Source organism: Streptomyces sp. NPDC058308, from assembly GCF_042880275.1.
In the GTDB taxonomy this organism is placed as follows: domain Bacteria; phylum Actinomycetota; class Actinomycetes; order Streptomycetales; family Streptomycetaceae; genus Streptomyces.
Genome location: NZ_JBHVZA010000001.1, coordinates 229,952 through 285,282, shown reverse-complemented (window position 1 = coordinate 285,282; position 55,331 = coordinate 229,952). Strand labels below are relative to the sequence as shown.

General features: G+C 71.5%; 50 protein-coding genes and 2 pseudogenes (2 of these 52 running past the window's edge). 23 read left to right on the top strand and 29 right to left on the bottom strand.

The window, feature by feature from the left end; all coding sequences use genetic code 11:
* From ACFVYL_RS00990 to ACFVYL_RS00980, 3 genes are all read left to right on the top strand, one after another.
* Window positions 1-360 carry the 3' portion of a TetR/AcrR family transcriptional regulator gene (locus tag ACFVYL_RS00990; protein WP_389712153.1) on the top strand. 291 nt of this gene lie to the left of the window's left edge, so only the last 360 of its 651 coding nucleotides appear in the window; its start codon lies off the left edge, out of view; its stop codon occupies window positions 358-360.
* A 46-nt stretch (window positions 361-406) separates the two neighbouring features.
* Complete coding sequence (locus tag ACFVYL_RS00985) at window positions 407-1,564, top strand: acetyl-CoA C-acetyltransferase (RefSeq protein WP_389712152.1); 1,158 nt, start codon at window positions 407-409, stop codon at window positions 1,562-1,564.
* Window positions 1,565-1,781: 217 nt separating this feature from the next.
* Entirely contained in the window at window positions 1,782-4,430 is a 2,649-nt protein-coding gene (locus tag ACFVYL_RS00980; RefSeq protein WP_389712151.1) for an ATP-binding protein, read from the top strand.
* 94 nt (window positions 4,431-4,524) lie between these two features.
* Here ACFVYL_RS00980 and ACFVYL_RS00975 read toward each other — a convergent pair whose 3' ends face one another.
* The 4 genes from ACFVYL_RS00975 to ACFVYL_RS00960 form a co-directional block, all read right to left on the bottom strand.
* The gene (locus ACFVYL_RS00975; protein WP_389712437.1) at window positions 4,525-5,571 is read right to left on the bottom strand and encodes an NAD(P)H-dependent flavin oxidoreductase; all 1,047 of its coding nucleotides are present in this window, start codon (window positions 5,569-5,571) and stop codon (window positions 4,525-4,527) included.
* Window positions 5,572-5,609: 38 nt separating this feature from the next.
* Entirely contained in the window at window positions 5,610-6,398 is a 789-nt protein-coding gene (locus tag ACFVYL_RS00970; protein WP_389712150.1) for a CoA-transferase subunit beta, read from the bottom strand.
* Complete coding sequence (locus ACFVYL_RS00965; protein WP_389712436.1) at window positions 6,395-7,243, bottom strand: CoA transferase subunit A; 849 nt, start codon at window positions 7,241-7,243, stop codon at window positions 6,395-6,397. Before ACFVYL_RS00965 ends, ACFVYL_RS00970 begins: the two co-directional genes overlap by 4 nt.
* Before the next feature lie 80 nt (window positions 7,244-7,323).
* Window positions 7,324-8,097 carry an enoyl-CoA hydratase family protein gene (locus tag ACFVYL_RS00960; protein ID WP_389712149.1) on the bottom strand — a complete coding sequence of 258 codons (774 nt, stop codon included), beginning with the start codon at window positions 8,095-8,097 and terminating at the stop codon, window positions 7,324-7,326.
* A gap of 68 nt (window positions 8,098-8,165) precedes the next feature.
* Between ACFVYL_RS00960 and ACFVYL_RS00955 the strand changes: the two genes are divergently transcribed.
* The 4 genes from ACFVYL_RS00955 (at window position 8,166) to ACFVYL_RS00940 (ending at window position 11,119) form a co-directional block, all read left to right on the top strand.
* The gene (locus ACFVYL_RS00955; protein ID WP_389712148.1) at window positions 8,166-8,930 is read left to right on the top strand and encodes an SDR family oxidoreductase; all 765 of its coding nucleotides are present in this window, start codon (window positions 8,166-8,168) and stop codon (window positions 8,928-8,930) included.
* A gap of 21 nt (window positions 8,931-8,951) precedes the next feature.
* Window positions 8,952-9,878 carry an SDR family oxidoreductase gene (locus ACFVYL_RS00950; RefSeq protein ID WP_389712147.1) on the top strand — a complete coding sequence of 309 codons (927 nt, stop codon included), beginning with the start codon at window positions 8,952-8,954 and terminating at the stop codon, window positions 9,876-9,878.
* 78 nt (window positions 9,879-9,956) lie between these two features.
* A complete protein-coding gene (locus ACFVYL_RS00945; protein WP_389712146.1) occupies window positions 9,957-10,751 on the top strand; it encodes a type 1 glutamine amidotransferase in 795 nt (264 codons plus the stop codon).
* Window positions 10,748-11,119, top strand: coding sequence for a hypothetical protein (locus ACFVYL_RS00940; protein ID WP_389712145.1), 372 nt, complete (start codon window positions 10,748-10,750; stop codon window positions 11,117-11,119). The genes ACFVYL_RS00945 and ACFVYL_RS00940 overlap by 4 nt, the downstream gene beginning before the upstream one ends.
* Window positions 11,120-11,231: 112 nt before the next feature.
* On the opposite strand, the gene pcaD is transcribed toward ACFVYL_RS00940, so the two are convergent.
* From pcaD to ACFVYL_RS00910, 6 genes are all read right to left on the bottom strand, one after another.
* Entirely contained in the window at window positions 11,232-12,365 is a 1,134-nt protein-coding gene (pcaD, locus tag ACFVYL_RS00935) for a 3-oxoadipate enol-lactonase (protein WP_389712144.1), read from the bottom strand.
* The gene (gene pcaB, locus ACFVYL_RS00930; RefSeq protein WP_389712143.1) at window positions 12,362-13,684 is read right to left on the bottom strand and encodes a 3-carboxy-cis,cis-muconate cycloisomerase; all 1,323 of its coding nucleotides are present in this window, start codon (window positions 13,682-13,684) and stop codon (window positions 12,362-12,364) included. Before pcaB ends, pcaD begins: the two co-directional genes overlap by 4 nt.
* Window positions 13,681-14,295 (bottom strand): protocatechuate 3,4-dioxygenase subunit alpha, encoded by a 615-nt coding sequence (gene pcaG, locus ACFVYL_RS00925; RefSeq protein ID WP_389712142.1) that lies wholly within the window; start codon window positions 14,293-14,295, stop codon window positions 13,681-13,683. The genes pcaB and pcaG overlap by 4 nt, the downstream gene beginning before the upstream one ends.
* On the bottom strand, window positions 14,292-15,068 hold the full coding sequence (gene pcaH / locus ACFVYL_RS00920) for a protocatechuate 3,4-dioxygenase subunit beta (RefSeq protein ID WP_389712141.1): 777 nt from the start codon (window positions 15,066-15,068) through the stop codon (window positions 14,292-14,294). Before pcaH ends, pcaG begins: the two co-directional genes overlap by 4 nt.
* 124 nt (window positions 15,069-15,192) lie before the next feature.
* Window positions 15,193-15,840, bottom strand: coding sequence for a CoA transferase subunit B (locus ACFVYL_RS00915; RefSeq protein WP_389712140.1), 648 nt, complete (start codon window positions 15,838-15,840; stop codon window positions 15,193-15,195).
* Window positions 15,840-16,622 (bottom strand): CoA transferase subunit A, encoded by a 783-nt coding sequence (locus ACFVYL_RS00910; RefSeq protein ID WP_389712139.1) that lies wholly within the window; start codon window positions 16,620-16,622, stop codon window positions 15,840-15,842. Before ACFVYL_RS00910 ends, ACFVYL_RS00915 begins: the two co-directional genes overlap by 1 nt.
* A 169-nt stretch (window positions 16,623-16,791) precedes the next feature.
* Between ACFVYL_RS00910 and ACFVYL_RS00905 the strand changes: the two genes are divergently transcribed.
* A complete protein-coding gene (locus tag ACFVYL_RS00905; RefSeq protein ID WP_389712138.1) occupies window positions 16,792-17,259 on the top strand; it encodes a MarR family winged helix-turn-helix transcriptional regulator in 468 nt (155 codons plus the stop codon).
* Between the two features lie 6 nt (window positions 17,260-17,265).
* Here the strand turns inward: ACFVYL_RS00905 and ACFVYL_RS00900 are convergent, their stop codons facing one another.
* The 4 genes from ACFVYL_RS00900 to ACFVYL_RS00885 all read right to left on the bottom strand — a co-directional run bounded on the left by ACFVYL_RS00900 (window position 17,266) and on the right by ACFVYL_RS00885 (window position 21,652).
* Window positions 17,266-18,213, bottom strand: coding sequence for a DUF3048 domain-containing protein (locus tag ACFVYL_RS00900; protein ID WP_389712137.1), 948 nt, complete (start codon window positions 18,211-18,213; stop codon window positions 17,266-17,268).
* Window positions 18,214-18,251: 38 nt separating this feature from the next.
* Entirely contained in the window at window positions 18,252-20,036 is a 1,785-nt protein-coding gene (locus ACFVYL_RS00895; protein ID WP_389712136.1) for an FAD-dependent oxidoreductase, read from the bottom strand.
* Window positions 20,037-20,181: 145 nt separating this feature from the next.
* The gene (locus ACFVYL_RS00890) at window positions 20,182-21,252 is read right to left on the bottom strand and encodes an ATP-dependent DNA ligase (protein ID WP_389712135.1); all 1,071 of its coding nucleotides are present in this window, start codon (window positions 21,250-21,252) and stop codon (window positions 20,182-20,184) included.
* 37 nt (window positions 21,253-21,289) lie between these two features.
* Window positions 21,290-21,652 (bottom strand): winged helix-turn-helix transcriptional regulator, encoded by a 363-nt coding sequence (locus ACFVYL_RS00885; RefSeq protein ID WP_389712134.1) that lies wholly within the window; start codon window positions 21,650-21,652, stop codon window positions 21,290-21,292.
* 91 nt (window positions 21,653-21,743) lie between these two features.
* Between ACFVYL_RS00885 and ACFVYL_RS00880 the strand changes: the two genes are divergently transcribed.
* Complete coding sequence (locus ACFVYL_RS00880) at window positions 21,744-22,583, top strand: SDR family oxidoreductase (RefSeq protein ID WP_389712133.1); 840 nt, start codon at window positions 21,744-21,746, stop codon at window positions 22,581-22,583.
* A gap of 129 nt (window positions 22,584-22,712) precedes the next feature.
* The gene (gene ligD / locus ACFVYL_RS00875) at window positions 22,713-23,744 is read left to right on the top strand and encodes a non-homologous end-joining DNA ligase (protein ID WP_389712132.1); all 1,032 of its coding nucleotides are present in this window, start codon (window positions 22,713-22,715) and stop codon (window positions 23,742-23,744) included.
* Between the two features lie 130 nt (window positions 23,745-23,874).
* On the opposite strand, the gene ACFVYL_RS00870 is transcribed toward ligD, so the two are convergent.
* Complete coding sequence (locus tag ACFVYL_RS00870; RefSeq protein WP_389712435.1) at window positions 23,875-26,052, bottom strand: OmpL47-type beta-barrel domain-containing protein; 2,178 nt, start codon at window positions 26,050-26,052, stop codon at window positions 23,875-23,877.
* 59 nt (window positions 26,053-26,111) lie between these two features.
* A complete protein-coding gene (locus tag ACFVYL_RS00865) occupies window positions 26,112-28,637 on the bottom strand; it encodes a ThuA domain-containing protein (RefSeq protein ID WP_389712131.1) in 2,526 nt (841 codons plus the stop codon).
* A 214-nt stretch (window positions 28,638-28,851) separates the two neighbouring features.
* Between ACFVYL_RS00865 and ACFVYL_RS00860 the strand changes: the two genes are divergently transcribed.
* On the top strand, window positions 28,852-29,910 hold the full coding sequence (locus tag ACFVYL_RS00860) for a multicopper oxidase domain-containing protein (protein WP_389712434.1): 1,059 nt from the start codon (window positions 28,852-28,854) through the stop codon (window positions 29,908-29,910).
* 66 nt (window positions 29,911-29,976) lie between these two features.
* On the opposite strand, the gene ACFVYL_RS00855 is transcribed toward ACFVYL_RS00860, so the two are convergent.
* Entirely contained in the window at window positions 29,977-31,563 is a 1,587-nt protein-coding gene (locus ACFVYL_RS00855; protein ID WP_389712130.1) for an IS1182 family transposase, read from the bottom strand.
* A 123-nt stretch (window positions 31,564-31,686) separates the two neighbouring features.
* Here ACFVYL_RS00855 and ACFVYL_RS00850 point away from each other — a divergent pair.
* Window positions 31,687-32,568, top strand: a pseudogene (locus ACFVYL_RS00850) (IS5 family transposase).
* 35 nt (window positions 32,569-32,603) lie between these two features.
* Here ACFVYL_RS00850 and ACFVYL_RS00845 read toward each other — a convergent pair.
* Window positions 32,604-33,122: a hypothetical protein gene (locus ACFVYL_RS00845; RefSeq protein WP_389712129.1), complete on the bottom strand. Its 519-nt coding sequence runs from the start codon at window positions 33,120-33,122 to the stop codon at window positions 32,604-32,606.
* Window positions 33,100-33,627 (bottom strand): hypothetical protein, encoded by a 528-nt coding sequence (locus ACFVYL_RS00840; RefSeq protein ID WP_389712128.1) that lies wholly within the window; start codon window positions 33,625-33,627, stop codon window positions 33,100-33,102. Before ACFVYL_RS00840 ends, ACFVYL_RS00845 begins: the two co-directional genes overlap by 23 nt.
* A 136-nt stretch (window positions 33,628-33,763) precedes the next feature.
* On the opposite strand from ACFVYL_RS00840, the gene ACFVYL_RS00835 reads away from it, so the two are divergent.
* The gene (locus ACFVYL_RS00835; protein WP_389712127.1) at window positions 33,764-34,795 is read left to right on the top strand and encodes a LacI family DNA-binding transcriptional regulator; all 1,032 of its coding nucleotides are present in this window, start codon (window positions 33,764-33,766) and stop codon (window positions 34,793-34,795) included.
* Between the two features lie 66 nt (window positions 34,796-34,861).
* Here the strand turns inward: ACFVYL_RS00835 and ACFVYL_RS00830 are convergent, their stop codons facing one another.
* Complete coding sequence (locus ACFVYL_RS00830) at window positions 34,862-36,100, bottom strand: glycoside hydrolase family 64 protein (protein WP_389712126.1); 1,239 nt, start codon at window positions 36,098-36,100, stop codon at window positions 34,862-34,864.
* A gap of 250 nt (window positions 36,101-36,350) precedes the next feature.
* Here ACFVYL_RS00830 and ACFVYL_RS00825 point away from each other — a divergent pair, with 250 nt between their 5' ends.
* Window positions 36,351-37,154, top strand: coding sequence for a VOC family protein (locus tag ACFVYL_RS00825; protein ID WP_389712125.1), 804 nt, complete (start codon window positions 36,351-36,353; stop codon window positions 37,152-37,154).
* Between the two features lie 216 nt (window positions 37,155-37,370).
* Entirely contained in the window at window positions 37,371-37,619 is a 249-nt protein-coding gene (locus tag ACFVYL_RS00820; RefSeq protein WP_389712124.1) for a WhiB family transcriptional regulator, read from the top strand.
* A gap of 131 nt (window positions 37,620-37,750) precedes the next feature.
* Here the strand turns inward: ACFVYL_RS00820 and ACFVYL_RS00815 are convergent, their stop codons facing one another.
* The 5 genes and pseudogenes from ACFVYL_RS00815 to ACFVYL_RS00795 form a co-directional block, all read right to left on the bottom strand.
* Entirely contained in the window at window positions 37,751-40,222 is a 2,472-nt protein-coding gene (locus tag ACFVYL_RS00815; protein WP_389712123.1) for a hypothetical protein, read from the bottom strand.
* Between the two features lie 168 nt (window positions 40,223-40,390).
* Complete coding sequence (locus tag ACFVYL_RS00810) at window positions 40,391-41,362, bottom strand: acyl-ACP desaturase (protein ID WP_389712122.1); 972 nt, start codon at window positions 41,360-41,362, stop codon at window positions 40,391-40,393.
* 159 nt (window positions 41,363-41,521) lie between these two features.
* Window positions 41,522-42,298 (bottom strand): dimethylargininase, encoded by a 777-nt coding sequence (gene ddaH, locus ACFVYL_RS00805; protein ID WP_389712121.1) that lies wholly within the window; start codon window positions 42,296-42,298, stop codon window positions 41,522-41,524.
* Window positions 42,299-42,359: 61 nt separating this feature from the next.
* Window positions 42,360-44,663: pseudogene (locus ACFVYL_RS00800) on the bottom strand (ATP-binding cassette domain-containing protein).
* 10 nt (window positions 44,664-44,673) lie between these two features.
* Window positions 44,674-46,317 (bottom strand): ABC-F family ATP-binding cassette domain-containing protein, encoded by a 1,644-nt coding sequence (locus tag ACFVYL_RS00795; protein WP_389712120.1) that lies wholly within the window; start codon window positions 46,315-46,317, stop codon window positions 44,674-44,676.
* Between the two features lie 303 nt (window positions 46,318-46,620).
* On the opposite strand from ACFVYL_RS00795, the gene ACFVYL_RS00790 reads away from it, so the two are divergent.
* Complete coding sequence (locus ACFVYL_RS00790; RefSeq protein ID WP_389712119.1) at window positions 46,621-47,307, top strand: GPP34 family phosphoprotein; 687 nt, start codon at window positions 46,621-46,623, stop codon at window positions 47,305-47,307.
* A 54-nt stretch (window positions 47,308-47,361) separates the two neighbouring features.
* Here ACFVYL_RS00790 and ACFVYL_RS00785 read toward each other — a convergent pair whose 3' ends face one another.
* Window positions 47,362-47,778 (bottom strand): SsgA family sporulation/cell division regulator, encoded by a 417-nt coding sequence (locus ACFVYL_RS00785; RefSeq protein WP_389712118.1) that lies wholly within the window; start codon window positions 47,776-47,778, stop codon window positions 47,362-47,364.
* 222 nt (window positions 47,779-48,000) lie between these two features.
* Between ACFVYL_RS00785 and ACFVYL_RS00780 the strand changes: the two genes are divergently transcribed.
* Entirely contained in the window at window positions 48,001-49,101 is a 1,101-nt protein-coding gene (locus tag ACFVYL_RS00780) for a WD40/YVTN/BNR-like repeat-containing protein (protein WP_389712117.1), read from the top strand.
* Between the two features lie 39 nt (window positions 49,102-49,140).
* Here the strand turns inward: ACFVYL_RS00780 and ACFVYL_RS00775 are convergent, their stop codons facing one another.
* Both ACFVYL_RS00775 and ACFVYL_RS00770 read right to left on the bottom strand, forming a co-directional pair.
* Window positions 49,141-49,440: a YciI family protein gene (locus ACFVYL_RS00775; RefSeq protein ID WP_389712116.1), complete on the bottom strand. Its 300-nt coding sequence runs from the start codon at window positions 49,438-49,440 to the stop codon at window positions 49,141-49,143.
* 50 nt (window positions 49,441-49,490) lie between these two features.
* The gene (locus ACFVYL_RS00770) at window positions 49,491-49,904 is read right to left on the bottom strand and encodes an ATP-binding protein (RefSeq protein ID WP_389712115.1); all 414 of its coding nucleotides are present in this window, start codon (window positions 49,902-49,904) and stop codon (window positions 49,491-49,493) included.
* 270 nt (window positions 49,905-50,174) lie between these two features.
* Between ACFVYL_RS00770 and ACFVYL_RS00765 the strand changes: the two genes are divergently transcribed.
* From ACFVYL_RS00765 to ACFVYL_RS00740, 6 genes are all read left to right on the top strand, one after another.
* Complete coding sequence (locus ACFVYL_RS00765; RefSeq protein WP_389712114.1) at window positions 50,175-50,675, top strand: MarR family winged helix-turn-helix transcriptional regulator; 501 nt, start codon at window positions 50,175-50,177, stop codon at window positions 50,673-50,675.
* A gap of 519 nt (window positions 50,676-51,194) precedes the next feature.
* Entirely contained in the window at window positions 51,195-52,076 is an 882-nt protein-coding gene (locus ACFVYL_RS00760; protein ID WP_389712113.1) for an STAS domain-containing protein, read from the top strand.
* Window positions 52,073-52,480 (top strand): STAS domain-containing protein, encoded by a 408-nt coding sequence (locus ACFVYL_RS00755; protein WP_389712112.1) that lies wholly within the window; start codon window positions 52,073-52,075, stop codon window positions 52,478-52,480. The genes ACFVYL_RS00760 and ACFVYL_RS00755 overlap by 4 nt, the downstream gene beginning before the upstream one ends.
* 118 nt (window positions 52,481-52,598) lie before the next feature.
* The gene (locus tag ACFVYL_RS00750) at window positions 52,599-52,982 is read left to right on the top strand and encodes an anti-sigma regulatory factor (protein ID WP_389712433.1); all 384 of its coding nucleotides are present in this window, start codon (window positions 52,599-52,601) and stop codon (window positions 52,980-52,982) included.
* Window positions 52,979-53,983, top strand: coding sequence for a SpoIIE family protein phosphatase (locus ACFVYL_RS00745; protein WP_389712111.1), 1,005 nt, complete (start codon window positions 52,979-52,981; stop codon window positions 53,981-53,983). Before ACFVYL_RS00750 ends, ACFVYL_RS00745 begins: the two co-directional genes overlap by 4 nt.
* Window positions 53,980-55,272, top strand: a complete 1,293-nt coding sequence (locus tag ACFVYL_RS00740; protein ID WP_389712110.1) for a PP2C family protein-serine/threonine phosphatase — start codon at window positions 53,980-53,982, stop codon at window positions 55,270-55,272. The genes ACFVYL_RS00745 and ACFVYL_RS00740 overlap by 4 nt, the downstream gene beginning before the upstream one ends.
* Here ACFVYL_RS00740 and ACFVYL_RS00735 read toward each other — a convergent pair.
* Window positions 55,244-55,331 carry the 3' portion of a flotillin family protein gene (locus tag ACFVYL_RS00735; protein WP_389712109.1) on the bottom strand. It continues 1,346 nt past the right edge of the window, so only the last 88 of its 1,434 coding nucleotides appear in the window; its start codon lies off the right edge, out of view — the gene reads right to left on this strand; its stop codon occupies window positions 55,244-55,246. The two genes, ACFVYL_RS00740 and ACFVYL_RS00735, sit on opposite strands and share 29 nt — an antisense overlap.

Here is a 55,331-nt window from a genome sequence, read left to right as displayed (position 1 = left end):
CTCGACCCCCGTGGAACGCTCGAAGCACTCGTCACCGAGTCCTTCCGGGAGATCGACCGGCACCGCGCCGCCGTCGCGATCTACCAGAAGGAGTCCAAGCACCTGGTCGCACAGCAGCGCTTCCAGTACCTCTCGGACTCGCAGCAGCGCTTCGAGAAGGCCTGGCTGACCACGCTGGAACGAGGCGTCGCGGAAGGCGTCTTCCGCGCCGACCTGGACATCCGGCTCGCCTACCGCTTCGTGCGCGACACCGTCTGGGTCGCCGCGTCCTGGTACCGCCCCGGCGGCGGCCACAGCCCCGAGGAGATCGCCCGTCAGTACCTGTCGATGGTCCTGGACGGCATCTCTGTACGCACGTGAGCGGCGCGTCGTCGGACGGCGCCGCACGACCGAGGAGTACGCAGTCATGGCCGAGGCCTACATCGTCGAAGCGGTCCGCACCCCCGTCGGCAGGCGCAAGGGCGGGCTGAGCCAGGTCCACCCCGCCGACCTGGGCGCACACGTCCTGAGCGCACTCGTCGAGCGCACCGGCGTCGACCCCGCCGCCGTCGAGGACGTCGTCTTCGGCTGCCTGGACACGGTGGGACCGCAGGCCGGCGACATCGCCCGCACCAGCTGGCTGGCGGCCGGGCTGCCCGAAGAGGTGCCCGGCGTGACCATCGACCGGCAGTGCGGTTCGTCGCAGCAGGCCGTGCACTTCGCGGCGCAGGGCGTGCTGTCCGGCACCCAGGACCTCGTCGTCGCGGGCGGCACGCAGAACATGTCGATGATCCCCATCGCCTTCGCCTCCCGGCAGGCCGCCGAGCCCCTCGGCCTCACCCAGGGCCCCTACGCGGGCAGCGAAGGCTGGCGCGCGCGGTACGGCGCACAGCCCGTGAACCAGTTCCACGGCGCCCAGTTGATCGCCGAGAAGTGGGGGATATCCCGGCGCGACATGGAGGAGTTCGCGCTCCGCTCGCACCGACGGGCGGTCCGCGCCATCGACGAGGGCCGCTTCGACCGCGAACTCGTCGGCCACGGAGACGTCACCACCGACGAGGGCCCGCGGCGCGACACGACCCTGGAGAAGATGGCCGGCCTCAAGCCCGTCCTCGACGACGGCACGATCACCGCCGCCTGCTCCTCCCAGGTCTCCGACGGCGCGGCGGCACTGCTCATCGCGAGCGAACGGGCCGTACGGAACCACGGGTTGACGCCCCGCGCCCGCGTCCACCACCTCTCGGTGCGCGGCGAGGACCCCATCCGGATGCTCTCCGCGCCGATCCCCGCCACCGCGTACGCGCTGAAGAAGACCGGCATGGGCATCGGCGACATCGACCTCGTCGAGATCAACGAAGCATTCGCTCCGGTCGTCCTCGCCTGGCTGAAGGAGACCGGCGCCGACCCGGCGAAGGTCAACGTCAACGGCGGTGCGATCGCGCTCGGCCACCCCCTCGGCGCCACCGGCGTCAGGCTGATGACCACCCTCCTGCACGAACTGGAGCGCACCGGCGGCAGGTTCGGGCTCCAGACGATGTGCGAAGGCGGCGGTCAGGCCAACGTGACGATCATCGAACGCCTCTGAGGGCTTGTGTCCTGTCCTCGGCCACCTCGGCCACCTCGGCCACCTCGGCCACCCGGCCGCGCCTCCGGCCGGCGCACGGCCGCACATCGGCCGTCCGCGAAACGGACTGATCCTCACCCCTTGTGGGAGTACCTGCGCCGACCGCGCTCCATCGCGGCTCCGACCCGGCTAGTCTCGACTTCTGTACGTCGATTGAGCGACCCCGGGAGGTAGCGCGATGACGCAGGGACGGCCCGGTGGAGCCGCCTGGGCCCCGCTGTACGAGCGCCATGCCGAACTCGCCGCGGCCACCCAGGCCGTGGAGAAGCTCTGCGCCGACGCGACGGCCTCGGGCGGTCTCATCGCCTTCAGCGGCGAAGCGGGCATCGGCAAGACCGCGCTCCTGGCCGAGGTCCGCCGCCTCGCGGAGGGCCGCGCCACGGTCTGGACCGCACGCGGCGGGGAAGCGGTCACCTCCGTCCCCTTCAACGTCGTGCGCCAGCTCCTGCAGCCCGCCCTCGTCCATCTCGCCCCCGACCAGGCCCGCGAGTACTTCGGCGACTGCTACGACATCGCGGGCCCCGCCCTCGGCATAGCCGAGCCCGGCGGCCGCAGGCCGGACCCGCAAGGTGTCTGCGACGGCCTGGTCGAGGCGGTCTCCCGGCTCGCCCGGCTGCACTGGCCGCTCGTCCTCCTCATCGACGACGCGCACTGGGCCGACCAGGAAACGCTGCACTGGCTCGCCACGTTCGCCCAGCGCCTCGAGGAACTCCCCGTACTCGTCGTGATCGCCCGCAGGCCCGGCGAGGCGGTGGGCGAGAGCGCACGCCATCTGGCGACCGTCGCCGCCCAGGCGAGTTCGTTCACCACTCTGCGCGCCCTCACACCGGACGCCGCCGCGGGCCTGACCCGCGCCACGCTCGGTGAGCACGCCGACGCCCCGTTCTGCCGCGAGGTCTGGGCGGTCACCGGCGGCAACCCGTACGAATCCGTCGAGCTCCTCGCCAAGGTGCAGGACAGCGACCTCGAACCGGTGGAGAGCTCCGCCGACGAACTGCGCGCCCTCAACCGCACGGCCCGTGGCCGCGGCCTCGTCGCCCGCCTCGAAGGACTCGGCACCGACGCCACCCGCTTCGCCTGGGCCGCCGCCATCCTCGGCAGCTCCATCTCCGCGGAGCTCGCCGCCTCGCTCGCGGGCATGACCCCCGACGCCGCCGAACGGTGCGCGGAGCGGCTCTGCGCGGCGCGCATCCTGGTCAACGGCGACGAGGGCCTGGAGTTCGTCCATCCGCTGATCGCCACCACGGTCTACCGCTCCATCCCGGCCGCCACCCGCACCGCGATGCACGGCCAGGCGGCCTCCGTCGTCACCCACTCGGGCCACGGCGCCGCGGCCGCCTCCCGGCATCTCCTGGAAGTCCACCCGGACGACGACGCCGAACTCGTCGAGCAGCTGCGCCAGGCCGCAGCCGAACACCTCGCCGTCGGCGCGCCCGACGCCGCCCGCCGGTGCCTGGAACGCGCCCTGCGCGAGCCGCCGCTGCCCGAGATCCACGCCCGCGTGCGCTACGAACTGGGCTGCGCCACGCTCCTCACCTCACCCGTCACCACCATCGGCCACCTGCGCGAGGCGCTCTCCACACCCGGCCTCGACCAGGATCTGCGCGTCGACGCCGTCTGCCGCCTCTCCCAGGCCCTCGTCCACAACGACCAACTGGAAGAAGGCCTGCGGGCCATCGCCGAGGAGGCCGCGCGCCTCGAACCTGGCCCCGCGCGACTGCGCTTGCAAGCCGTGCACTACATGTGGGAAGGCATCCACGCGGGCGAGGAGGACTCGCCGGGCCGCTCGCGGCGCCTCGCCCAGCTCGCAGGGCCCCTCACCGGCCGCGACAACGCCGAGCGCGCCCTGCTGATCCTGCGCGCCTTCGACGCCATGACCCGCGGCGAGAGCGCGGAACTGGTCGTCGAGCTCTGCGACCGCGCCCTCGTCAACGGTCGCCTCGCACCCGGACTCGGCTGGACCGACACGGAATGGAGCTTCGAGCTCCGCCTGATGCTCGGCGGTTCGTACGCCTTCTCGGACCGGCTCGACCGCGCGGAGAGCCTGTTCACCGAGGCCGTGCGGGCCTACGAGACCGCGGGCTGGAGTGGCGGGCATCTCGCCCTCTCGCACGCCTTCCTCGGCTATGTGTACCGAAGGCGCGGCCGGCTGACGGACGCCGAGCGGTCGCTGCGCGAGAGCCTGCGCCTGGCCGACCGCGTCGGCGAGGGCCTGCCGATGCACTGGGAGGCGGCCAGCATGCTCATCGACACCCTCCTGGCCCGCGGCCACGTCGAGGAGGCCGGCACCGTCGCCGAGCGGTACGGCTTCGCGCCGCCCTCCGCCTCCACGATCTACGTACCCGACGCGCCGTCCGTACGCGGCCGCCTCCTGCTCGCCCTCGGACGCACGAAGGACGGGCTCAACGAACTGGAGGCCACGGCAAAGGCGTTGACCGCGCGCGGCCAGTACAACACCGTCCTCGCCCCGTGGGCGTACGACCTCGCCCGCGCCCTGGCCCACGAGGACCCGAAGCGGGCGGCGCACCTGGTCGCGGACGCCCGTATGCAGGCCGAGCGGTTCGGCACGGACACCGCCATCGGCGAGGCCCTGCGGTGCGCGGCGGCGCTGGAGACCGGGCCGCGCTCCATCGCGCTGTACCGCCAGGCCGCCACCTATCTGGAAGCGTCCCCCTGCGCGTACGAACACGCGGTCGCCCGCGTCGAGTACGGCATCGCCGCGGACTCGGCGACCGAGCTGGAGCGCGGGCTGACCCTGGCGCGGACCTGCGGCGCGGACGGTCTCGCCGACCGGGCGCTGGACCACCTGCCACTGGTGCGCCGCTGACGCCTCGGGCCTGCGCGGGAGGCTCGTGGGGCAGTGCCGTGCGTCGGGGCGCAGGCGGGGGTTCAAAGACAGGCTCTGAGCAGGACTCGTGAGGTCAGACGGACTTCAGGCGTGCCATAGCCGCGCCCGCCTCGGTCATCATCCGCTCCACCAGCTCCGCGCACGACGGCAGGTCCTCGATCAGACCGGCGATCTGCCCCGATGCCATCACCCCCAGCTCCGGGCGGCCGTCCACCATCGCCGACTTGAGCATCATCGGCGTGTTCGCCGCGAGCAGGACCTGGCTCCAGGTCAGGTCCTTGCCGTGCCGCATCGCGAGCCCGTCGCGGGCCATCCGGCGCCACCCCATGCCGGACATCCTCCGGAACGCCGCCGCGTGCCGCACCGCGCGCGCCAGCGACGCGATCCGGCCCGCTCTCTCCAGATCCGCCACCAGTTCGCTCCGCAGCATCCGGTGCGGGAGGCCGTCCACGCGCGTGGTGACCGTGACGTCCTTGACGGAGGCGGCCAGATAGCGGGCCTTGACCGCGTCCGGCACCGTCGAGTCCGAGGTGAGCAGGAAGCGGGTGCCCATGGCCACGCCCGCCGCCCCGTAGGCGAGAGCGGCGACCAGACCGCGGCCGTCGTAGAAGCCGCCCGCCGCGACCACCGGTATGTCCACCGCGTCGACGACCTGCGGGAGCAGCACGGTCGTGGCGACGTCACCGGTGTGGCCGCCGCCCTCGCCGCCCTGCACGATCACCGCGTCCGCGCCCCACGCGGCGACCTTCTCGGCGTGCCGTCGCGCACCGATCGAGGGGATGACCACCACGCCCGCGTCCTTGAGCTCGGCGATCAGTTCCTTGGACGGCGCCAGCGCGAAGGAGGCGACCCGGACGCCCTCCTCGACGATGACCCGGACCCGCTCCCGCGCGTCGCCCGCGTCCGCCCGCAGATTGACCCCGAAGGGCGCGGCGGTGCGGGACTTGACCTCGCGGACGGCCGCGCGCAGCTGGCCGACCGTCATCGTGGCGGAGGCCAGAATGCCGAGCGCCCCGGCATCGGCGGTCGCGGTGACCAGGCGGGGCCCTGCCACCCAGCCCATGCCGGTCTGCACGATCGGGTGCCGGACGCCGACCAGCCGGGTCAGCGGCGTCTTCAGAGCGAGGGCGCCGGGCGGCGTGGCGGGCGGCTCCGGCGTCATGTGCGCACCTCGCGGTCGCGCAGGCCGCGCGGGTCCACCACGTCGCGGATCAGCCGCAGCTCCTCGGCGGTCGGCTCACGGGTGTGGGGGACGTCGTCCGGCACGGCCAGGGCGAACGCGGTGGCCTCGCGCACCTGGTCGAGGGTGACGCCCGGGTGCAGGGAGACCAGGCGCATGGCGTGGTCGGGCGCCCCGAAGTCGAAGACGCCGAGGTCGGAGACGACCCGGCGCAGATCGTGGAAGCGGGTCGCGGAGGGGCCGGCCGCGGCCGCGCTGTCGTACCCGACCCCGCTGATCATGTCGACCTTCTCGACGAAGACCCGCGTCGAATGCCTCGGAATCCAGTAACTCACCGGATTGTTGAGCGTGTTGACCGGAGCCCCGCGCACCCCGAGGAGCTGCCGCTCGGGGCGCGCCCAGTCGCCGATGCACGAGATGTTCTGGTTGCCGAAGCGGTCGATCTGGCTCGCGCCCATCATCACGTGCCGCCGGCCGCCCATGACCATCGTCAGGTGCCTGCGGTACGGCAGCCACCCTTCCGTAACCGCCGAAACGGAGCCGATCGCCGGGATGTCGCCGATGAGCAGGGCTTCGCCGTCCGTGAGCAGCAGGTCGGGGGAGAAGGTCAGCTTGGCGAGGCGGGCCGCGACCGACGGGATGGTGCCCATGGGGGAGGCGAGTATCTCGCCGTCGCCCCGCCAGGCCTCCGCGCAGGCGATCACGCAGTACTCGGCGCGGGTGGCGGCCGCTGTCGTCGTGGCCGTGGCGGGGTCGGTGCGCGTCATCGCTGCTCCTTGTGCCAGGCCTGGACGGCCAGTTGGTAGTCGTGCTCGGTGCCCGAGAGGAAGCGGCGGCGGAAGGCGGCCCAGGTCTCCGGGTCGGCCGCCGCGGTGGCGTACTCCTTCTGGAAGGGCTCGTCGCGGCCGTAGTCGGGCACGCAGGACGTGAAGTGCGCCCCCTTGGGCGTCTCGGTCACGCCCGTCACCGAGTGCCGGGAGACCAGCATCGTCTGGGGCGCGGCGTGCGCCGTGAGCTCGCCGGGGTCGACGATGCGCTCGCACGAGACGTACGCGGTGTCGGCGGCCTCGCAGAACAGGTCGTCGAAGTAGGGGTCGGGGCCCAGGTACTGACCGTTGCCGAAGGGGTCGGCGCGGTTCATGTGCACCAGGGCCGCGTCCATCCGCAGGGCGGGCACGGCTACGAGCTCCTCCCCGTCCCCGTAGGGCGAAGTGACCGTCCGCAGCCGCGGGTTGACCCGCAGGACGTCGGAGCCGAGTCCCGCGCGGATCGGCAGGAACGGCAGCCGCTGGGCGCCGGCGGTGAGGCCCTGCATGAACATCGCCTCGTCCAGCTCGACGAGTTCGAAGGCGGCGCGCTCGCGTGCCGCCCGGAAGTGCGGCTCAAGGGGGATCGAATCGAGGGTCGTGAAGGCGGTGACCAGCTTGCGGATCCGGCCGGCCGCGGCGAGCAGGCCGATGTCCGGGCCGCCGTACGAGACGACCGTCAGGTCCGTGACGTCGGAGCGCAGCAGCGCGCGCACCAGCGCCATCGGTTTGCGGCGCGAGCCCCAGCCGCCGATGCCGAGCGTCATTCCGCTCGACAGGCGCCCCACGATCTCGTCCGGCGACATCCTCTTGCCGGTTCTGCCGCCGTTCCCGCTGCTGTTCCCGCCGCCGTTTCCGCTGCTGTTCCTGCTGTCGGTCCTGCCGCTCATGAAGTGCCCTCCCCTTGTGCCCCGGCGTCCGCCTGCGTCCCGAAGCCGTCCCGGATGCGGTCGGCCAGGCCGCTGAGGTTCGCCTCGAAGGTGAAGCCCTGTTCGAAGCGGTAGCTGCGGTGCACGTCGACGGGGTCGATTCCGTTGATCGCGGCCTTCGCGAGCCGCAGCAGTGTGCCGTCCTTGCGGGCGATCTCCCGCGCGAGGTCCAGGGCAGCGTCGGCCAGTTCCTCGCGCGGGACGACGCGCCACACGGAGCCGTGCGCGTGCAGCTCGGCGGCGGTGGCGGTGCGCGAGGTGTAGTACAGGGCGCGCATCAGGTGCTGGGGCACGAGGCGGGCCAGGTGGGTGGCCGCGCCGAGCGCGCCCCGGTCCAGCTCGGGCAGGCCGAAGGTGGCGTCCTCGCTCGCCACGATCGCGTCCGCGTTCCCGACCAGGCCGATCCCGCCGCCCAGGCAGAAACCGTGGACGGCCGCCACGACGGGGACCTCGCACTCGTACACCGCCGAAAAGGCTTCGTAGCACCCGCGGTTGGCGCCTATCAGTGCGGTGTGGCCGGTGTCGCGCTGCATCTCCTTGATGTCCACGCCCGCGTTGAACCCGCGGCCTTCCGCGGTCAGGACGACGCAGCGGGTCCCGGGGTCGCGCCCGGCCGCGCGCACCGCGTCCGCCAGGGCGTACCAGCCCTGTACGGGAAGGGCGTTGACGGGCGGGTAGTCGACGGTGACGACGGCCACGCCCTTGTCCGGGGCGGAGGTGGAGACAGACATCAGAGGATCCGCTACCTTTCGACCACACGCTTTCAACCAAACATTTGTTAGTTGGAAAGGTAGCAGCGATGACTGACACACGACAGGTGGTCGTCGTGACCGGCGGCACCCGCGGCGTCGGCGCCGGGATCGCCCGGAGCTTCCTCGCCGCGGGGGCGCGGGTCGTCGTCTGCGCCCGCAGGCCGCCGGACCGGCCCGTCGAAGCGGCGGGCGGCCTCGCCGAGTTCAGGCCCCTCGACCTGCGCGACGCGGCGGCGGCCCACGCCTTCTTCGCCGAGGTGGCCGCGGATTACGGCGCGGTGGACGCCCTCGTGAACAACGCGGGGGGCACGCCGTTCGGACTGCTCGCCGAAACCGGCCCGGCCCGCCAGGCGAAGATCGTCGAACTCAACCTCCTCGCGCCGCTGTACGCCTCGCTCGCCGCCCGGGAGGTGATGTGCGCCCAGGGGACCGGCGGCAGCATCACGATGATCGGCAGCATCAGCGGGACCCGGCCCTCGCCCGGCAGCGCCGCGTACGGCGCCGCGAAGGCGGGCCTGGAGAGCCTCGCGGGAACCATGGCCGTCGAATGGGCCCCGGCCGTGCGCGTCAACACGGTCGTCCTCGGCCTCGCCCGCACCGAGAGCGCCGCTCTCCACTACGGCGACGATGAGGGCATCGCCCGGGTCGCCCGCACCGTCCCCCTTGGCCGGCTCGCCGACCCCTCCGACGTCGGCGACGCCTGCGTGTTCCTGGCCTCCGACCGCGCCCGGTACATCAGCGGGGCCGCCCTCCGGCTGCACGGCGGCGGTGAGCGCCCCGCGTTCCTGGCCGCCGCGTCCGTCAACCACTGAACCCACCCGAGGAGTTCCGCCATGACGTCAGCTGCCAAGTCCGGGCTCTGCGAGGGCCGCGTCGTGATCGTCACCGGGGCGGGCCGCGGCCTCGGCCGGGCGCACGCCCGCGCGTACGCCGCCGAAGGCGCCCGGGTCGTCGTCAACGACCTCGGGGTGGGCCCCGACGGCTCGGGGGAGTCCGGCGGGCCCGCCCACGAGGTCGTGGAGGAGATCCGCGCGACGGGCGGCGAAGCCGTCGCCCACGGCGGCGACATCGCCACGTCCGAGGGCGCCGCCTCGTTGGTGCGGACCGCGCTCGACACGTACGGCCGCCTCGACATCCTCGTCAACAACGCGGGCTTCCTGCGCGACCGGATGCTCGTCAACCTCGACGAGGACGACTGGGACGCCGTGCTGCGCGTCCACCTCAAGGGACACTTCCTTCCCCTGAAGCACGCGGGCGCACACTGGCGCGCCGAGGCCAAGGCCGGCCGCGCGCCGCACGCGTGCGTGGTCAACACCAGCTCAGGAGCGGGCCTGGCGGGCAGTGTCGGGCAGGGCAACTACAGCGCGGCCAAGGCCGGGATCCTCGGCCTGACCCTGGTCGCCGCGGCCGAACTGGGCGCCTACGGAGTGCGGGTGAACGCCATCGCCCCCGCCGCCCGTACCCGCATGACCGAGCAGACCTTCGCCGGCACGATGGCCGCCCCCGACGACGGCGGCTTCGACGCGATGGCTCCGGAGAACGTGTCCCCGCTCGTGGTCTGGCTGGGTTCCACCGCCTCCGCCGGAGTCACGGGCCGGGTCTTCGAGACCGAGGCGGGCCGCATCACGGTCATGGAGGGCTGGCGCCCCGGACCGACCGCCGACAAGGGTGCCCGCCGGACTCCGGCGGAGGCGGGGGCCACGGCACGTGAACTGCTCGCGCAGGCCGGGGTGCCGCAGCCGGTATACGGGGCGCGGTGAGGGTGAGGGCTCGCCGCAGGGAGCCGCTGACCTGCCACGTTAGAGTGAAGGCCCCCGTTCCCGCCAAGGAGACCCTCCATGCCCGCGCGCACCGTCCTGATCCTCCAGCACGTCGAGGTGGAGAAGCCCGGCCTGATTCTGGATGCGTTGGACGGGAGTGGGCTGCGCGTCGACGTGCGGAATCTGCTCGACGTGCCGGGGGTCTCGGCGAGTGACCTGCCGTCCGTTTCCGAGCTGGCGGGGCTCGTCGTGATGGGTGGGCCGATGAACGCCGATGACCTGGCGGGGCACCCGGCGTTGAAGCTGGAGCGGGATCTGCTGGCCGATGCGGTGCGTGCCGGGGTTCCGACGTTGGGCGTGTGCCTGGGGGCCCAACTGCTCGCCCGTGCCCAGGGGTTGTCCGTGCGGACCGGTGCCGAGCTCGGCCGGGGCAGCGAGATCGGCTGGGCCCCGCTGCACGGCGTGGACCGGGACGACCCCGTCGTCGGTCCGCTGGCCGACGCCCCTGCCGTACTCCACTGGCACGGAGACCGCATCGTGCCCGCCGACGGGACCCGCGTGCTCGCCCGCACCGGCACGACCGAGTGCCAGGCGTTCCGCGCCGGACCCGCGGCCTGGGGGCTGCAGTTCCACCTGGAGGTCACGCCGGGGCTCCTGGACGACTGGCTCGACGAGACGTCCTTCGCCACCGAGGCGGCTCAGGCGCTCGGCCCCGACGCGACGGACCGGCTGCGGGCCGACGCCCGTGCCGTCGCCCCGACGCTGCGGCCCCTGGCGGAACGGAGCCTGGCCCATCTGCGGTCACTCTTCGAGGCGCGCGCCGGGGCGCAGGCTGGGGTTCAAAGGCAGGCTCGGGAGATGGGGAGCGTATGACTCTGAAGGCAGGCCAGCGGGTGGTGCTGGCAGCGGACACCCGGCTGACCGATTCGGCCGAGGTGTCGGGGGTCGTCGTCGGGTTCCTGTCCCTGGCGGCGGGCACCGGCGGGACCGTCGAGCAGGTGGTCGGCCACGAGGACGAGAGCGACGACGTGCGCGAGTACGAGCGGCTCAAGTCGCTGCTCGACGCCTTCGGGTGCGAGATGCCCACGGAGAGCAGGAGGCAGCTCGAAGAGAAGGTCGGCTCTCTGGAACCCGCGTGGACCGCCTTCCAGGAACGGGGGCCTCGCGTGAGCGTGCGGGTCCGTTTCGACAACGGGTTCATCCTCGACGGGGCCCACGAGGACCTCTTCGTCCCTGCCTGAGGGCCTGCCTGAGGGCGCGTCCCGGGTCAGACCCGTGGCTGCCCGGGTCAGACCCGTGGCCGGTGGCGGTGCTTGCGTCAGCGGGCCCACAACCCGGTCGGGGTGCGCGGCTCTAGGAGCCCTCCTCCGCCAGCACGCGCTGGGCCACCGCGAACGCCGCGTTGGCCGCGGGGACGCCGCAGTAGACCGCCGTCTGCAGCAGGACCGCGCCGATCTCCTCGGGCGTCAGCCCGATCCCGCGGGCGGCGCGGACGTGCAGGGCCAGCTCGTCGAGGTGCCCGCGGGCGACCAGCGCGGTCATCGTGATCATGCTGCGTTCGCGGCGTGCCAGCGTGGGGTCGGTCCAGATCTCGCCCCACGCGTAGCGGGAGATGAAGTCCTGGAAGCGGGCCGTGAACGACGTCGTGGCCGCCTGCGCGCGGTCGGCGTGCGCGTCCCCGAGCACGGCGCGCCGCACGGCCGCGCCGCTCTTGGGGGCGTCGCCGGTGAAGTGGGAGCGCAGGGCCGCCGCGACCGCCTCGGGGCGTTCGGCGGGCGCCAGGTGTGCGGCGCCCGCGAGCTCCAGGAGCGCGGCGCCCGGCACGGCGTCGACGATCTCCCGCGCGTGGGCGGGCGGAGTCGCCTGGTCCTCGCGCCCGGCGACGACCAGGGTGGGCGCCCCGATCGACGCCAGGGCGTCCCGCATGTCGTACGAGGCCAGAGCGTCGCAGCAGGCGGCATACGCCCCGGGATCGGCCGCCCGGTGCGCGGCCACCAGGGCGGGCACCGTGAACCCGGGTGTGAACCACCGCCGCGGCGCCGACTCCGCGAGCCCCGCCAGGCCCTCGCGCCGTACCAGCGCGGCCCGCTCCCGCCACGGTCCGGCGCCGCCGAAGTGGGCCGACGAGCAGATCACGGCGAGGCCCGCCACCCGGTCGGGGTGCCGGGCCGCGAGATGGAGCCCGACGGCGCCGCCGAGCGAGACCCCGGCGTACGCGAAACGGTCGATGCCGAGGGAGTCGGCGAGCGAGAGGACGAGGTTCGTGAGGTCGGCGACGGTCGCGCCGGGGTCGATCAGGTCCGCGGGGGAGCCGCCGTGCCCCGGCAGGTCCCAGCGCACGATCCGGTGGGACGTGCCGAGAGCGGGTGCGACGTCGTCCCACAGGGCCATGGAGGTGCCCAGGGACGGCCCGAGGAGGAGCGGGGGAGCGGAGGCGGCCCCCTCGACGGCGTGGTGCGGCAGCCTGCCGCTCGCTGCGATGGTCAACGTCGCTCCAGGGCGCGGTCGGTGAGAACACCGGCGAGACCGGTGTAGTGGGTGGGGTCGGTGAGCTCGGTGAGGTCGATGTCCTGGAGCGCAGGTTCGTCGGCGAGGGTCTCCGCGAGGGGGCGGCCCTCGGCCCGGGCGCGTCCGGCGGCCCGGGTCAGCAGCTCCTTCGCGCGGGCCCGGCCGAGCAGCGGCGTGAGCTCGGCGGCCAGCCGCTCGGACACGATCAACCCGCCCGTGAGGTCCAGGTGTTCGCGCATCGCCGCCGGATGGACGCGCAGGCCCTCGGCGAGCTCGGCCGCGTCCCGCGCCGCGCCGCCGGCCAGCCGCAGCAGGTCGCGCAGCGGCTCCCACTCGGCGTGCCAGGCGCCCGCGGGCCGCTCGTCCTCGGCGGCCAGCGAGCCGTACAGGGTCGCGGCGAGGGCGGGTGCGCGGCGTGCGGCGGCGGCGATGAGCGTCGCGCGTACGGGATTGGCCTTGTGCGGCATGGCGGACGAGCCGCCGCCCGAGCCCTCGGAGACCTCCGCGATCTCGGTGCGGGAGAGCGTGAGGACGTCGGCCGCGGTCTTGCCGAGGGCGCCGGTGGTCACGGCGAGGGCGGAGCCGAGGTCGGCGACGGGGGTGCGGAGCGTGTGCCAGGGCAGCGGCGGCGCCCCCAGCGCGAGCTCCCGGGCGAAGGCGCGGACCAGCGGCTCCGCCGCCGAATCCGTCCCCCCGTACGAGCCGAACGAAGCCAGCGTCCCCGCCGCCCCGCCCAGCTGCACCGGCAGCCCGCCCCGCACGACCAGCACCCGGTCCCGCCCGTCGAGGACAAGGGACCGCCAGCCCGCCGTCTTCAGCCCGAACGTCGTCGGCACCGCGTGCTGCGTGAGCGTGCGGCCCGGCAGCACCGTGTCCCGGTGCGCGCGGGCGAGCCGCGCCAACGCCCGCTCCGCGCGCGCGAGATCGGCGAGGATCAGGTCGAGCGTCCGTGCGGAAAGGAGCATCAGGGCCGTGTCCAGGATGTCCTGGCTCGTCGCACCCCGGTGGACGTAGGGCGCCGCCTCCGCAGGCACGGCCGCCGTCAACTCGGCCACCAGCGGGATCACCGGATTCCCGCCCTCCCGCGCCCGCAGGGCGATGTCCTCTACGTCGTACCGGCCGAGGTCGGCGGCAGCCTCCGTCACCGCCGTCGCGGCGGCCGCCGGAGCCAGACCCACGGAGGCCTGTGCGCGGGTCAGCGCGGCCTCGACGGCCAGCAGGGCTTCGAGGAAGGCGCTGTCGGAGGTCGCGTCGGCGGCGGACGAGCCCGCCCACCCCGGCGCGAACAGGCCGCTCACGGGGACCCCCACGGAAATTCCAGGAAGACCGTCTCGCCCGCCCCTTGGAGGCGGATGTCGAACCGGTAGGTGCGCGGCGCCTCGCTCCGGGCGATCAGCGTGGCGCGCCGCTCCTCGGGCAGGGCGGCGAGCAGCGCGTCACCGGGCTCGTCCACCAAGTACGCGCGCGTGTACAGGTGATGCAGCAGTCCGCGTGCGAAGACGGCGACCGCGATGTAGGAGACGCCGCCGGGCGGCAGCGTCCGCACGGCCCAGTGGCCGTCCGCGTCGGTCGGGACCCGGCCGAACCCGGTGAACGCGACACCGTCGCGCCCCACGACGCGTCCGGTGACGGGATCGGTCCGCAGCGACCCGGGCGCTCCCGCGCGTGAGCCGTCGGGAGCGGGCTGCCAGGTCTCAAGCAGGGCGTCGGGCACGGGCCGTCCGGCGCCGTCGAAGACGTACCCGTGGAGGGTGATCGTGTCCGGGTGGCCGGCGGGGGCGACCTCGCCGCCGCGCGGGAAGGGCAGCGCGTACCCGTAGAAGGGGCCGACGGTCTGGGAGGGCGTGGGCGCGTACGGGTCCGTGGCCGGCGCCGCCCTCGGGCGCGGTGGTGTCGGTGGGTGCGTCATCGGCGCGGGTCGTCCTCCTCGAAGAGCGTCGCGGACGGGCCGTCCAGGACGATGTCCCAGCGGTGGCCGAGCGACCACTCGGGGACGGACAGGGTGGGGTCGTAGGCGCAGACGAGGCGCTCACGGGCCGACGCGTCGGTCACCGAGCGCAGCACCGGGTCGTACGGGAGGAGCGGGTCGCCGGGGAAGTACATCTGGGTCACGAGGCGCTGGGTGAACGCCGTTCCGAAGAGCGAGAAGTGCAGGTGGGCGGGGCGCCAGGCGTTGATGTGGTTGCGCCAGGGATAGGCGCCCGGCCTGACGGTGGTGAACGCGTACCCGCCGTCGTCGTCGGTGAGACAGCGGCCGAAGCCCGTGAAGTTCGGGTCGAGGGGCGCCGGGTGGCGGTCCACCTGGTGCGCGTACCGGCCCGACGCGTTCGCCTGCCACAGCTCGACCAGCTGCCCGCGCACGGGCCGGCCCCGGCGGTCCAGGACCCGGCCGCTGACGGTGATGCGCTCGCCGAGCGGCTCGCCCGCGTGCTGCCGCGTCAGATCGCTGTCCAGGGCGGCGACATCGGTGACGCCGAACGCGGGCCCGCTCAGCTCCACGGCCTCCGGGTCGCGCAGCGGGACCAGTGGCTGCTTCGGGTGGCGGCTGTGGCTGCTGCGGTAGGGCGGGTAGTCGCGGGGCGGGTGGTGCCCGCCGGGAGACGCGGCCTGGGCCTTCGCGATCTCGGCGTCCATCGCGTCCTGGCTGAGTCCGTCGGGCAGCGGTTCGGTGGCGAGGGGCATCTCTTCAGGCTCCGTACGAAGAAGGCGGACTACGAAGAAGGCGGGTTACGAAGGGGACGGGTTACGAAGAAGGTGGATTACGGAGAAGTGGCGGATGGCACTGCCGCGGTGGCGCTCGTGAGGGTCACGTCGAGAATTCGGCCGGGACATGGACCTGTGCCGCCGTCTTCGCGGTGATCTCCGCGACGGTGACGCCCGGCGCCGGTTCGACCAGTTCCAGGCCGTGCGCGGTCACTTCGAGGACGCCGAGGTCGGAGATGATCCGGTCGACGCAGCCCTGGCCGGTCAGCGGCAGCGTGCACTCGTCGAGGATCTTCGGTGTGCCGTCCTTGGCGGTGTGCGTCATGACGACGAGGACCGTCCGCGCGCCGTGCACGAGGTCCATCGCGCCGCCGATGCCGGTGATCATCTTCCCGGGGACCGCCCAGTTGGCGAGGTCCCCGCGCGCGGACACCTGCATGGCGCCCAGGACGGCGACGTCGATGTGACCGCCGCGGATCATGCCGAACGAGAGCGCCGAGTCGAAGAAGGAGGCGCCGGGCAGCACGGTCACGGTCTCCTTGCCCGCGTTGATCAGGTCGGGGTCGACCTCCGCCTCCGTGGGGTAGGGGCCCACTCCGAGGATGCCGTTCTCCGATTCGAGGACCACTTCGACGTCTGGCGGCAGGTGGTTGGGGATCAGGGTGGGCAGGCCGATGCCCAGGTTGACGTACTGGCCGTCGCGGAGTTCGCGTGCGGCGCGGGCGGCCATCTCCTCCCGGGTCCAGGCCATCAGCCGTCCACCGTCCCCGGCGCCGCGGGGGCGGAGACGGTGCGCCGTTCGATGCTCTTGTCGGCGGCCTGTTCGGGGGTGAGCGCCACCACCCGCTGCACGAAGATGCCCGGCAGGTGCACCGCGTCAGGGTCGATCCCGCCCGGCTCCACCAGCTCCTCCACCTCCGCGACGGTCACGCGCCCGGCCATGGCGGCGAGCGGGTTGAAGTTGCGGGCGGACCTGCCGAACACGAGGTTGCCGTGCCGGTCGCCGCGGGCCGCGCGCACCAGCGCGTAGTCGGTACGGATGCCGTGCTCCAGGACGTATGTGACGCCGTCGAACTCCCGTACCTCCTTGGCCGGGGACGCGAGCGCGACCTCGCCCTCGCCGTCGTAGCGCCAGGGCAGCCCGCCCGCGGCGACCTGTGTGCCGACCCCGGCGGGGGTGTAGAACGCCGGGATGCCCGTGCCGCCCGCCCGCAGCCGTTCGGCCAGCGTGCCCTGCGGGATCATCTCGACCTCCAGTTCGCCGCCCAGGTACTGCCGCGCGAACTCCTTGTTGGCGCCGATGTAGGAGCCGGTCACGCGGGCGATGCGGCCCGCCGCGAGCAGCATCGCGAGGCCCGAGTCCATGGCCCCGCAGTTGTTGGACACGACCTTCAGGTCCGAGACACCGGACCGGTGCAGCGCGCGTATCAGCTCGTTCGGCACGCCGCTCAGGCCGAAGCCGCCGACCGCCAGCGACGCCCCGTCCCGGACGTCGGCCACCGCGTCGGCAGCCGTGGCCACCACCTTGTCCATCCGCGCGACCCCCTCTCGCTCCGATCAGTTAGTCAGCGCACTGACTATTTCGGCGAGGATAGGAGTCACGTCAACCGCCTGACAAGACCCACACGTCCCGGGATCAGCAGCGAGTATTGTTCAGTGCACCGACAAAACGAGTCGAGAAGTCGAAGAAGCGGAGGACCCCATGGCCGCGGTGGACCTGGCCACCCACCCCGGGCACCTGGCCCGGCGGCTGCAGCAGGCACACCACCTGCTGTGGAACACGATGGTGTCCGAGGACATCACTTCGCCTCAGTACGCCGTCCTCAACGCCCTGGTCGCGGAACCCGGCCCCGACCAGCGCACCGTGGGCGAGCGAGTGGGCCTCGACCGGTCCACCATCGCCGACGTCGTCGCCCGGCTGATCCGCCGCGGGCTGCTCGACAAGGTCCGCGATCCTGCGGACGGCCGCCGCTTCCTGCTGCGCCTCACCGACGAGGGCAAGCGCACGCACCGCAGACTGACCGTGCGCACCGCCCGGATGAACCAGGTCCTCCTCGCACCGCTCTCCGCCGAGGAGCGGTCCGTCTTCCTCGACCTGATCCAGCGGGTCGCGGACGCGGCGGAGGACCTGCGCAACCCCGCGGAGCCGACGGCGGCAGCCGCCGACTGACCGGGCTCACGCCTTCGCATACACGACCCACACCTGCCCCTTCGCGAACGCCAGCGGCCTGCCGTCGGAGGTCGTGAAGCCGGTGCCGTCCCCGGCCGACGGGCGCTTCCACCGCGCCTTGTAGGCGCGCCCGTCCCGCAGCACACTCGCTGAGCCCTCGCCGACCGTCTCGGTGAACGGCGAGACACTGCCCGCGCGGTCGTGGAAGCGGGACGGACGCACCTTCACGTACTGCACGACGACCGTCGAAGGGCCCAGCTCCCTGCCGTCGGACGTCCGGGCCCGCCGCCCGTCCATCGTGACGCGCCAACGCCCCTCGTACTCCACCCAGTCGAAGGTGAAGCGCGCCGCGGGGAAGTCGACCGTCCGCCGGGCCTGCGGCGTGCCGCCCGCCGGGCGCGGCCCGAACCGGAATCCGGTGCTCGCCAGGGCGCCCGCGCGCGGATCCGCCCCCAGGGCGGCCGGGCGTACGAAGAGGTTGTGCGGGGCGGCCCTGCCGCCACCCCGGTAGTAGGCGCCGCCGGGCGCCTTGCCGGGTGGCAGCGCCCGCACCGGCGCGCCGGCGATCAGCGGCAGGAGCTTGGACTGCGCCCCGGAGAACGCGAGCGCGGGCCGGTCGAACTGCCGCAGGAGTTCGAGATCCGTCTCGCGCGCGCTGCGTACGGGACCGACGGCGGGCGGCAGCCGCGAGGCGAACACCGCCATCAGGCGGCTGAGGCCCGCCTCCACCTGCTCGACATAGACGACGTCCGCCGCGTCGAGGCCGGTCTGCGGGCGCGCCGGGCCCACGTTGTCGATCTTGACAGCGAGCACGCCGCCCCGCCCCGCCCCCGCCGGCGGGTTCCCGTCCGCCCCGGAGGGCTCGATGGTGCAGCCGGACGCCAGGGCGGCGACCGTGATCGCCACCGCCGCCCCGGCCCGTGTACGCGTCCGCCCCGCCATGCTCCGTCTCATGCGGGAGTCCTACCCCGAACGTGACCGGTCGCAGCCCGTCAGCCCAGATCGAGGGCGTTGCGCAGGCCGAGCCGGTAGCGGGTGCGGTCGTGGCGCTTGAGGATCTCGATCTCAGGGACGCGGTACAGCGGCGTCACCGTGCACCGCTTCTGGTCCGAACCCACCCGGTCGAGCAGGGCGTTGACCGCCTGGCGGGCCGCGGCGTTGGCGCCCTCCATCGTCGCGAGGTCGATGTCCACGGAGACGTAGTCGCCCGCGAGGAAGAGGTTCGGGATCTTCGTGGCGGCCGACGGGCGGTTGTGGAAGGTGCCCACGGGGTGGATCAGGAGCTGGTCCTCGTTGGTGGGGTTCGGTGTGCCGAGTCCGGCCACGCCCGGGTCGAGGAACCACGAGTGCAGCTTGCTGTCGCTCAGGACCGTCCTGCCGGTGTCGTTGAGGGCCGCCTTGAGCTGCGCCCACACCTCCTTGGCGACCTCCTCGCGGGTGCACTGCTTGGCCGTCTTGCCGTACAGGATGCCCGGCCTGTCCCATTCGGAGATGTCCACCGACAGGCAGTCGATCGCGACGCCGTCGCCGTACTCGGCGGGGAAGTCGCGCCCGGGCCAGTGTCCCGCCTGCGCGATGCCGGTCAGCGACCAGGGCGAGTCGATGAGGTTGAAGTGGCCCTTCACGACCGCAGGGCGCTCCGTCAGGTAGAACTGGATGCCCGTCATCCAGTCCGTCTCCAGCTTGTCGCAGCGTGCCAACTGCGGGTCGGCCGCCTTCATTTGAGCGCTCCACGTCCGGCGCGCGTGTTCCACCGGCATGGCCTGGACGTAGTGGTCGGCGGTGATGTCGCGCCGTACGCCGTCGGGGTCCTCGATGACGGTCCTGGCGATGCGGCTGCCGTCGAACCCCAGCTCGCGCACGGTCCAGCCGATGCGGAACTCCACGCCGAGATCCTTGAGGCGGGCCACCCACGGGTCGATCCACGCCTCGTTCGTCGGGGCGTTCAGGATCCGGTCGGGCGGGCCGTCCGCGCCCTGGCCGAGCGCGTTGAGGACGAAGGCCTCACCGAGCGTGCCGACGGTGCGGGTGCTGGCCTCCTCGGCCTTCGTCGCCACGATGTTGCGGGTGACGCCGATGACGAGGATGCGCTGGTAGTCCTTCGACATCTTCTCGGCCCGGGTGAACTCCCACCAGGGCGTCGACTCCCAGTCGTCCTCGCGGCGCTCGTCGCAGCTGGTGAGGAAGACCAGGGCGCGGTTCACGAAGTACGCGGCCTCGTGCGCGGGGAGGTTGAACGCGGTGTCGAGCAGCGCGCCGAGCGCCCGCCGGATGTCGTCGAGGGTGAGCTTCTCCGGCGTGCCGCCCGGCCAGGGGATCGGCATCCGGATGTCCTCGCGGCCGGTGCGGGCGAAGGACATCTCGCGCGGCGCGACCAGGTTGTCCCACACGCCGTTCGCGTTCCCGGGGAAGGGGATGCGCCGCATGGTGTCCGGGAGGTTGTGATAGATGCCCGGGATGAAGCGGAAGCCGTGTTCGCCGGGCAGCGGCCTGCGGTTGCCCTTCGCGCTGTCCGGCACGTCCATGCTGCGCGCCTTGCCGCCGAGCGCCCGGCGCTCGTACACGGTGACCGCGAAGCCCCGCTCGGCCAGTTCGTGGGCGGCGGTCAGCCCCGCGACGCCGCCGCCGAGCACGGCCACGGACTGCCGCGCCCCGGAAGCTCCCGGTGCGGCCGCCGCGGGCAGCGCCCCCACCCCCAGCGCGGCCGCCCCGCCGACTGCCGCGGCCCCCGCCACGAATCCCCGCCGTGTATGCCCCTCGGCACCGCTGTGCCCCATGCCCCGCCCCCATTACCCTCGGTAACTGACGTGTCAGGCGAGGGAGCATACGGTCGCGGCCGGTGGGGTGGAAGGTGCGCGGGAGCCTGACCGCACATTGGCGTGATTGCGGTGGTCGCGGGGGTCTTCGGGGTGCGTGTGCCGGTCAGCCCGCGGAGCCGAGCACGTCCGCCAGGTCATACCGGACCGGCTGCTCCAACTGCGCGTACGTACAGCTCTCCGGGTCCCGGTCCGCGCGCCACCTGCGGAAGGCGGCCGTGTGGCGGAAGCGCCGGCCGCCCTCCATGTGGTCGTACGCCACCTCGCACACCCGCTCCGGGCGCAGCGGCACCCAGGAGAGGTCCTTCTTGCCCGACCAGCGGCTCGGGGCGCCGGGCAGCCGCGCCGTCTCGTGGGCCGTCTCGTCCGCCCAGGCTGACCACGGGTGCCCGGAGGCGTCCTCCATCCGCAGCGGCTCCAGCTCCTCGACGAGCTCGGCGCGGCGCTTCATCGGGAACGCCGCGCACACGCCCACGTGCTGCAGGGCGCCCGCGTCGTCGTACAGCCCGAGCAGCAGCGAGCCGACGACGGGGCCGCTCTTGTGGAAGCGGTAGCCCGCGACCACGCAGTCCGCCGTGCGCTCGTGCTTGATCTTGAACATCAGGCGCTCGTTCTGCCGGTACGCCAGGTCGAGCGGTTTCGCGATGACGCCGTCGAGGCCCGCCCCCTCGTACTGCTCGAACCACGCCTGTGCCGTCTCGGGGTCCGTGGTGGCCGGCGCCAGATGGACGGGCGGCGTGACGCCGGACAGCGCCTTCACCAGGAGGGCGCGCCGGTCGGCCAGGCCCACGTCGAGCAGCGCCTCGTCCGCGAGCGCGAGGAGGTCGAACGCCACGAACGACGCGGGCGTGCGCTCGGCCAGCAGGGTCACGCGGGAGGCGGCGGGGTGGATGCGCTCCGTGAGCGCGTCGAAGTCCAGATGTCCGTCCCTGGCGATCACGATCTCGCCGTCCACCACGCAGCGTTCCGGAAGGCGCTCCCGCAGGGCTGCCGCGAGCTCGGGGAAGTAGCGGGTCAGGGGCTTCCCGGTGCGGCTGCCGATCTCGACGTCCTCGCCGTCCCGGAAGACGATCGCGCGGAACCCGTCCCACTTCGCCTCGTACTGCATGCCCGGCGGAATCTTCCCCACGGGCTTGGCGAGCATGGGCTTCACGGGCGGCATCACCGGCAGATCCATGGCCCAAATCTAAGAGGCGCCCGGGCTGCCCGCCTGTTCAGCCGGGTGGCATCCGCCGCGTGATCCGGCCGAGCAGGTCGGCGAGCGGCTCGCCGACGTCCTGGCCGAATTCGGTGAGCCCGTAGGTGACCCGGGGCGGCGTCGTCGGCTCGACCTCGCGCCAGACCAGGCCGTCCTGGACCAGCGCGCGCAGGGTCTGGGCGAGCATCTTCTCGCTGATGCCCCGGATGCGGTCACGGAGTTCGTAGAACCGCAGGTTGTCGCTTCCCAGGGCGATCAGCACCCAGGTGCCCCACTTGCTGGTCACGTGGTCGACCATCTCGCGCGCGGGGCAGTCGGTGTGAAACACCTCATACCGCGCCTGAGTGTCGACCGGTGTGATCTGCGCGCCTTCCGTCATGTGAGGAGCTTACCCATAGGTATGTCCTTACCAAGAGTGAGCCCGGCTCCTAGCGTCACGTCCACACAGCACATCGGACAAGGAGCTACCCATGATCGTCGTAACCGGGGCCACCGGAAACATTGGCCGGCCGTTGACGCGGGCGCTGGCCGAAGCGGGCGAGGAGGTGACGGCGGTGTCGCGGCGTGCCGCGGAGGTGCCGGACGGAGTGCGCCACCTGGCGGCCGACCTGGCCGAACCGGCCGGGCTCGAACCCGCGTTGGCCCGGGCGAAGGCGATGTTCCTGCTGCTCTCCGGCGACCTGCACGCCCTCGGGGCCAGACCGGCCGACATCATCGGCAGGGCCGCGGCCGCCGGAGTCCGCCGCGTCGTCCTGCTCTCCACGCTGGGCGTGACGAGCAGGCCCTTCGGGGCGACGCGGATCGCGATGCGTGAACTGGAGGACGCGCTGCGGGAGTCCGGCCTGGACTGGGTCGTTCTGCGCCCCGGCGGCTTCGCCTCCAACGCCCTGTGGTGGGCCGAGTCCGTCCGGGCGGACCGCCTTGTCGCCGCGCCCTTCGGCGACATCGGGGTGCCGGTCATCGACCCGGCGGACATCGCCGAGGTCGCGGCAGCCTGCCTGCGGGAGGATCAACACGCGGGCGGCATATATGATCTGACGGGGCCTCAGGTGATCACGCCGCGCGAGCAGACGGCGGCCATAGCCGCCGCGCTGGGCTCGCCCGTCCGGTTCCACGAGCTGACCCGCGAGGAGGCCAAGGCCGCCATGGTCCAGAGCATGCCGGGGGAGCTCGCTGACGACACCCTCGACATCCTCGGCGCCCCGAACGCGGCTGAACTGCGCGTCAGCCCGGACGTCCGGCACGTCCTCGGCCGGGACCCTCGTCCGTTCGCCGACTGGGCCGCCCGCAATGTCGCCGCGTTCCGCTGAGAGCGGTCGGCGCTGTCGCGATGACTCACTCTCGTTCTGGAACGCGTGTTCGAGTCTGCTGTACGGTGCGGCTGGTGCCGCCTATCGCCCGGTATGCGATGAATGCCCGACGCGCATAGCGTGGCTCGCATGGGTGCAGCCAACGGCAAGAGCGCGGCCGTGCAGATCGACACGGGGGAGCGGGAAGTACGGCTCTCCAGTCCGGACCGGGTCGTCTTTCCCGAACGGGGGTTCACCAAGCTGGACCTCGCCGAGTACTTCGTGGCCGTCGGCCCGGGCATCCTCCGCGCCCTCCGGAACCGCCCCACCACCCTGCAGCGCTACCCGGACGGGGCGGCCGGTGAGTTCTTCTACCAGAAGCGCGTGCCGAAGAACCATCCCGACTGGATCCCCACCGCCACCATCTCCTTCCCCAGCGGCCGCACCGCCGACGAGATGTGCCCCACCGAGGTGGCCGCGGTCATCTGGGCCGCGCAGTACAACACCCTCACCTTCCACCCCTGGCCGGTGCGGAGCGACGACCTCGACCACCCCGACGAGCTCCGCATCGACCTCGATCCGCAGCCCGGCACCGACTACGCCGACGCGGTGCGGGCCGCCCACGAACTGCGCGCCGTCCTTGACGAGTTCGGCGGCCTCGTGGGCTGGCCCAAGACCTCCGGCGGCCGGGGCATGCACGTCTTCGTGCCCATCGAGCCGCGCTGGACCTTCACCCAGGTGCGGCGGGCCGCGATCGCCTGCGGGCGGGAGCTGGAGCGGCGGATGCCGGACGCGGTGACCACGGCGTGGTGGAAGGAGGAGCGCGGTTCCAAGATCTTCGTGGACTACAACCAGACCGCGAGGGACCGCACGATCGCCTCCGCCTACTCGGTACGGGCCCGCCCGCACGCCCCCGTCTCGGCGCCGCTGCGCTGGGACGAGGTCGACGACGCCGTGCCGGAGGACTTCGACCTCGCCACGATGCCGGGCCGCTTCGCCGAGGCCGGCGACGTCCACGCGGCCATGGACGACCGGGCCCACTCCCTGGAAGCGCTCCTGGAACTGGCCACCAAGGACGAGAAGGACCACGGGCTCGGCGACCTGCCGTACCCGCCGGAGTACCCCAAGATGCCGGGCGAGCCGAAACGCGTCCAGCCGAGCCGCGCCAAGCACGAGGAGTAGCGCGCGAGGGCCCGCGCGGCATGGCAACGGCGCCTCCACCGGTACGGGTGGAGGCGCCGAAGCGTCAGGTGCCGAAGCGCCGAAGCGCCAAGCGCTCACGAAGCGAAGATCCCGGAAGAGGGCCGACCGGCTACAGCTCCTTGATCCGCACGTCCCGGTACGAGATCACGTCAGTGACCCCGTGCACCTGGAGCCCGAGATAGCCGGACGAGTACCGCCGCCCGTCCGTGCCCGGATCGTCGCCCCGCGGCGGCGTGAAGGTCTGGCCGCCAGTGTTGTCGAACTCGTTGATCAGGATGCCGTTGCGGTAGACCGAGTAGTGCTGGTCGACCACCCGGATCTCGTAGTCGTTCCACGTGCCCTTCGGGGTGACGTGCGCGCCGGCGAGCCCCACCCGGTCGAAGCCGTAGATCGACCCCGTCTTGTACATGTCGCCGTCGGGCCTGTCGAGCGCCTGCACCTCGTGCCCGTACTTGATGGCGACCCACTCGGGACGGGACTCCTCCGGGTGGTCGTGGACCTGCGGGAAGCGCACGAACACGCCGCCGTTGGCGTTGCCGTTGCCCGGGGCGTCGTCCCGCCACTGGAGTTTCAGCGAGAAGTCGCCGTACTTGCGCTGGGGGAACCAGAGCATGCCCATGCCCTCGACGGTGGTGCTGCTGGTGATCGAACCGTCGGGGTTCAGGCCGAACTTGCCGCCGCCGACCTGCTCCCACTTGTCCAGGGAGGCCTGGGTGCCGTCGAAGATCGTGCGGTAACCGTCCGTCTGGCCGGGCTTGCCGATGCCGGACTGCTTGGCGGCGCGGTTGATCTTGTTGTACTCCCGCTGGTCGATCTCACCCGCCTTCAGGAGCTTGTCCGTCACGCCCTTGACGTGCTTCAGGAAGAGCGCGTGCGAGGTCCACTCCTTTTCGTCCTCGATCAACTCGCCTATACGGCAACGGTTGTTGGTGACACGATTGGGAATGCCCGTGTCGACCGTGCCCACGAAGACCGTCAAACGCTCGTCGAACTCCGGGCAGTTGGGCGCCGGGACGCCACCTCCCCGCGCGACGGTGAAGGAGACGTCACGTGCCGCCGAGGTGTTGCCGGCCTTGTCACTCGCGCGGTACGCCACGGTGTGGCGCCCCACGCGGTCGACGACTACCGGGGCGGTGTACGCGAGATACGGGCCGCCGTCCAGGGAGTACTCGACCTTGTCGACACCGGAGTCGGCGTCGGTCGCGGAGACCGTCACCTTCGCCTTGCCGACGTACGCGCCGTCCGAGTTCTTGTCGCCCGTGACCTTCGCGGTGGTCTCCGGCGGCGTCCTGTCCTCGACGGGCGGCGTGACCACGGTGAACTCGACGGCCTTCTCGGCTGCCTGGTTGCCCGCCTTGTCCGAGGCGCGGTAGCGGACCTTGTGGGCGCCCGCCTCGTGGACCATGACCGGCGCGGTGTAGGTGGTCCAGGCGCCGTCGCCGATGGCGTACTCGATCTTGTTGACGCCGGAGCCGGTGTCGGAGGCCGTCACCGTGACCGTCGCCATGCCGACGTACTGACCCTGGTCGTTCTTCTCCCCGGCCACCGTGGCGGACGTCTCGGGTGGCGTCCTGTCGTCCGTCGGCGGCGCGACGACCTTGAAGTCCGCGGACTTCTCGGCCGACACGTTGCCCGCCCTGTCGGTGGCCCGGTAGCGGATCTTGTGCGTGCCGGCCTGGTCGACGACGACCGGCGCGGTGTACGGCTGCCAGGCGCCGTCCGCCCCGACCGCGTACTCGATTCTGTCGACGCCGGACCCCTCGTCCGTCGCGGTCACCGCGACGGTGGCCGAACCGACGTACTCACCGGCCGAGTTGGTGGTCCCCTCGACCTTCGCCGAGGCCTGCGGCGCGGTGGTGTCCTGGCCGCCGCCCTCGGTCACCACCAGGATGCCCTGCATCGACCCGTGGCCAGGGATGGTGCAGTGGTAGCGGTAGCGGCCCGGGGTGAGCGTGACCTCGGCGGTGTGCTTGCCGCCCTGGTCGTCGTTGGGGTTGGCCAGGATGTTCAGCGTGACGTCGTTGTTGTACTCCGGGTCGGAGGTGTCGAACGTCAGCGTGTGCGGCATGCCGGTCGTGTTGCCGGTCGCCTCGCTGTTCTCGAAGACGATCGTCGTCGGACCCGCCACCGCCGTGGTGGGCGCCGACTTGTACTTGGAGATGTCGTTGTCCGCGGTCCAGGTGAGGGTCTGCGCCGCGGCGGGCCCGGTGTCATCGGGGCGTGCCGCGGCCGTGGTCGAGGTCAGCCCGAGCACCATCAGGAGCGCCACGAAGAGCACCGCGTACATTCTTCGCCGGCCACCGGCGGTACGTGGCGTACCGCCCGGCCTGTTCCAGGTCGTGCGCATCATCCCGCCTTCCTCGCCAGGTCGTCGGCGGCCGGGGTCGCCGCGCCGCCCTTGTACGTCACGCGCCACAGCGCGGACTTGGAGTCCGAGGTGAAGAAGCCCCTGCCGTAGTCGAGGACGTACAGCGAGCCGTCCGGCGCGAACTTCCAGTCCATGAGGTTCTTGATGCCGTCGTTGCCGATCGGGATGATCTTCTTCAGCGATTCGGCGTGCACGGGCAGACCACCGCTGCCGGCGCTCTTCGGGTCCATGAGGACCGCGTGCCGCGGCTGGTCACCGTCGTAGAAGTCGCCCACGAACCACTTGCCGTCCCAGTACGAGGGCCACTTGTCGGCACTCTCGTTCGCGGCGTCGTACCGGTAGACCGGGCCGTTCATGGTCGCCTGGCCGCCGCCCTTGAGCCACGGCAGGAGCGTCTTCTGCTCCGACGTCTTGTAGCTCGGCACGCCGTTGGCGTCGCGCGGGTAGTCGACGCCGCCGCCCTGCGGCGAGTACCAGATGTTGTTGGGCTCGGCCGGCGGGATGTTCACCAGGCCGTCGTTGTTGGGCGACTCGTTCTTGAGGTTCTTGCAGTCGTACCAGCCGAGCGGCTTCGTCGGGTCGGGCAGGTTGCGGTCGCGGTAGGGCTGGTTGTTGCCCATGCAGTACGGCCAGCCGCGGTTGGAGGCGTGCGTGATCGCGGCGAACGTGTCGTACTTCGCCGGGCCCCACGTCGTCGACGGCGCGCCGGCGTCCGGGCCGACCCACCCCGCGTACAGGGTGTCCGTCTTCTTGTCGACGGAGATGCGCGCGGGGTTCCTGACGCCCATCACGTAGATCTCGCCGCGCGTCTTGCCGCCGCCCTCGTCCTGCTCCTTGCCCGTGAAGAGGTTGCCTTCGGGGAGCGTGTACGTCCCGTCGGGCTCCGGGTGGATGCGCAGGATCTTGCCGTTGAGGTTGTTGGTGTTGCCGGCGGTGCGGCGCGCGTCCGCGAAGGAGACGCCCTTGAAGTTCGGCTGCGGGTTGTTGCCCGAGTAACCGTCGCTGAATCCGGAGGAGTTGTTGTCACCGGTCGCGATGTACAGGTTGTTCTTGGAGTCCCAGGCCATCCCGCCGCCCGCGTGGCAGCAACTGTGGATCTGCACCGGCCACTTGAGCAGGACCTTCTCGCTGCCGATGGCCAGCTTGTTCGTGGCCTGGTCGAAGGTGAAGCGTGAGACGTGACGCTCGGCCATGTGCTTCTCGCGGTCGATCCTGGAGTGGGGCGTGTAGTGCAGGTACACCCACCCGTTCTGCTCGAACTTCGGGTCGAGCTCGATGCCGAGGAGGCCCTCCTCGACCTTGATCAGCTCATCGCCGCCGCCCTTGTTGCCGAAGACGGTCAGGGCGCCCGCGAGGGTCGACTTCCTGGTCTTGGGGTCGTAGACGTGGATCTTGCCCTTGCCCTTGCCGATGTCCGGGTCGTTCCAGTCGGTGATGACCGGCTGCGAGGAGTCGGCGCCGCCGCGGCCGATGTAGAAGACCTTGCCGTCGGGCGCGGTGACCAGGCCGTGCGGCTCGCCGATCTGGTCGTTCTTTCCCGGCTGGTTGGGCTGGGTGAGGCGCTCGGCCTGGTAGTTGGCGTTGATCGTGGCCTTGCAGTCGGCGCGTGCGAGGCGCGTGGTCCACAGCAGGGCGCCGCGCAGATGACTGCGGAAGTCGGCTTCGTCGTACGAGGCCGCGGTGCCGCCCATGCCCGTGTAGAAGGAGCGGCCGCCGTCGTAGTCGCGGCACCAGGACACCGGGTGGTCCGCGCCGTTCTTGCTGTCGCCGGGCCGGTAGGTCGACTCCCGTACGCGGGCGACCGTGTGCACGTCACCGGAGGGGTTCTTGGTCCAGTTCAGCCACTGGTCGGGGCGCTTCCACTGGAGCGGAAGGCTCTGGGTGGCCGGATTCTCGCGGTCGCCGACCTCGACGGTCGCGCGCTGGACGTTCGTCGGGCTCGAGTCCGCGGGGCGGGCGCCGACGAGTCCGGTGAACCAGCTCGAGTACGGCTCGGCGCGGGCCGCGTCGTGGATGCCGAGGAAGCCGCCACCGGCCTCCATGTAGGCCTCAAGGCCCGCCTCTTGCTCGGGGTCGAGGATGTCGCCGCCGCCGGTCAGGAACGTGACGGCGTTGAACTTGCCGAGCTTGGCCGCGTTGGTGAAGACGGCCGGGTCGTCGGTGGCCTCGATCTTGAACCGCTGGGCGGCCGGGCCGGATTGGCCGATCTTCTCGATGGCTTCGATACCGGCGTCGACGACGGGGGATTCGTCGCCGCCCGCCGCCGAGCCGTGGAAGACCAGGACCTTCACGTTGGCCCCGCCGGGCGGCGAGGGCAGAGACATCGTTGTCAACGTCGGTTCCGGGTACGGTCGCGCGGACGCGGCCTGCGTCGAGAGCGCCCCGGTGACCAGGGCGCCGGACAGCAGCGCGGCGGCCCAGGCCCGGCGCGATCGGCTCGCTATCGGTCGTGATCTGCTCAACCCTCGTACTGCCAAGGGCCTTTGATGCGGTGTGCGCCGCATGAGTACACCCACCCCTCGTCGGTCACAGCAACAGCGCCGACGAAGCTAGACCTCTTTTCGCAACTCGCCAATAGGTATCACCGTGATAGCACCAACTTTGTCCTGCGTGTGGATAAACAAAGAGCCGGCCGATACCGTGTGGCCGTCCCCGGGGCACTCGACGCCTCATCAGTCTCCGTACCGCAGTGGGGGGTTCGTCATGACTCGACGCAACTTGGACAGGCGGAGTTTCAACCGGCGGATGCTGGTGGGCGGAGCGGCGGCGGCAGCGGGGGTGACATCGTTGTCGGTCGCGGGCGCGCCCGACGCGAGCACGGCCGAGGCGCCACCGAGGACCGCCCCCGCGGGCGGCGAGGTCAAGCGCATCAAGCTGTACGCGGAGAAGCTCCCGGACGGGCAGATGGGGTACGGCCTGGAAAAGGGCAAGGCGTCCATTCCCGGCCCGCTCATCGAGCTCAACGAGGGCGACACCCTGCACATCGAGTTCGAGAACACCATGGACGTGGACGCCAGCCTGCACGTCCACGGCATGGACTACGAGATCTCCAGCGACGGCACCCGGCACACCAAGAGCCACGTCGAGCCGGGCGGCAAGCGCACGTACACCTGGCGCACGCACGCCCCGGGCCGCCGCAAGGACGGCACCTGGCGTCCCGGCACCGCGGGCTACTGGCACTACCACGACCACGTGGTCGGCACCGATCACGGCACCGGCGGCGTCCGCAAGGGCCTCTACGGGCCGCTGATCGTGCGCCGCAAGGGCGATCTGCTGCCGGACAAGACCTTCACGGTCGTCTTCAACGACATGACGATCAACAACAAGGCGGGCCACGACAGTCCGACCTTCGAGGCCACGGTGGGCGACCGGGTCGAGTTCGTCTCGATCACCCACGGCGAGTATTACCACACGTTCCACGTGCACGGTCATCGCTGGGCGGACAACCGCACGGGCCTGCTGACCGGCCCCGACGACCCGAGTCAGATCCTCGACGACAAGATCACGGGACCCGGCGACTCCTTCGGATTCCAGGTCGTCGCGGGAGAGGGCGTAGGGGCCGGCGCCTGGATGTACCACTGCCATGTGCAGAGCCATTCGGACATGGGCATGGCCGGACTGTTCCTGGTGAAGAAGGCGGACGGCACGATCCCGGACTACGAGCCTCATCACGCGGCGACGTCGAAACGGTCCTCGGAGTCCCCCTCCACGGCCGGGTCCGAGGATTCCTCGAAGTCCCCGTCCAAGGGCGACGCCGGGGAGCACGGGCATCACTAGGAGCCCCGTGAAAATCTTGTTCGGAAGTCGTTTTGTTGTGTAGCCAGGTGGCTCGGTTGGTGCTGGTCAGGGGGTTGCCGGGGCCAGGGTCCAGGTTCCGTTGCGGTGGTCGAGTCCGAGGTTGGTCAGGCGGCGGAGGTTGAGGGCGGCGGCCCGGTGGTGGATCCAGCGTTCGCCGTTGATCCAGCCGCGGCAGGGCAGGCGGCGGTTGCCGCGGGCCACGAGCCAGGCGATGACCCGCTCGACCGCGGGGCGCCAACGCCGGTAGTCGGCCTGCCAGTCAGGGTCGGTCGCTGCCTGGTGGCGGGCGGCTTGCTGCAGGTCGTGGTGGGGGCGCCAGGTGACCACCCGGCCGCCTTTCGCGGTGGTGCAGCGGGCCTTGAACGGGCAGGCGGTGCACTGGTTCGCGGTGAACCAGGCTTTGCGCTGCTGATGGCTGCCGCCCTGGGGCAACAGGACGGTGGTGTGTCCGGCAGGGCAGGTCACGGTGTCGGTGGCCGGGTTGCTGTGGAAGTCGTCGAGGGTGAAGCCGCCCGGGACGGCCGGTTTCAGGGCCGGGGGCTTGACCAGCAGGCGGTGTCCGGCCGCGGTGAGGGTGGCCCGCAGGTCGGCGCTGGAGTAGGCGGCATCGGCCAGCACGTCCAGCACGCCGGTCTCCTCGGCGAGCAACTCGCGGGCGACGGCGGCCTCGTGGTGTTCGCCTCCGGCGGCGGTCCGCAGCGCGATCGCGGTGATTAGGCCGGTTTCCGGCTCGACGGCGAGGTGGGCCTTGTAGCCGTCCTGGTAGTGAGAGGAAGTCTTGTGGGTGTGGCGGGATTGGGGGTCAACGGTGGAGAGCATCCGGTCGGGCGCGGTGCGCCGGGCGATGCGCCAGCGGCCGTCGGTGCCGTCGCTGTCGTCGGCGGGCTCGACGTCCTGTCCGGCGACCAGGGCGAGGATGCCCATCGCGTTGGCGGCTTTCTCGCCCACGTTCTGCTCGGGCAGGTGGCCCAGCAGCCGCAGCGCGTCGGTGACGAGCGCGTCCACGAGTTGGGCGCGGGCCGCCTCGTCGTTCCAGGCGATGCGGGGTTTGCCGGGATCGGTGTAGTCGTGGGCGTGGCAGTGCCGGGCGGTCACCGCGTCGGCGCCGGGGACGTCACGGATGACGCGGCGGATGGCGGCGATCAGCTGGGTGACGGTGTCCTGGGTGGCCACCGCGTCCTCCAGCACCGCCGAGTCCAGGGCCCGCCGCTGTCTGCCCTTGAGCACACCAGTGGCGGCCACCACCTCACGCACCTTCTCGAAGATCCGGTCCGGTTGCGTGGAGCGGGCCAGCCGACGCCTGAAGTACGCCAGCAGCGAGGGATCGAACCCCGGATCGTTCAGGCCCAGTCCGCACGCGGCCTTCCAGCGCAGGTCACACCGCAGGTGCTGGACGGTCTCGAAGTCCGACAGGCCGTGCAGCACCTGCAGCACGATCGCGCCGGCCAGCTCGCCCGGCGGCACCGACGGGCGCCCGTCCGAGGACGGGTACATGTCCGCGAACATCGCCTCCGGGAACAGCACCTCGTGGTGCTCGGCCAGGAACGCGAACACGCTCCCGGCAGGAATCAACTCCCGGCACACGGACCACACATCAGGCCCGACCGGCTTCTCGGGCGGCCGCCCCATCATGCCTACCAGCCTGGCCCCGAACCCCATGATCGAGGGCCAGAACAGCCCAACATCTTCATGGGACTTCTAGGGCCTGTCCGATGGGTCAGGTAACCCACCTGTCGACCGGTCGTTCTGTCTGGTGTGGGGCGGGGTGATCTATCTGATGACGAGTGATCTCGATTCGAACGAAGTCTGCCCAAGAACGTCGGGCGGGGCGGCCGTTGGCAGTGCCACCGGCGCGTGATCAACGGGATTCTGTTCCGGCAGCGCACCGGCCTGCCGTGGCGAGATCTTCCGACCCGCTTCGGGAAGTGGAAAACGGTCCATGGCCGCCATCGCAGGTGGTCCGCGGATGGTACGTGGGAGCGTGTCCTGCGGTCGGTCCAGGCCGACGCCGACGTCGAGGGGCGAGTCGACTGGAGTGTGGTGAGCGTGGATTCGACGGCCTGCCGTGCCCATCAGCATGCGGCCGGGGCTTATCACCGCGTGCCCCGGGTGCTGGGGCGTCGGCGCCGTCCGGCTGAGCATCGTCTTGATGAGGCGCTCGGCCGGTCACGGGGTGGTCTCACGACGAAGATTCATCTGGCGGGTGATGGCAACTGCCGCCCATTGGCGGTGCTGATCACTCCCGGACAGTGGGGTGACGCGCCACAGTTGATCAATGTGATGAATCGCGTCCGAGTCCCTCGCCCAGCCGGCGGTCACCTGCGGACGCGACCGGACCACGTGTGCGGCGACAAGGCGTACAGCTCTCGCCGGAACCGCCGCTACCTGCGGCGACGCCAGATCAAGCACACCATCCCTGAGCCGAAGATTCAGAAGACCAATCGCCAACGGCGCGGTAGCCACGGCGGGCGGCCGACCGGCTTCGACAGCACTGCGTACAAGAGGAGGAACGACGTCGAGCGTTGCTTCAACGCGCTCAACGGCTCCAGAGCCGTGGCGACTCGCTACGACAAGAGGGCCTACGTCTTCCACGGCACGGTCACTCTCGCCGCGCTTCGGTTGTGGCTCCGCTGCTGATCTCAGCCACCGCAGAGGATGCCCCGGTGGTTGCCTCAGTCGTCGGCGGCGACGATGAGAGTGATCTGCCCATCCGAGCGGTCGATGAGCACGAGCTCGTGGAAGTAGTCGTGCACACGTCCCCAGTCATGAATCGCCTCATCACCGAGCTCGCTGAGGTAGTAGATGCCATCGGCTGCGGCCAGGCGGGCGAAAACCTCCCGCTGTAGATCTGCCTCCAGCTCGGTGGGCACGTCCCAGAGCGGATCCACCCACTCACGCAGAGTCTGCGCGGCCTTCTCCTGGCTGATGGGCTCGTAGAAGTCGGGAGTGATCAACCGCAGCCAGTACGGACCGTGCCGGGGCCCGTCCGGCAGCACTCCACCACCTGCATAGTCGTCCCGGAACTGCTCATGCCCAATCAGCGCGGCAAGCAGCCCTCTATCGCTCACGGACTCCGCAGAGAAGCGGAGCTGCTTGATGTCGACCCACCGAAACCCGTGCTTCTTCGGATCCGGGGCGTACCGTCGAAAGTTGATGAAGGCACTTCTCTCATGAGCGAGCCCGTTGTTCATGGCGCCAGCCTAGAAGGCAGACAAGGGGACCGTGCCAACTCACCGAACAGGCCCTAGGGGCGAGGGCGAGGGCGAGTCGGCGTGGCGCTCCATGGTGTCGGACACCGTCCGGGAGTTCGGCTCCTCGCCGGTGTCCGTGCCGACCGGGCACCCGGTCCGATGAGGGAGGCTCGCCGCCGAGCTCGGCGACGAATCCGGTCCGCGCCCGCACGAAGCCCGCGGGGTCGTCCAGGTGCCCTGCGACGATCCGCTCCGTGCGCTCGCGGACCGGCGCTTCGCGGCGCAGGACCGCCGCGGAACCGTCCACCACGGTGTCGTGGAAGTCGTCCGTGCACGGCTCGCACCCCACGGCCAGGGCCGGCTCGCGCAGCGCCCACTCCGGCTCGGCGGCCTCCGCGGCGTCGGACGCCGCCTTGGCGCGGACCGTCCTGTCCGGCTCCCGCAGGGCCGCGGCCAGTTCCTCGTGGAGTTCAGCCTGCTTGCGCTCTCTCCGCTTCTTGAACATGAAGGCATCGCCTGCGCAGCGCGCCGCGCCCCGACGGCATGCCGGACCGATGAGCTCGGCCCTCCCCTGCCTGACGGGTCAGTGGAGGCGATACGGGAGGATGCTTCCTGACACCGTCAGGGAGGAGTGACCGAAGGTGACCGAGGAACCGCGCCCCACCCTGGAGGCCGTGGCCGCCCGCGCCGGGGTCTCCAGGGCCACCGTGTCCCGTGTCGTCAACGGCGGTCCGGGGGTGCGGGAGGTGCTGGCCGAGAAGGTGCGGCACGCGGTCGACGAGCTCGGCTACGTGCCCAATCGCGCCGCCCGCAGCCTGGTCACCCGGCGCCACGACGCGGTCGCGGTGGTGATCGCCGAGCCCGAGACCCGGGTGTTCGCCGACCCGTTCTTCGCGCTGCAACTGCGCGGCATCAGCAAGGAGTTGACATCCCAGGACATTCAGCTGGTGCTGCTGCTCACCGAGGGGCGGGACGATCACGAGCGAGTCGGCCGGTATCTCGCGGGAGGGCATGTAGACGGAGCCCTCGTCTTCTCGCTGCACCTCGACGACCCGCTGCCCGGCATCATCCGGCGCGCGGGCGTGCCCACGGTGTTCGGCGGACGTCCCGGCTGGCCGCAGGAGGGCGGTGCCGAGTCGAGGGCGTCGTACGTGGACTGCGACAACCGGGGCGGTGCCCGCGAGGCGGTGCGCCATCTGGTCGGCCTGGGCCGCGCCCGCGTCGCGCACATCACCGGCGCCCTCGACCAGACCTCCGCGGTCGACCGGCTCGACGGGTTCCGTGACGTCCTCGGTGACGTCGATCCGCGGCTGATCGCCGAGGGCGACTTCACGCCCGCGGGCGGAGAGCGCGCGATGCGGGAACTGCTCGACAGGGAGCCGGAGTTGGATGCCGTCTTCGCCGCCAACGATCTGACCGCGTCCGGCGCCCTCCGGGTGCTGCGGGAGCGGGGCAGGAGGGTGCCGGACGACGTGGCGGTGGTCGGCTTCGACGACATGTATCCGGTGGCCGAGCAGACCGATCCGCCGCTGACGACGGTCCGTCAGGACATCGAGGAGATGGGCCGGTTGATGGCACGGATGCTGCTGCGCGGCCGAGCGGGCGAGGAGCCCGCCGCGGAACGGGCCGGTGTGGTCCTGCCGACGTCCCTGGTGCGCAGGGCCTCGGCCTGAAAGAGCCTGTCTTTGAACCGCCGCCTGCGCAGCGACGGGGGTTCAAAGACAGGCTCTGAAAAAGTTTTAGGACCCCACGCTCACCGTGAAGCGCCGCGGATTGCCGTCGTGTGCGGCGCCCGACACGTCGGGCTGCCCGTCGGGGCGTACGTCGTCGTACGGAAACGCGTACCCGATGGGGGAGTTGGCGTGCACCACCCGTGACCAGTGGTTGGTCACCGCGCCCCGGTAGTAGTCGGCCGTGGTCGTGCCGCCGGGCTGCTCGGGGTGGGTGAGCATGATGCTGCGGTTGAAGCCGGCGGCGAGCCGGGCGAGCAGGCCCTTCTTGTCGTCGGGGTCGCCCGGGTTGTTGGCGAACGGCCCGTGGTTGCAGGTGAAGATGTCCTTCGAGGTGGGCTTGGTGAAGGAGTGGCCGCCGTTGAACGTCAGGACGTCGCCGCTGACGCGCCCGGTGAACACGCCCCGGCCGCCCTGCAGGTCGATCTTGAGGTCCGTGGAGCGGTACTTGTCCCAGACCTGGTCGATGTAGCCGTTCCACACGTCGCGGAACGGCATCTGGTCCGGCCTGTCGAAGTGCGGCGCCATGAGGTTCTGCGGCGAGATCACCCGCAGCACGCCGCCACCCGAACCGCGGATGACCAGCTTGTCCCACGGCTGCCCGTCCCTCGCCGTCTGCGCCGCGAGGTCCGCGGCGATCCTGTCGACGGCGCCGTCGGGCAGCGGGGCGACGGTGTGCGTGGCGTCGCCGGTCAGGGTCAGACCGATGGGCAGCGCGGTGACGAGGTCGACGTAACTGATGTTGGCGTACAGCTGCTGGGGGTTGAAGGTGAACTCGCAGAACGACCACGTGCGGCCGTAGTTGCGGTCCTCGGGGGTCGCGAAGGCGGGCTCGACCAGGGCGGGGCCCGGATTGAGGAAGAAGTCCAGCTTGTCGTCGCGCACGAAGTAGATCCGGGCGCCGTACATCTGAGGCAGGGTCAGCACCTTCGGCGCGGATCCGGCGGCGCCGAGGGGGATGGCGCAGTCGACGGGCAGCGGCGTCTGGGGCGCCGAGGGCGACTCGGGGCGGTAGACGCCGCCGTCCGGCTTGAGCAGCAGCCAGCGGCCGGTGCCCTGTTCGTGGCCGGTGACGTAGGCGCGGACCTGGCCGGGGAGGGATTTGTTCGCGAGGGCCAGTTCGCAGGTGGCGGGCGCGGCCCGGCCGCCGGCCCGGGCGCCGGGGCTGAGGGTGCTGCCCCATACGGGGTAGGTGAGGGCGCCCGCGGCGCCGGCTGCGGAGGTCAGGAACGTTCGACGCGATATCACGGAAGGTCTCCTGCGCGGTTGCGTGGGGGTGGGGGTGGGGGGAGATCGTGGGGGTGCCTTCGGGGGCGCCTTGGGGGGTGGTGCACCACTGTCCCGACGGGCGAATGCGGCGTCAAGAGTTGTGACTGAGAGCGCTCTCAGAAATGTTCTCTCTTCACCAAATGGCGACGTGGGGCGGGGAGAGGCGGATTGTCAGTGCCGGGTGCCAGACTCGGAAGAACGGAAGAGACATGCGACAAAGGAGTCGATCATGCTCAATAACCGTTTCGTGACGGGTGCCCCTGTCTGGGTGGACATGTGTGCACCTGATCTCGGCAGCGTCAGGGACTTCTACCGCTCCCTGTTCGGCTGGGAGCTGCGGCAGGGCGCCGATGACGTGGGCGGCTACAGCCAGTATCAGCTCGCCGACCGCACCGCCGCGGGCGCGATGGCCCTTCCCCTCGAGGAGGCGCCCCCGTCCTGGACGCTCTATTTCCGCACGCCGGAGGTGGACGCCACGGCGAAGGCGGTCGAGCAGGCCGGCGGCCGGACGCTCTTCGAGGCCGTGGACATCCTCGACCTCGGCCGCATGGCGGGCCTCGTCGACGCCGCGGGCGTCCCGTTCTCCGTGTGGCAGCAGGGCGAGCTCAAGGGCCTCGATGTCCTGAACGAACCGGGCGGCCTGGTCTGGACCGAGCTGTACACCCCGGACGTCCCCGCGGCCGTCGCGTTCTATGGCGCGGTGTTCGGCTGGCAGACCACCGAGGCGGCCTTCCCCGGTGGGTCGTACACGATGGTGCACCCCGCGGACGGCACCGCGGACGACATGTTCGGCGGCGTGGTGCCGCTCTCGGCCGACCCGACCGAAGCGGATTCGGGCGCGTATTGGCTGCCGTACTTCCAGGTGACCGACTGCGACGACGCGGTCGACAAGGCCCGGCAAGGTGGCGGTACGGTCCGGATGGACACCGTGGAGATGGCGGGCGTGGGCCGCTTCGCGAAGCTCGCGGACCCGGCGGGAGCGCGGTTCGCGGTGCTGCAGCCGTCGCCCTCCGGTGAGCAGGGAGGTTCGTGACCGGCGGTCATCTGGGCCCGGCACCGTCCACCGGCCACCGTCCCGCGCCGGTGGCGGCGGTTTCGCGGTGCCGGGCGATGGGCAGTCCCCATAGGGCGTACGGGACGGGTCGTACCGGGCGGGGCGCCCCGAGGCGGCGTACGGGCGGGGGAGGCCCGGTGGTGCGTTGATCAATCGTTGATTGCTTGTTTCGCGCGATGGGCCAGCATCGACGGCATGCAGATCGACATGACAGCCGAGCCGGAACTCGCCTGGCAGGAGCAGGCGCTGTGCGCCCAGACCGGAGCAGACTTCTTCTTCCCCGAGCCCGGTAGCTCGGTGCGCGAGGCGAAGGACATCTGCCAGATGTGCGAGATGCGCGCGGCCTGCCTGGAGTACGCACTGAAGAACGACGAGCGATTCGGCGTCTGGGGCGGCCTCTCCGAGAAGGAGCGGTACGCCCTCAGACGCGAACCTCGCGCCTGACTCCTCGGTCCTCACACCCGCCGAACCCGGTCGCGTCATCGAGCGCGACCGGGCTCGGCGGGCAACCGCGCGTACGCAGCCCCCATCGAGGAGCTCGGAGCCGGGCGTGCCGCCGTGCCGGTGCGAACACCTCAGGCGTACGTAACGACGAACCGCCGTGTCCCCGCGGGTACCTGGACGTCGTCACCGGGGACGGGCAGCTCCCGGCCGTCCGCCGACACCGACCGCACCTGCCCGAACCGGCACGGGTAGACGTACCGCACCCCCTCCGGGGCCTGGGTGACCTCCACGGTCACCGCCCGGCGGCCGGCGTCGTGCGTGAGCCGGTACCCGAAAGGCTCACCGAACAGCGTCGGCGCCGACTCGACGGCCACCGTCTCCCCGTCCGGCACCCAGTGGGGACGGACACCCGCTGCGATGTACACATGCGGGTCGTGGTCCTCGTCCGCCTCGAAGAGCAGGATGTCGCGGATCAGGAGCAGGTACTCGGCGGCGGCCCAGCCGTGCGGGATGTCGCCCATGTACCAGTGGCGGGACGGCACTTCGTGGAAGTCCGAGGCGACGGTGAACGCGTGCTGCTCGTTCCAGGCGCCGAGCGCGACCGCCCTTTCCTGCGTGCGCGGGAACGACGCCTGCACGATCCAGCCGAGCAGCGCGTCCATCCGAGCCGGATCACCGGCGAGCAGATACGCGTGCGCCAACTGCGTGGACAGATAAGGCCCGTAGGCGTTCCACGCGGCCTCGTGCCGATAGCCGCCCGACACGAAGTGGGCGTACATGGTGTCGAGCGTGGAGCGGGCCGCCGCGTCGATGTCCGGGCCCAGCTTGCTGCCCATGTGCAGGCGCAGCGGATGGAAGAAGGCCGCGGCGCCGATCATCGTCGAGTCGAGCCGTCCCACGTCGCCGGGCCCGGTGGGAATGTACGTCTCCCACGCCCCGCGCCTGCGCTGCTCCGCAAGGACCCAGCGCACCGAGGCCGCCGTCGCGTCCTTCATGTCGTCGAAGGCGGCCCAGAGTTCGGGCACGTCCGGCGAGCCGATGCGCTCCGCGAGCCGCGCCGCCTCGTACAGTCCGGCCAGCGCCCACAGGTCGTCCCAGTAGTGCGGCTTGTCGCGCTCGCCCAGATGCTCCGCGCTCCAGCCGCTGTGGAGCAGGCCGTACTGGTCGCGGTTGTCGCGCAGCCACCGGGCGCCGTCGACGACGTACGGCGTGTAGAGCTTCGCGCCGAACCCCGCGGACCGGCCCCGCACGCGGTCGAAGCGGCCGATCGCCCAGAGCGCCTGGCCGTTGCTGTCCCACTCGCGGTCGTCGCGCTCGTGCGGACCGCCGTAGAAGCCGTACTCGGCGCACGGACCGATCCGGCCCGTGCCGCGGTTGAACTTCAGCGGGTAGTGCGTGCCCAACTGGCGCTCGGCGAGCGCGTCGTCGCCCACCAGCGAGCAGGCCGTGGCCTCGACGGATGAGTCGCGGATCCAGAACGAGTCGTAGACCGTCGGTCCCGGGTGGATCTCTCCGTGGTCGGAGAGGATGAGCAGCTGCGCCCGGGACTCCCGGAAGAGGTCGGTCAAGTGCGCCACGGGGCGCGGCAGTTCGGGCTGGATGCCCTGGCCGAGCAGCTTCGACGTCCAGAACGTCCGGTTCGCCGACTCCAGTTCGGCGGCCGGTGTCGCCCTGATCTCGGCCAGGTCGTCGGCCCCGCTGTACAGGTCGACGGGCAGCCGCACATCGAGCTCGAACACCTCGTCGTCGATGACCCGGAACGACCAGGCGAACGCCGCGCTGCACAGTCCGGCGATCTGGTCCTGCGCCTGCCCCGCGCCGTTCAGCTTGCCGCCCATCACCAGGTCGTGGAACGGGCTGTGCGCCAGATAGGTGCCGGGGTCGTAGCTGAAGTCCGGGTTGCCGTAGACGCCGTACTGCTCGGGGGCCGTGTCGAACACCGGGCCCCAGCCGCTGTTGGTCTCCACCCGGTTCTCCGCCGGGAGGTGCCTCAGGAACGTCAGCCGCCGGTCGGTGATCTGCCGGCCGTTGCGGTCGTGCCGCTGGAAGCCGCTCGGTCCCGTCGGCACGACCGCCGCGCAGAGCCAGCCCTCGCGCGGCTGCCCGGTCGCACTGCCCACCGTCAGGCGGGTCACGACGAGGTCGCGCTGTCGCGCGCCCACGGCCGTGGCGAAAGTGCGCTGCACGAGCTCGACGCCGTCCGGCGTGCGGAAGTCCGTAAGGACCACCGGCAGATACGGGGCCTCCATGCGCTGTCCCACCGTGCCGGCCTCGGCCAGCTGCGGCAGGTGCAGGGCGCCCGTCGCCGGGTCGTACAGGAAGAAGAGCAGGCAGTACTTGTCGTAGACCGGCTCGATCTCACCGGCCTGGCCGATCAGGGACTCCTGGCGGTGGTCCTTCACGCCCACCATGTGCCAGTAGCGGTAGAGGGCGTTGGAGGCCAGGGCGGCCTCCTTCGATTCGTACGTGCCGGAGTCGAAGTCGTCGCTCCAGCGCCGGAAGGCCTGCTGCGCCCACCAGGGCACGGGGTAGGGCACCTGCGCCCTGCCCGTCCAACTGCGCCACATGACCTCGTAGAACATCCATTCATGGGTCTGCGCCATGGGTTCACCCCCTCGCCCACAGTTGCACCGCGCAGGGCGGTCGTAAATCGCTGTGACTCCGGCCGGGACCACGGGCACGGAACGCGCGGGGCGGGAACGTATGGATGAGGACGGCGGGATCAGCGAGGGCGAACGGCCCCGGGGCGCTGACCCCGGGGCCGTACGATGTCAGGCGTCGCGCGCCGCCATCCGCGCCTTGCGGGCGGCGAGACGCTCGTCGAACTTCGAGGCCTCCGCGTCGAGGCCGTCCATGAAGAAGCCGAGCTCCTCCTGGGCCTTCAGGCCCTCGGGGCCGAGGCCGTCGATCTCCAGGACCTTCAGGAAGCGCAGCACGGGCTGGAGCACGTCGTCGTGGTGGATGCGCATGTTGTAGACCTCGCCGATGGCCATCTGTGCGGCGGCCCGCTCGAAGCCGGGCATGCCGTGGCCGGGCATCCGGAAGTTGACCACCACGTCGCGCACGGCCTGCATCGTCAGGTCGGGGGCGAGCTCGAAGGCGGCCTTCAGGAGGTTCCGGTAGAAGACCATGTGGAGGTTCTCGTCGGTGGCGATGCGCGCCAGCATGCGGTCGCAGACCGGGTCGCCGGACTGGTGTCCGGTGTTGCGGTGCGAGATGCGGGTCGCCAGCTCCTGGAAGGCGACGTAGGCGACCGAGTGCAGCATCGAGTGGCGGTTGTCCGACTCGAAGCCCTCGCTCATGTGCGCCATCCGGAACTGCTCGAGCTGGTCCGGGTCGACGGCGCGCGAGGCGAGGAGGTAGTCGCGCATCACGATGCCGTGCCGGCCCTCCTCCGCCGTCCAGCGGTGCACCCAGGTGCCCCAGGCGCCGTCGCGGCCGAAGAGGGAGGCGATCTCGTGGTGGTAGCTGGGGAGGTTGTCCTCGGTGAGCAGGTTGACCACCAGGGCGATACGCCCGATGTCGGTGACCGGGGACTGGCCCTTCTCCCACGCCTCGCCGTCCTCGAAGATGCCGGGGAAGTTGCGTGCGTCGGAGAACGGGACGTACTCGTGGGGCATCCAGTCCTTGGCCACCTTCAGGTGGCGATTGAGTTCCTGCTCGACCACTTCCTCCAGCGCGTACAGCAGCCGGGCGTCGGTCCAGCTGTCCGCGCTGCCGGGGTGGGGAGAGGTGATCGTCACGGGGGCTCCAGAAGGGGGACGGGAGTACTGACGGCGGTGCGAGCGGTGCACCACCTACCTACGGTCTCGTAGGTTACGTTGCCGTAGGTTAAACCCGCGTAAAGGGCCGGTGAGGCCCGGCCCCGCCCGTCACCAGGGCCACAACAGCCTCAAAGCTGGTCAGGCGTACAGTTCACGCAGCCGCACTGAGAGGCACGTCACACACCCTTCGAGCTTCTCGAACTCACTGATGTCCACCGGAACCGGGTCGAATCCGAGCCCCGCGAAGAGCTCCGCGCTCTTCGGCGCGCTCGCCGCCATCAGCAGTTTCGGGCCACCGAGCAGCACCACGTGCGCGCCCGCCTCCTCCGGTACGGGCAGGAAGCGCGGGAAGAGAGAGGCGCTGTCGACCAGCGGCTCGTAGCCGATCACCGTCCCGTCCGGCAGCGCCGTCACCGCGGACTTCAGATGCAGGACACTGGCCACCGGGACCGGCACGATCCGCGCCCCCAGCGGTTCGAAGACGGCCCGCAGCTGCCGCACCCCGTCCGCGTTCGTCCTGCCGCCCCGCCCCACGTAGATCGTGTCGCCGACCTTGAGGACGTCGCCGCCGTCGAGCGTGCCCGGCTCCCACACCCAGTTCACCGAGCAGCCGAGCCGGGCCACCGCCTCCTCGACCCCCGGCGTCTCGTCCCGCCGTGCGTCCGCGCCCGGCCGGGCGATCAGCGCCACATTGCGGAAGACGACCACCGCGTCTTCCACGAAGACCGCGTCCGGGCAGACGTCGGCCGGTTCCACCTCGAAGATCTCCCAGCCGTGCCGGTCGAGCGCCGCCGCGTACGTCTCCCACTGCTCCGCCGCGAGCCGGGTGTCGACCGGGGTGCGTGCCAGGTGCGTGACCAGGCCTTCGGCGAGGCGTGGGCCGGGGCGGCGGATCAGGGCCTTCTTGCTGGGCACGGCTGGCTCTCCTCACGGGGCGGGGCGCCGCCGCCCTCGCCGGGCGGGGCCGTGCCGCACATCATGCAGCGCGCTCCCGCTCCAGGCCCAGAGTGCTTCGCAGATGATCCGCCGTGAACGACCCCTCGGCGCCGAGCAGCTCCGCGGGCGTTCCCTCGAACACGATCCGCCCGCCGTGCTTGCCGCCGTCGGGTCCCAGGTCGATCACCCAGTCCGCGTGTTTGACGACGTCGAGGTTGTGCTCGACGACGAGCACCGTGTTGCCCGCCTCGACGAGCCGGTCGAGCAGCGCGAGCAGTCCGTTGACGTCCGCCATGTGCAGGCCGGTGGTCGGCTCGTCCAGGACGTACGTCGTGCCCGTGCGGTGCAGCTGGGTGGCCAGCTTGATGCGCTGGCGCTCGCCGCCGGAGAGCGTGCTCAGCGGCTGCCCGAGCGTGAGGTAGGTGAGGCCCACGTCCCGCAGGGCGCGCAGGCGGCGGCGCACCGCCGTGTCGTCGAAGCGTTCGAAGAAGTCCAGTGCCTGCCCGGCCGTCATGTCGAGCACGTCCACGACGGACCGGCCGGCCACGGTGAGCCGCAGCACCTCTTCCTTGAACCTGCGCCCTTCGCACCCCTCGCACGTCGTGGTCACCGGGTCCATGAACGCCAGGTCGCTGTAGATGATCCCGCGCCCCTGGCAACGCTCGCACGCGCCATGGGAGTTGAAGCTGAACAGGCTCGCCTTCGCGCCCGTCTCCCGCGCGAAGAGCTTGCGCACCGTGTCCATGATCCCGAGATACGTCGCCGGGGTGGAGCGGCCCGAGATGCCGATGGACGACTGGTCCACGACCACGGCGTCCGGGTGCGCCGCGGTGAACGCCTTCGACACCAGCGTGCTCTTGCCGGACCCGGCGACGCCGGTGACCGCCGTGAGCACCCCGGTCGGCACCCGCACGCTCACGTCCTTGAGGTTGTGCAGAGCGGCCTTCTCGATCCAGAGGCCGCCGCTCGCCTCCCGGGGGTGCTCCTTGACGCCGGTGGCGCGCCGCAGATGGCGCCCGGTGAGGGTCTCGGCCTGCCGCAGTTCGTCCGGCGTGCCCTCGAAGACGACCAGGCCGCCGTCGGTGCCCGCCCCGGGGCCCATGTCGACGACGTGGTCGGCGACCGCGATGACGTCCGGATCGTGCTCCACGACGAGAACGGTGTTGCCCTTGTCGCGCAGCCGCAGCAGGAGGTCGTTCAGGCGCCCCACGTCGCGCGGGTGCAGGCCGACGCTCGGCTCGTCGAAGATGTACGTCATGCCGGTGAGGCTGGAGCCGAGGTGGCGCACCATCTTCAGGCGCTGCCCCTCGCCGCCGGAGAGCGTGGACGTCTCGCGGTCCAGGCTGAGATAGCCGAGGCCGATCGCCTCGATCCGCTCGAGGGCCGCGACGGCGGCCCGGGCGATCGGCCCCGCCACCGCGCCGTCGACGCGCCCCAACTCCCGTATCAGGTCCGTCACTTCCATCCGGGCGCAGTCCGCGATGCCCAGGCCGTTGACGCGGGTGGCGAGCGCCGCCGGGTTGAGCCTGGCCCCGTGACAGGCCGGGCAGGCGCCTTCGTGCAGGAACCCCCGCACCAGGTCGCGGGTCTTCTGGGAGAGGGTGGAGAGATCGCGGTTGAGGTAGAGCCGCTCGAACCGGTCGGCGAGCCCTTCGTAGTCGATGTCCCGCGCGCCGCCGGTGTTGTTGACGTTGACCTTCGCTTTCCGGCGGCCGCCGCGCAGCAGGAACTGCCGTTCGGCGTCGGTGAATTCACCGACCGGTTTGTGCGCGTCCAGGTCGGGCGTGTTTGTGTAGGTCTGGCCCTGCCAGGTCCCCGCGGTGAACGGCGGGAAGAGGATCGCGCCGTCCGCCAAGGACCTGGCGGGGTCGATGATGCGGTCGTAGTCGGGGCGCACGGTGCGCCCGAGGCCGTCGCACCCGGGGCACATGCCCGAGGGGTCGTTGAACGAGTACGCCGCCGCCGGACCCGCGCTCGGCGTGCCGTGCCGGGAGAACAGCACCCGGATCACGGAGTAGATGTCCGTCATCGTGCCCACGGTGGAGCGGGAGTGGCCGCCGATCGGCTTCTGGTCGACGACGATCGCGGGCGAGAGCTACTCGATGGCGTCCGCCTGCGGCCGCTCGTACTTCGGCAGCCGGTTGCGGACGTACCAGGTGAACGTCTCGCCCAGCTGGCGCTGCGACTCGACCGCGATCGTGTCGAAGACGACCGACGACTTCCCGGACCCGGACACCCCCGTGAAGACCGTGAGCCTGCCCTTCGGAATGCGCAGGCTCACCTCCCTGAGGTTGTTCTCCCGGGCTCCGTCGATGGTGATGTACTGGTGCGATTCCTGGTGCATGCACCCGACGCTAGGCAAAATACCCGACAGCTTCTGTCTTCTTTTCCTGGGTGATCTCCTTCAGTTCCCCGTCCAGGAGCAGCCACCGCGTGATGCCGATGGACTCCAGGAACGGCAGGTCGTGACTGGCCACGATCAGCGCGCCCCGGTACGACTCCAGGGCCGTCGAGAGCTGCTTCACGCTCGCCATGTCGAGGTTGTTCGTCGGCTCGTCGAGCATGAGGAGCTGCGGCGCGGGCTCGGCGAGCAGCAGCGCCGCGAGCGTCGCACGGAACCGCTCGCCGCCCGACAGGGTCGCCGCCCGCTGATCCGCCTTGGCCCCCTTGAACAGGAAGCGGGCGAGGCGCGCCCTGACGCGGTTGTTCGTCGCGTCGGGGGCGTACGCCGCCACGTTCTCGGCGACGGTCAGCTCACCGTCGAGCACGTCGAGGCGCTGCGGCAGGAAGCGCGTCGGGACGTGCGCCAGCGCTTCCCCCGAGACCGGTGCCAGCTCCCCGGCGACGGTGCGAAGCAGCGTGCTCTTGCCCGCGCCGTTGCGCCCGATCAGCGCGATCCGCTCCGGGCCGCGCAGCTCGAACTCGCCCTTCACCCGCGCTCCGTAGCGCAGTTCGAGACCGCTCAGGGTGAGCACGGTGCGACCCGGGTGGACGAGGGTGTGCGGCAGGTCGACGCGGATCTCGTCGTCGTCCCGCACCGCCTCCACCGCGTCGTCGAGGCGCTCCTTGGCCTCGGCGAGCTTCTCCTCGTGCATGATGCGGTGCTTGCCCGCGGACTCCTGTGCGGCCCGCTTGCGCGCCCCGATGAGGATCTTCGGCTGGCTTCTGCTGTCCTGGATCTTCTGGCCGTACCGCTTGCGGCGGGCCAGCTTCACCTGGGCGTCGGCCAGGTCGCGCTTCTGCTTCTTCAGGTCGGACTCGGCGACGCGCACCATGCGCTCCGCCGCCTCCTGCTCGGTGGCGAGCGCCTCCTCGTACGCGGAGAAGTTCCCGCCGTACCAGGTCACCTCGCCGTCCCGCAGGTCGGCGATCTGGTCGACGAGATCCAGCAGTTGCCGGTCGTGGCTGACCACGACAAGGACTCCGGACCACGCCTCGACGGCCGCGTACAGGCGCCGGCGTGCATACAGGTCGAGGTTGTTGGTCGGCTCGTCGAGCAGCAGTACGTCGGGGCGGCGCAGCAGCAGCGCGGCCAGGCGCAGCAGCACCGACTCGCCGCCCGACACCTCGCCCGTGGTGCGGTCCAGGCCGATGTGGCCGAGGCCGAGCTGGTCGAGGGTGGCGAGGGCGCGCTCCTCGACATCCCAGTCGTCACCGACCGCGGCGAAGTGCTCCTCGCGCACGTCGCCCGCCTCGATGGCGTGCAGCGCGGCGCGGGTCGTGGCGATGCCGAGCACGTCGTCCACGCGCAGGCCGGTGTCGAGGGTGACGTTCTGCGGCAGGTAGCCGATCTCGCCCGCGACGCGCACGGTGCCCTCGGTGGGGGTCAGCTCACCGGCGATCAGCTTCAACAGGGTTGATTTCCCTGACCCGTTGGTGCCGATGAGGCCGGTCCTGCCGGGTCCGAAGGACACCTGGAGCCCGTCGAGGACGGCGGTGCCGTCGGCCCAGGCGAAGGAGAGCGACGTACAGGCGACGGAGGTGGGGAAAGTAGACATACAGGCCTCGCGGTTGCGTGGTGTGGAGCGCGGTCAGGGGCAACGCGTTCGAGACACCGCGGCAGGGGTGTGAGGCCGGAGAAACGAGAAATGGCCTGTGCCGGGGGACGGGACGGCTCGTATGCCGAGGTCGCACGCGACGTGCACGACAGCGAAAGCTGTGTGACGCGGTGTCTCATGACCTCAGACGAGCAACGTCCTTCTCCTATCGACGGCAACAGAACCGTTGTAGACCGTAGGAGCCTTCGCGGACCGTGTCAACGTTTTATCGTGAGGGCTCGCGACATCCGAAGAGGAGGCGCCGTGCACTTCGGAACGCTGTCCCTGCCCGCCAGGCTCTACCTGCTGTCGTGGCACCCGGAGAAGCGCAGGTTCGCCGGGGGGCCCGATCTCCACCTCGTGGTCCGCGCCGGCGCCCTCGCGGAGCTCGCCCAGCGAGGCATGCTCCTGGACGCGGACGGCATCGTCACCCCGGTCGTCGACGCCCGCACCGGCGACCCGGCCCTCGACGCCCTCCTCGAACTCGTCGAACAGTCCCGTCCACGCACGTGGCGGGGGTGGACGGCACACCGCTCCCGCGCCACCCTGCACGCGGTCCGCGACCAGCTGGCCGTCCACGGCTATCTGCGCGAGGGACGCAGGCGCGTCCTCGGTCTCTTCCCCGCCCGCCACTGGGAACTGGAACGCGTCGGATACGCCGAGGCGCTGCACGCGGAGACGCTCGCCGTCCTGAGCGGCCCGCGGGAGGCCACGGAGATCGCCGAGAGCGACGCGGCGCTCGCCGTCTGCGCCGCCACCGGCAAACTGCGCCCCGTCGCCACCGGCAGGGACCGTCGGCGCTACAAGGACCGCATCGAGGCCCTGACCGACCGCAGTGGCGGCGACTCACCGGAGCTGCGGTCACTGATGCACCACCTCCGCAAGGCGCTCGCCTCAGCCGTCGCGTCGGCCGAGGCGGCACGCTCGTCGGGCGGTGGAGGGAGCGGCTGATGGGGCGGCTGAGGGGCGGCTGATGGAGCGGACCGCGTCAGCAGGCGTCCCGCGTCAGCAGGCGTCCCGCATCAGCTCGGCCAGGTCCTGGTCCAGATCGACGTGACGGTGCTCCTGGCCGACCGGGACCAGCACCGTCGTGCGGTGCAGGAAGCGGTGGAGATCGCCGGTGCGGACGTGGACGATCGCGGTGCCCTCGGGGGCATGGAACTCCACGACCGTGCGGTCGAAACCGTACGGCCGCACGCGCACGTCGCCGTCCCCCACCGCCCGCTCCACGCCGTGGATGAGCAGCTCGCGGGCGAAGGTCCAGTAGACCTCGATGCCTTCCAGGGTCGCGGGCGCGGGAAAGCTCATGCGCACGGCGAAGGGGTCCTGCGGGTCGTAGTGGAGGGTCGCGGGAATGGTCGGCATCCGCGGCGCGGCGGCGACGAGGCGGGCCTCTACGGCTTGCTCGATGACGGTGGACAACGCCTGCTCCCTCACTGACTGCTGGACGACTGGGGTCGGCACTTGACTAGACGACGGAAAGACGGGATCCGTGCACACGGCGGGTGGGTCGGACCGAGTGACCTCTGTCACCGCGACACCGTGGCGGCGCCCGCGGTTCCCGGCGCCCGTCGCACGGGGGACCCCTTCAGGCCATCTGGACGAGCTTCCGCGCGTCGGCTAGCTTCGCCCGCCATGAGGGGCATGGGGAAGACGAAGTCGACGAGGCGGACGATACTCACGGGACTCTGCGGGGCGGCGCTCGCCGGGACCGTCCTCGCGGCGCCGGGCACCGCGCGGGCGGATGGCCCGGCGCACCACCCGGACCGGAGTCCGCGCTGGCAGCTGGGGGACAGCGGCACCGACGCCCGCTTCCGCGGCCTCGCCGCCGTCAGCCGGGACACCGCCTGGGCGGCCGGTACCAAGGGAACCGTGCTGCGGACCTCCGACGGCGGCAAGACCTGGCGCGAAGTCTCCCCGCCGGGAGCCGCCGATCTCGAATTCCGGGACATCGAGGCCTTCGACGGCCGGCGCGCGGTGGTGCTCGCCATCGGCGAGGGCGAGGCCTCCCGGGTGCTGCGCACCGACGACGGCGGCAAGACCTGGACGGAGTCCTTCCGTAACACCGACGCCAAGGCCTTCTACGACTGCATGACCTTCTTCGACCGCCGCCACGGCCTGGCCGTGAGCGATCCGGTCGACGGCAAGTACCGCATTCTCTCGACCGCTGACGGCGGCCGTTCCTGGCGGGTTCTGCCGAACGACGGCATGCCCGCCGCGCAGGAGGGCGAGGCCGGCTTCGCGGCGAGCGGCCAGTGTCTGGTGAGCTCGGGGCCGCGCGACGTGTGGCTGGCCACCGGCGGGGCGGCGCGGGCGCGGGTCCTGCACTCCACCGACCGCGGACTGACCTGGACGGCCACCGACGCGCCGATCCCGGCGGGCGATCCGGCCCGCGGCGTCTTCGGGCTCGCCTTCCGCGACCGTACGCACGGCATCGCGGTCGGCGGCGACTACCGCGCGGGGCAGGCCTCGCCGAAGGCGGCGGCGGTCACCCGGGACGGCGGCCGCCGCTGGGACCCGGCCGGGCGCCCGCCGCCCGCCTACCGCTCGGGCGTGACGTGGTTCCCGCACAGCCGCTCCACGGCCCTCGCCGTCGGCCCCACGGGCACGGACGTCACCACGGACGGCGGCCGCAGCTGGCGGACGGTCGACCCGGGGTCGTACGACACCGTCGACTGCGCCCGGGACCGGGGCTGCTGGGCCGCGGGGGAGAAGGGGCGCATCGCCCGCCTGGAGCGGGGCTAGCCGGGGCCTCTTCCCGGGGCGCGGGGCGTGGGGCGCGGGTCAGGCGGGGAGCTGCTCGCGGTACGGGGCCAGCTCCGGTGCCGTCTTCGTCGCGTAGAACTCGGTGACGCGGTACTCGCAGACCCCGGCCACCGTGAACGGGTCCGTCGCCAGGAGCTTCTCGATCCGGGCGCGGTCGTCCGCGACGGCGATGATCACGCCGCCGTCGCGCGGGTTCTTGCGGCCGGAGGCGATGAAGACGCCGGCTTCGTACTGCTCGTCGAGCCAGACGACGTGGGCGGCCAGCTGCTCGTCGACGGCGGCGAGCGGCGCGGTGTAGGTCAATTCGAGAATGAACATGATCGCGAGGCTACCGGGCTCCCCGCGCGCCCGGCCGGGGCCGTTGGGCGCTACCTCGCCAGTTCCGCCCGGATCGTCTTGCCGCCCGGGCCGAGCGTGACGCCGACGGCTCTGGCCAGCTGCTGGACCATGGGCCAGCCGAAGCCGCCGGTGCCGCCCTCCAGGTCGGGGGTGCGCTGCTGCGGCGGACGCGGGTCCGCGTCGGTGACGGCGATCGTGATGACGTCTTCGTGGGCGTGCAGGCGCAGCGCGCACAGGGCGCCGCGGGCGTGCCGCACCACGTTGGTGACCAGCTCGGAGACGACGAGTTCGATGCTCGCGGCGTTCTGGTCGTCCACGGCCGGGCTGAGCCCCTCGACGAAGCCTCGGGTGAGCTCCCGCGCGTCGGAGACCGCCTCTGGCTTCTTGTCGAAGGTGGCCGTGGCCGGCGGTCCGGTGCCGAGCGCTATGTGCTGTGTCCGCATGAGCCTCTTCCTTCAGCGGTTGGCCAGACCGAACGGTGGCCGTACGAGAGGAACTCTTGCCCGAAAAGTGGCGGGTTCAACGCCTGTTGCGCAGGAGAAGTGTGCAGGAAAAGTGCCGAAGTGCCGCCCAGTGGACAGGCCGAGCGTCGAACCCGCACGTCGAACGGGTGGCGGAAGCTCAGGCGCGCCCGCGCTTCGCGCGGACGACGGGGGTTCACGGACGGCTCTCAGCGACTGACAGGGCCATTGCGAAGTGTCACAGTTGAGGGCATGGATTCCGAAACTTCCGTCGGGGGTGGCCAGGACGCGGCCGCGCACGCTGCCCGGGAAGTCATCGAGCTGCTCGAGGTCCTGTGGAGCAGAGGCAGGGACATCGCGCCGACAGCACCGGTCTCGTCGTCACAGCTGCGCGTGCTGTACGCCCTTGACGGTGCTCAGGGGATCAATCTCCGCACCCTGGGCGAGTATCTGGGGTCGGCGCCGTCGTCGGTGAGTCGTATGTGTGACCGCCTGCACGCCCTGGGCTTCATCGAGCGGTCTCTCAGTTCCGTCAGCCGTCGCGAGCTCGAACTGCGCTTGTCGAGCCGGGGAGAGAATTACCTCACCGAACTGCGGGCCCGCCGGGAAAGCGCCCTGCTCGAAGCCATCTCGGCCATGCGGCCCGCGGAACGCTCGGCCCTGGTGAAGGGGTTGAGCGGCTTCCACGATGCGGTGGAGTGCACCGCGCCCCGGCCTGGCCCGGTGGGCGACCGTGCGGCGGAGCCCGCCTGACGCGCCGAGCGGCACGACGTCGCGGACCGTGCGGTGCCCGTTCGCCTCAGAGCCTGTGTCATATCCCCGGCCGGGCGGGCGTCGTCTGGCACGCACTCCCCCACGCCTGAACGGCGCGGGGGGACCCCCATCCGCGTTGCCGAAAAGCCCTAGTAGCTCCTCCCCCAGGCCTTAAGGGCCCGGGGGGCCCCATCGAGGACTTCCCGGCGCCTTGCGATCGCACGCACCAGACGACGCCCGCTGATCCGACCGGGGATATGACACAGGCTCTGATTGCGCGGGTTTACTCCGGGCGTATCCAGGTACATGCAGACGTTCGTGAAGGATCGAGAGCTGTGGGGTCCGGGTGAATGCTGTGGGGTTCGGGTGAATGAGGCGCTGTGCCCCGGTGAGTGGCCGGTTCGGGACGGCAACGGTGCGGCTGAATCGCGTAGTTGACGCGTCGTGGCCTCTGCCTCCGGGAGGTCGTCGCCCTCGGTTAACATTTGCCGTGCGACAACAATTGCTAAGGTGGGTGGAATGAACACCAGTGAACCCGAGGCCCGGTTGCGTGTCATCGCCGCCCTGCGTGAGCAGGGTGAGAAGGTCGCCGATCGCTGGGTGCAGCTCCAGTCGGCACAGGCGGTCCTGGAGACAGGCATCACCGAGGCCGAACTGAACGAGGAAGCCGACTCCCTGGTCGAGACGCTGCTCGCCGGCCTGGAGACGGACTGCCCGGTGCATCAGGTCGTCGCCTCGCACCAAGGGCTGCGGCAGGCCGTCGCCGACCTCTCCATGCGCCGCGCCAGAGGCGGTGCCTCGGCCTCCGCCACCTACATGGCCGTGCTCGCCCTCAAGGAAGCGCTGCTGGAAGCGGTGCAGCAGGAGACGCGTGACGTCACCGCGTTCTACCAGGCGGCCCTGTTCATCAACCGGCTTCTCGACACCGCGGGCGCCAAGTCCTTCGAGATCTTCGTCGAGGGCCGCGAGGAGATCATCCGGCGCCAGAGCCGTCAGCTCCTCGAAGTGTCCACTCCCGTGGTACGCATCTGGGACCGGGTCCTGGCCGTCCCGCTGATCGGCACGCTCGACACGACCCGCACCCAGGTCGTGATGGAGAACCTGCTCGAGGCCATCGAGCGGGACGAGGCACAGATCGCCATCATCGACATCACCGGCGTGCCCACCGTGGACACCGCGGTGGCGCACCACCTGATGCAGACGGTCAACGCGGTACGGCTGATGGGCGCCGACTGTGTGATCAGCGGCATCCGCCCGCCGATCGCCCAGACCATCGCCCAGCTCGGCATCGACCTCTCGCGCATCCTGACGCGCGCGACGCTGGCCGACGCCCTCGCCGCCGCCATTCCCCTGCTCACGGACCAGCCGGAGCAGCGGTCCTCGCTCGCGGATGCGCGGTGAGCGGCGGTTTGAGCGGCGTACCGATTCTGCGGCTCGGGGACGTGCTCGTCACCGGCCTGCTGAACGAACTCGACGACCGGGCGGCGCTCGCCTTCACCGAGGAGCTCACGGAGCGCATCGTCGCCGACCGTGCGCGCGCGATCCTGATCGACATCTCGCGCCTGGAGATCATCGACTCCTTCGTGGCACGCACCCTGATGGAACTGACGACCACGGCGCGACTGTTGGGGGCGCGGGTGATAGTGGCAGGCATGCGACCGGCGGTCGCGATCACTCTGGTGGAACTGGGGCTGCAGCTGTCCGGCGTGGAGACCACGCTCAACGCGGAGCAGGGGATGATCGCACTGGGCTGGCAGCCTGCCTCGCGATCACCCAAGGGGAGCCCAGTTGTCCCTCTACGGTGACCTTGAGAACAAGCCTGCCGTCCCCGCTCCCGCCCGCGGTGAGCGGCCGTCGGCGAGCTGGTCGGCGGGCCTTTCGGCGACCTCCGCGGAGCGCGAGGACGCCCGTGACGAGCACGCCATCCGGGCCGAGGAGGACCTGCTCGCGGTACGGCACGCGGTGCGCGAAGCGACCTTGAGGGCGGGTTTCGGGCTGGTGGACCAGACCCGCATCGTCACGGCCGCCAGCGAACTGGCCCGCAACGCCTACGTACACGGCGGCGGGGGCTCCCTCAGCCTGGAGATCATCGGGCAGGGCGAGAACCGAGGGCTGCGGCTCACGGTGAGCGACCAGGGACCGGGCATCGCCGATCTCGACCAGGCGTTCATTGACGGCTACACCACCGGCGCCGGTCTGGGCCACGGCCTGGGCGGCGCCCGCCGCCTCATGGACGAGTTCACGGTGCGGACCACCCCCGGCCGCGGCACGACCATCACCGCCGTGCGCTGGAACGGACGACGGTGAACGCCTGGGCGGCGGCGCGCACCCTGCACATCGCCATAGACCACCCGAGCGCTGTGCAGAGCGCGGCCCACCAGGCCCGCTCGGTCGCGCGCGGCATGCCCGGGGTGCTGCCCGACCAGGCGGCCGTCCTCGCGAGCGAGTTGGCCAGCAACATCCTCAAGCACGCCAGGAACGGCGCCCTGTTCGTCCAGAAGTCGCCCCTCGGCGGCAGTCTGGACGTGATGGCCGTCGACAGCGGCCCCGGCATGCCCGACATCGATCTGAGCCTCAGGGACGGGTACAGCACCACCAGGACGATGGGCGCGGGCCTGGGCGCCGCGCGCCGCATCGCCACCGACTTCGTCATCCGCTCGGACGCGGGGCTCGGCACGCTCGCCCACGCCCGCCTCGCCGAACCGGACGCGCCGCGCACCCCGGCCGCCCTCGGGGCGCTCTGCCTGCCCGCCGACCGGGAGGACACGAGCGGCGACGGGTACGCCGTCGCCGAACACGACGGCGTCCGTACCGCCCTCGTGATCGACGGCCTCGGCCACGGCCCCGAGGCGGCGACGGCCGCCCAGCGCGCCGAACGCACCTTCCTGGCCAATCCCTTCACCCCGCTGGCGGACCTCCTCACCGCACTGCACAAGGCGCTGCGCCACACGCGCGGCGCCGCCGTGGCCGCCCTGCGCGTCACCGGCGGCCGCGCCGAGTTCTGCGGGATCGGCAACGTCCGCGCCGCCGCCGTCGCCCCGCACGGCATCCACCACCAGCTCAACGGGCAGGCCGGCATCGTCGGTTACACCCTGCCCACGCCCAAGAGCCAGTTCGTGGACCTGACCGAGCACACCACCCTGGTCCTGTACACCGACGGGATCGACCACCGGTGGACCTACAGCCCGTCCGACGCGCGCCTCACGCTGCCCCCGATGCTCCTGTCGGCCTCCCTGGCCCACACGCACCGCCGCCGTCGTGACGACGCCACCGTCCTGGCCCTCGGCCCGCACCTGGGAATGAGATGACCCGCGAAACCCTCCGTACGCTCAAGGCGCTGCGGCACACCGTACGAAGCATCGCCCTGGGACACCGGCTGCCCGCCGACGAACGGGCGCGCCTCGTCCTGTCGCTGAGCGAGGTCGCGGCCGCGGCCCTCGGCGGCGGCCGTCCCGTCACCCTGCTCAGCGGCCGGGAGACGCGCGAGGACGGTGCCCCCCTGCTGACCCTCGCCCTGCGCCTGCCGCACCAGTGCACCGGCGCGCAGGTGGCGACGGACCGCCTGCCGCTGCGCGCGCGGACCCAGCCCGACGGCACGTTCGTGTGGAACCTGCCCCTGCCGCCCGGCGGCCAGCCGGCGACCCGGCTACCGCTCACCCCCGCCCCGACGGCACAGCACGGCGAAACCGACGTCGCCCTGCTTGAGGAGGAGCTCCGGGCGGCGCTGGCCCGCGCCGACGCCCTGGCGGGCGAACACCAGCGGCTGAAGCACGAACTCGCCGAGACGAACAGCGGCGTCCTGGCCCTCTACGTGCAGCTCGAAGAGCGCGACGAACAGCTGCGCACCGCGCACGGCCGCACCCTGCGCGCCCTGGAGGACGCGCTGCGCCCCAGGCCGCTGCACGTCGACGGCCTCGAACTGGCCGTGCACTACGCCCCGGCCAGCGACGACGCGCCCACCGGCGGAGACCTGTACGACTGGTTCACGCTGCCGGACGGGACGGTCCACATCACCGTCGTCGACGCGATCGGGCACGGGATCACCAGCACCCGTACCGCGCTGACCGTCACCCACGCGGTGCGCACGCTCGCGCTCGAAGGCCACCCGCTGGAGAGCATCGTGGCGCGGACCGACACCGTCCTGGCGCCCTTCGACCAGAACGTCATGGCCACCCTGCTGCTGGCCCGCCTCGACCCGGCGGACGGCACGCTCGCCCTGGCCAACGGCAGCCACCCGCCGGCCCTGCTCGCCCACGGGGACGGCGGCGCGACCTACCTGGAGGTGCGCGGGCGCGGCATCGGCTTCCCGCTGCCCGGCAGCGACCGGGTCCTGACCACGACCCTGGAGGACGACGACGTGCTGCTCCTCTACACCGACGGCCTCACCGAGAGCCGCCGGGACCCCATCGCGGGCGAGGCCCGGCTCAAGGAAGCCCTGTGCCGCCACCGCGCGCGACCGACGGAGCAGGTCCCCGGCCTGCTGGCCGAGGACCTGCTCCGGGACGTGCTTCACCTGGACGACACCCTGGCGATCGCGGTGCGGCGTACGGGGGTTCAAAGACAGGCTCTCAGTCGGTCACCTCGATCCGGCCGTTGACGGCGGCCGGAGCCGGAGTCGGAGCCGGGGCGGGCTGCTTGCCGCCGGTGAGGTTCTTC

What these genes read in the sequence shown, in the direction of transcription:
- ACFVYL_RS00985 (WP_389712152.1), top strand. Translation starts at nt 407, where the DNA reads ATGGCCGAGGCCTACATCGTCGAAGCGGTCCGCACCCCCGTCGGCAGG.
- ACFVYL_RS00980 (WP_389712151.1), top strand. Translation starts at nt 1,782, where the DNA reads ATGACGCAGGGACGGCCCGGTGGAGCCGCCTGGGCCCCGCTGTACGAG.
- ACFVYL_RS00970 (WP_389712150.1), bottom strand. Translation starts at nt 6,398, where the DNA reads ATGACGCGCACCGACCCCGCCACGGCCACGACGACAGCGGCCGCCACC.
- ACFVYL_RS00965 (WP_389712436.1), bottom strand. Translation starts at nt 7,243, where the DNA reads ATGTCGCCGGACGAGATCGTGGGGCGCCTGTCGAGCGGAATGACGCTC.
- ACFVYL_RS00960 (WP_389712149.1), bottom strand. Translation starts at nt 8,097, where the DNA reads ATGTCTGTCTCCACCTCCGCCCCGGACAAGGGCGTGGCCGTCGTCACC.
- ACFVYL_RS00955 (WP_389712148.1), top strand. Translation starts at nt 8,166, where the DNA reads ATGACTGACACACGACAGGTGGTCGTCGTGACCGGCGGCACCCGCGGC.
- ACFVYL_RS00950 (WP_389712147.1), top strand. Translation starts at nt 8,952, where the DNA reads ATGACGTCAGCTGCCAAGTCCGGGCTCTGCGAGGGCCGCGTCGTGATC.
- ACFVYL_RS00945 (WP_389712146.1), top strand. Translation starts at nt 9,957, where the DNA reads ATGCCCGCGCGCACCGTCCTGATCCTCCAGCACGTCGAGGTGGAGAAG.
- ACFVYL_RS00940 (WP_389712145.1), top strand. Translation starts at nt 10,748, where the DNA reads ATGACTCTGAAGGCAGGCCAGCGGGTGGTGCTGGCAGCGGACACCCGG.
- pcaG (WP_389712142.1), bottom strand. Translation starts at nt 14,295, where the DNA reads ATGACGCACCCACCGACACCACCGCGCCCGAGGGCGGCGCCGGCCACG.
- pcaH (WP_389712141.1), bottom strand. Translation starts at nt 15,068, where the DNA reads ATGCCCCTCGCCACCGAACCGCTGCCCGACGGACTCAGCCAGGACGCG.
- ACFVYL_RS00915 (WP_389712140.1), bottom strand. Translation starts at nt 15,840, where the DNA reads ATGGCCTGGACCCGGGAGGAGATGGCCGCCCGCGCCGCACGCGAACTC.
- ACFVYL_RS00910 (WP_389712139.1), bottom strand. Translation starts at nt 16,622, where the DNA reads ATGGACAAGGTGGTGGCCACGGCTGCCGACGCGGTGGCCGACGTCCGG.
- ACFVYL_RS00905 (WP_389712138.1), top strand. Translation starts at nt 16,792, where the DNA reads ATGGCCGCGGTGGACCTGGCCACCCACCCCGGGCACCTGGCCCGGCGG.
- ACFVYL_RS00900 (WP_389712137.1), bottom strand. Translation starts at nt 18,213, where the DNA reads ATGAGACGGAGCATGGCGGGGCGGACGCGTACACGGGCCGGGGCGGCG.
- ACFVYL_RS00895 (WP_389712136.1), bottom strand. Translation starts at nt 20,036, where the DNA reads ATGGGGCACAGCGGTGCCGAGGGGCATACACGGCGGGGATTCGTGGCG.
- ACFVYL_RS00890 (WP_389712135.1), bottom strand. Translation starts at nt 21,252, where the DNA reads ATGGATCTGCCGGTGATGCCGCCCGTGAAGCCCATGCTCGCCAAGCCC.
- ACFVYL_RS00885 (WP_389712134.1), bottom strand. Translation starts at nt 21,652, where the DNA reads ATGACGGAAGGCGCGCAGATCACACCGGTCGACACTCAGGCGCGGTAT.
- ACFVYL_RS00880 (WP_389712133.1), top strand. Translation starts at nt 21,744, where the DNA reads ATGATCGTCGTAACCGGGGCCACCGGAAACATTGGCCGGCCGTTGACG.
- ligD (WP_389712132.1), top strand. Translation starts at nt 22,713, where the DNA reads ATGGGTGCAGCCAACGGCAAGAGCGCGGCCGTGCAGATCGACACGGGG.
- ACFVYL_RS00870 (WP_389712435.1), bottom strand. Translation starts at nt 26,052, where the DNA reads ATGTACGCGGTGCTCTTCGTGGCGCTCCTGATGGTGCTCGGGCTGACC.
- ACFVYL_RS00865 (WP_389712131.1), bottom strand. Translation starts at nt 28,637, where the DNA reads ATGCGGCGCACACCGCATCAAAGGCCCTTGGCAGTACGAGGGTTGAGC.
- ACFVYL_RS00855 (WP_389712130.1), bottom strand. Translation starts at nt 31,563, where the DNA reads ATGATGGGGCGGCCGCCCGAGAAGCCGGTCGGGCCTGATGTGTGGTCC.
- ACFVYL_RS00845 (WP_389712129.1), bottom strand. Translation starts at nt 33,122, where the DNA reads ATGAACAACGGGCTCGCTCATGAGAGAAGTGCCTTCATCAACTTTCGA.
- ACFVYL_RS00840 (WP_389712128.1), bottom strand. Translation starts at nt 33,627, where the DNA reads ATGTTCAAGAAGCGGAGAGAGCGCAAGCAGGCTGAACTCCACGAGGAA.
- ACFVYL_RS00825 (WP_389712125.1), top strand. Translation starts at nt 36,351, where the DNA reads ATGCTCAATAACCGTTTCGTGACGGGTGCCCCTGTCTGGGTGGACATG.
- ACFVYL_RS00820 (WP_389712124.1), top strand. Translation starts at nt 37,371, where the DNA reads ATGCAGATCGACATGACAGCCGAGCCGGAACTCGCCTGGCAGGAGCAG.
- ACFVYL_RS00815 (WP_389712123.1), bottom strand. Translation starts at nt 40,222, where the DNA reads ATGGCGCAGACCCATGAATGGATGTTCTACGAGGTCATGTGGCGCAGT.
- ACFVYL_RS00795 (WP_389712120.1), bottom strand. Translation starts at nt 46,317, where the DNA reads ATGTCTACTTTCCCCACCTCCGTCGCCTGTACGTCGCTCTCCTTCGCC.
- ACFVYL_RS00780 (WP_389712117.1), top strand. Translation starts at nt 48,001, where the DNA reads ATGGGGAAGACGAAGTCGACGAGGCGGACGATACTCACGGGACTCTGC.
- ACFVYL_RS00775 (WP_389712116.1), bottom strand. Translation starts at nt 49,440, where the DNA reads ATGTTCATTCTCGAATTGACCTACACCGCGCCGCTCGCCGCCGTCGAC.
- ACFVYL_RS00770 (WP_389712115.1), bottom strand. Translation starts at nt 49,904, where the DNA reads ATGCGGACACAGCACATAGCGCTCGGCACCGGACCGCCGGCCACGGCC.
- ACFVYL_RS00765 (WP_389712114.1), top strand. Translation starts at nt 50,175, where the DNA reads ATGGATTCCGAAACTTCCGTCGGGGGTGGCCAGGACGCGGCCGCGCAC.
- ACFVYL_RS00760 (WP_389712113.1), top strand. Translation starts at nt 51,195, where the DNA reads ATGAACACCAGTGAACCCGAGGCCCGGTTGCGTGTCATCGCCGCCCTG.
- ACFVYL_RS00740 (WP_389712110.1), top strand. Translation starts at nt 53,980, where the DNA reads ATGACCCGCGAAACCCTCCGTACGCTCAAGGCGCTGCGGCACACCGTA.